52 protein-coding genes and 3 pseudogenes (1 of these 55 cut by a window edge) are annotated in these 56545 nt (G+C 65.9%); 25 read left to right on the top strand and 30 right to left on the bottom strand.

All coding sequences use genetic code 11. From position 1 onward, the window contains the following. Window positions 1-271 carry the 5' portion of a PIG-L family deacetylase gene (locus GWK18_RS12905; protein WP_348535889.1) on the bottom strand. 1184 nt of this gene lie to the left of the window's left edge, so only the first 271 of its 1455 coding nucleotides appear in the window; its start codon is at window positions 269-271; its stop codon lies off the left edge, out of view. Then, on the bottom strand, window positions 264-2165 hold the full coding sequence (gene typA / locus GWK18_RS07895) for a translational GTPase TypA (protein ID WP_123825531.1): 1902 nt from the start codon (window positions 2163-2165) through the stop codon (window positions 264-266). The genes GWK18_RS12905 and typA overlap by 8 nt, the downstream gene beginning before the upstream one ends. A gap of 283 nt (window positions 2166-2448) precedes the next feature. On the opposite strand from typA, the gene GWK18_RS07890 reads away from it, so the two are divergent. The 6 genes from GWK18_RS07890 (at window position 2449) to GWK18_RS07865 (ending at window position 10028) form a co-directional block, all read left to right on the top strand. After that, window positions 2449-4026 carry a cation:proton antiporter family protein gene (locus GWK18_RS07890; protein ID WP_233568808.1) on the top strand — a complete coding sequence of 526 codons (1578 nt, stop codon included), beginning with the start codon at window positions 2449-2451 and terminating at the stop codon, window positions 4024-4026. Further along, entirely contained in the window at window positions 4019-4777 is a 759-nt protein-coding gene (locus tag GWK18_RS07885; RefSeq protein WP_166834422.1) for a sulfite exporter TauE/SafE family protein, read from the top strand. The genes GWK18_RS07890 and GWK18_RS07885 overlap by 8 nt, the downstream gene beginning before the upstream one ends. A gap of 113 nt (window positions 4778-4890) precedes the next feature. Continuing rightward, window positions 4891-5700, top strand: coding sequence for an ABC transporter ATP-binding protein (locus tag GWK18_RS07880; protein ID WP_166834420.1), 810 nt, complete (start codon window positions 4891-4893; stop codon window positions 5698-5700). After that, complete coding sequence (locus tag GWK18_RS07875; protein WP_166834418.1) at window positions 5700-7931, top strand: ABC transporter permease; 2232 nt, start codon at window positions 5700-5702, stop codon at window positions 7929-7931. Before GWK18_RS07880 ends, GWK18_RS07875 begins: the two co-directional genes overlap by 1 nt. A 64-nt stretch (window positions 7932-7995) precedes the next feature. Then, window positions 7996-9342 (top strand): sensor histidine kinase, encoded by a 1347-nt coding sequence (locus tag GWK18_RS07870; RefSeq protein WP_166834416.1) that lies wholly within the window; start codon window positions 7996-7998, stop codon window positions 9340-9342. Beyond that, the gene (locus GWK18_RS07865; protein WP_166834414.1) at window positions 9339-10028 is read left to right on the top strand and encodes a response regulator transcription factor; all 690 of its coding nucleotides are present in this window, start codon (window positions 9339-9341) and stop codon (window positions 10026-10028) included. Before GWK18_RS07870 ends, GWK18_RS07865 begins: the two co-directional genes overlap by 4 nt. 81 nt (window positions 10029-10109) lie before the next feature. Here the strand turns inward: GWK18_RS07865 and GWK18_RS07860 are convergent, their stop codons facing one another. The 5 genes from GWK18_RS07860 to GWK18_RS07840 all read right to left on the bottom strand — a co-directional run bounded on the left by GWK18_RS07860 (window position 10110) and on the right by GWK18_RS07840 (window position 16423). Then, on the bottom strand, window positions 10110-11771 hold the full coding sequence (locus GWK18_RS07860; protein ID WP_166834412.1) for an ABC transporter ATP-binding protein: 1662 nt from the start codon (window positions 11769-11771) through the stop codon (window positions 10110-10112). Next, window positions 11768-12724, bottom strand: coding sequence for an ABC transporter permease (locus GWK18_RS07855; protein ID WP_166834410.1), 957 nt, complete (start codon window positions 12722-12724; stop codon window positions 11768-11770). The genes GWK18_RS07860 and GWK18_RS07855 overlap by 4 nt, the downstream gene beginning before the upstream one ends. Beyond that, a complete protein-coding gene (locus GWK18_RS07850; protein ID WP_166834409.1) occupies window positions 12717-13643 on the bottom strand; it encodes an ABC transporter permease in 927 nt (308 codons plus the stop codon). Before GWK18_RS07850 ends, GWK18_RS07855 begins: the two co-directional genes overlap by 8 nt. A gap of 177 nt (window positions 13644-13820) precedes the next feature. Beyond that, window positions 13821-15329, bottom strand: a complete 1509-nt coding sequence (locus GWK18_RS07845) for an ABC transporter substrate-binding protein (protein ID WP_348535888.1) — start codon at window positions 15327-15329, stop codon at window positions 13821-13823. A gap of 383 nt (window positions 15330-15712) precedes the next feature. Continuing rightward, complete coding sequence (locus GWK18_RS07840) at window positions 15713-16423, bottom strand: maleylpyruvate isomerase family mycothiol-dependent enzyme (protein WP_166834405.1); 711 nt, start codon at window positions 16421-16423, stop codon at window positions 15713-15715. Between the two features lie 280 nt (window positions 16424-16703). Between GWK18_RS07840 and GWK18_RS07835 the strand changes: the two genes are divergently transcribed. Both GWK18_RS07835 and zupT read left to right on the top strand, forming a co-directional pair. Continuing rightward, window positions 16704-17219, top strand: a complete 516-nt coding sequence (locus GWK18_RS07835; protein WP_280720444.1) for a nuclease — start codon at window positions 16704-16706, stop codon at window positions 17217-17219. An 8-nt stretch (window positions 17220-17227) separates the two neighbouring features. Then, on the top strand, window positions 17228-18145 hold the full coding sequence (gene zupT / locus GWK18_RS07830; protein ID WP_348535887.1) for a zinc transporter ZupT: 918 nt from the start codon (window positions 17228-17230) through the stop codon (window positions 18143-18145). A gap of 8 nt (window positions 18146-18153) precedes the next feature. On the opposite strand, the gene GWK18_RS07825 is transcribed toward zupT, so the two are convergent. After that, window positions 18154-18561 (bottom strand): phage holin family protein, encoded by a 408-nt coding sequence (locus GWK18_RS07825; RefSeq protein ID WP_166834403.1) that lies wholly within the window; start codon window positions 18559-18561, stop codon window positions 18154-18156. 222 nt (window positions 18562-18783) lie between these two features. Between GWK18_RS07825 and GWK18_RS07820 the strand changes: the two genes are divergently transcribed. After that, on the top strand, window positions 18784-21006 hold the full coding sequence (locus GWK18_RS07820; protein WP_166834401.1) for an NADP-dependent isocitrate dehydrogenase: 2223 nt from the start codon (window positions 18784-18786) through the stop codon (window positions 21004-21006). Between the two features lie 131 nt (window positions 21007-21137). Here GWK18_RS07820 and GWK18_RS07815 read toward each other — a convergent pair whose 3' ends face one another. Both GWK18_RS07815 and GWK18_RS07810 read right to left on the bottom strand, forming a co-directional pair. Then, window positions 21138-21641, bottom strand: a complete 504-nt coding sequence (locus GWK18_RS07815; protein WP_123825544.1) for a lipopolysaccharide assembly protein LapA domain-containing protein — start codon at window positions 21639-21641, stop codon at window positions 21138-21140. 172 nt (window positions 21642-21813) lie between these two features. Beyond that, window positions 21814-23025, bottom strand: a complete 1212-nt coding sequence (locus tag GWK18_RS07810) for a patatin-like phospholipase family protein (protein ID WP_123825545.1) — start codon at window positions 23023-23025, stop codon at window positions 21814-21816. 260 nt (window positions 23026-23285) lie between these two features. Between GWK18_RS07810 and GWK18_RS07805 the strand changes: the two genes are divergently transcribed. After that, complete coding sequence (locus tag GWK18_RS07805) at window positions 23286-24554, top strand: exonuclease SbcCD subunit D (RefSeq protein WP_348535886.1); 1269 nt, start codon at window positions 23286-23288, stop codon at window positions 24552-24554. Next, a complete protein-coding gene (locus GWK18_RS07800; protein ID WP_123825546.1) occupies window positions 24551-27202 on the top strand; it encodes an AAA family ATPase in 2652 nt (883 codons plus the stop codon). The genes GWK18_RS07805 and GWK18_RS07800 overlap by 4 nt, the downstream gene beginning before the upstream one ends. Here GWK18_RS07800 and GWK18_RS07795 read toward each other — a convergent pair. The 9 genes and pseudogenes from GWK18_RS07795 to GWK18_RS13320 all read right to left on the bottom strand — a co-directional run bounded on the left by GWK18_RS07795 (window position 27170) and on the right by GWK18_RS13320 (window position 35819). Next, window positions 27170-28549: an AI-2E family transporter gene (locus tag GWK18_RS07795; RefSeq protein WP_123825547.1), complete on the bottom strand. Its 1380-nt coding sequence runs from the start codon at window positions 28547-28549 to the stop codon at window positions 27170-27172. The two genes, GWK18_RS07800 and GWK18_RS07795, sit on opposite strands and share 33 nt — an antisense overlap. A 171-nt stretch (window positions 28550-28720) precedes the next feature. Beyond that, window positions 28721-29572: a cytochrome b5-like heme/steroid binding domain-containing protein gene (locus GWK18_RS07790; RefSeq protein WP_166834399.1), complete on the bottom strand. Its 852-nt coding sequence runs from the start codon at window positions 29570-29572 to the stop codon at window positions 28721-28723. Window positions 29573-30298: 726 nt separating this feature from the next. Then, complete coding sequence (locus GWK18_RS07780; RefSeq protein WP_166834395.1) at window positions 30299-31150, bottom strand: Fpg/Nei family DNA glycosylase; 852 nt, start codon at window positions 31148-31150, stop codon at window positions 30299-30301. A gap of 30 nt (window positions 31151-31180) precedes the next feature. Continuing rightward, a complete protein-coding gene (locus GWK18_RS07775) occupies window positions 31181-32365 on the bottom strand; it encodes a crosslink repair DNA glycosylase YcaQ family protein (protein ID WP_166834393.1) in 1185 nt (394 codons plus the stop codon). Between the two features lie 177 nt (window positions 32366-32542). After that, window positions 32543-33043 (bottom strand): hypothetical protein, encoded by a 501-nt coding sequence (locus GWK18_RS07770; protein WP_166834391.1) that lies wholly within the window; start codon window positions 33041-33043, stop codon window positions 32543-32545. A gap of 241 nt (window positions 33044-33284) precedes the next feature. Continuing rightward, the gene (locus tag GWK18_RS07765; protein ID WP_123825553.1) at window positions 33285-33809 is read right to left on the bottom strand and encodes a CAP domain-containing protein; all 525 of its coding nucleotides are present in this window, start codon (window positions 33807-33809) and stop codon (window positions 33285-33287) included. Window positions 33810-34075: 266 nt separating this feature from the next. After that, window positions 34076-34594, bottom strand: a complete 519-nt coding sequence (locus GWK18_RS07760; protein ID WP_123825554.1) for a ferritin — start codon at window positions 34592-34594, stop codon at window positions 34076-34078. Between the two features lie 38 nt (window positions 34595-34632). Beyond that, window positions 34633-35403 (bottom strand): annotated as a pseudogene (locus GWK18_RS13325) (low temperature requirement protein A). After that, window positions 35379-35819, bottom strand: a complete 441-nt coding sequence (locus GWK18_RS13320) for a low temperature requirement protein A (protein ID WP_348535885.1) — start codon at window positions 35817-35819, stop codon at window positions 35379-35381. Before GWK18_RS13320 ends, GWK18_RS13325 begins: the two are co-directional and overlap by 25 nt. A gap of 181 nt (window positions 35820-36000) precedes the next feature. Between GWK18_RS13320 and GWK18_RS07750 the strand changes: the two genes are divergently transcribed. The 3 genes and pseudogenes from GWK18_RS07750 (at window position 36001) to GWK18_RS07740 (ending at window position 38431) form a co-directional block, all read left to right on the top strand. After that, window positions 36001-36795: an SDR family oxidoreductase gene (locus GWK18_RS07750; RefSeq protein ID WP_166834389.1), complete on the top strand. Its 795-nt coding sequence runs from the start codon at window positions 36001-36003 to the stop codon at window positions 36793-36795. Between the two features lie 50 nt (window positions 36796-36845). Beyond that, window positions 36846-37315 (top strand): annotated as a pseudogene (locus GWK18_RS07745) (phage tail protein). 222 nt (window positions 37316-37537) lie between these two features. Beyond that, entirely contained in the window at window positions 37538-38431 is an 894-nt protein-coding gene (locus GWK18_RS07740) for a CHAD domain-containing protein (protein ID WP_166834387.1), read from the top strand. Between the two features lie 13 nt (window positions 38432-38444). Here GWK18_RS07740 and GWK18_RS07735 read toward each other — a convergent pair whose 3' ends face one another. The 3 genes from GWK18_RS07735 to GWK18_RS07725 all read right to left on the bottom strand — a co-directional run bounded on the left by GWK18_RS07735 (window position 38445) and on the right by GWK18_RS07725 (window position 40681). Further along, window positions 38445-39488, bottom strand: a complete 1044-nt coding sequence (locus GWK18_RS07735; protein ID WP_166834385.1) for a hypothetical protein — start codon at window positions 39486-39488, stop codon at window positions 38445-38447. Between the two features lie 117 nt (window positions 39489-39605). After that, window positions 39606-40046, bottom strand: coding sequence for an SRPBCC family protein (locus tag GWK18_RS07730; RefSeq protein ID WP_166834383.1), 441 nt, complete (start codon window positions 40044-40046; stop codon window positions 39606-39608). A gap of 71 nt (window positions 40047-40117) precedes the next feature. Continuing rightward, window positions 40118-40681, bottom strand: a complete 564-nt coding sequence (locus GWK18_RS07725; RefSeq protein ID WP_166834381.1) for a dihydrofolate reductase family protein — start codon at window positions 40679-40681, stop codon at window positions 40118-40120. A 68-nt stretch (window positions 40682-40749) separates the two neighbouring features. Between GWK18_RS07725 and GWK18_RS07720 the strand changes: the two genes are divergently transcribed. Together GWK18_RS07720 and GWK18_RS07715 are read left to right on the top strand one after the other, a co-directional pair. Beyond that, the gene (locus tag GWK18_RS07720) at window positions 40750-41121 is read left to right on the top strand and encodes a GntR family transcriptional regulator (protein ID WP_166834379.1); all 372 of its coding nucleotides are present in this window, start codon (window positions 40750-40752) and stop codon (window positions 41119-41121) included. Between the two features lie 72 nt (window positions 41122-41193). Further along, window positions 41194-41523, top strand: a complete 330-nt coding sequence (locus tag GWK18_RS07715; protein ID WP_166834377.1) for a PspC domain-containing protein — start codon at window positions 41194-41196, stop codon at window positions 41521-41523. Window positions 41524-41609: 86 nt separating this feature from the next. Here GWK18_RS07715 and GWK18_RS07710 read toward each other — a convergent pair whose 3' ends face one another. Continuing rightward, window positions 41610-42074: a helix-turn-helix domain-containing protein gene (locus GWK18_RS07710; RefSeq protein ID WP_245193043.1), complete on the bottom strand. Its 465-nt coding sequence runs from the start codon at window positions 42072-42074 to the stop codon at window positions 41610-41612. 86 nt (window positions 42075-42160) lie between these two features. On the opposite strand from GWK18_RS07710, the gene GWK18_RS07705 reads away from it, so the two are divergent. After that, window positions 42161-42781, top strand: a complete 621-nt coding sequence (locus tag GWK18_RS07705) for an NAD(P)H-binding protein (protein WP_245193041.1) — start codon at window positions 42161-42163, stop codon at window positions 42779-42781. A 107-nt stretch (window positions 42782-42888) separates the two neighbouring features. On the opposite strand, the gene GWK18_RS07700 is transcribed toward GWK18_RS07705, so the two are convergent. Then, a complete protein-coding gene (locus tag GWK18_RS07700) occupies window positions 42889-43401 on the bottom strand; it encodes a hypothetical protein (protein WP_166834374.1) in 513 nt (170 codons plus the stop codon). Between the two features lie 243 nt (window positions 43402-43644). Here GWK18_RS07700 and GWK18_RS07695 point away from each other — a divergent pair, with 243 nt between their 5' ends. Beyond that, window positions 43645-44355 carry a chromosome condensation regulator gene (locus GWK18_RS07695; protein ID WP_348535884.1) on the top strand — a complete coding sequence of 237 codons (711 nt, stop codon included), beginning with the start codon at window positions 43645-43647 and terminating at the stop codon, window positions 44353-44355. Window positions 44356-44433: 78 nt separating this feature from the next. Here GWK18_RS07695 and GWK18_RS07690 read toward each other — a convergent pair whose 3' ends face one another. Next, window positions 44434-45180 (bottom strand): DUF429 domain-containing protein, encoded by a 747-nt coding sequence (locus GWK18_RS07690; protein WP_166834370.1) that lies wholly within the window; start codon window positions 45178-45180, stop codon window positions 44434-44436. Between the two features lie 32 nt (window positions 45181-45212). Here GWK18_RS07690 and GWK18_RS07685 point away from each other — a divergent pair, with 32 nt between their 5' ends. The 4 genes from GWK18_RS07685 (at window position 45213) to GWK18_RS07670 (ending at window position 48638) form a co-directional block, all read left to right on the top strand. After that, window positions 45213-45866 carry a cation diffusion facilitator family transporter gene (locus GWK18_RS07685; RefSeq protein ID WP_166834368.1) on the top strand — a complete coding sequence of 218 codons (654 nt, stop codon included), beginning with the start codon at window positions 45213-45215 and terminating at the stop codon, window positions 45864-45866. A gap of 68 nt (window positions 45867-45934) precedes the next feature. After that, window positions 45935-46573 carry a methyltransferase domain-containing protein gene (locus GWK18_RS07680; protein ID WP_166834366.1) on the top strand — a complete coding sequence of 213 codons (639 nt, stop codon included), beginning with the start codon at window positions 45935-45937 and terminating at the stop codon, window positions 46571-46573. A gap of 63 nt (window positions 46574-46636) precedes the next feature. Further along, on the top strand, window positions 46637-46981 hold the full coding sequence (locus tag GWK18_RS12900) for a hypothetical protein (protein WP_209280911.1): 345 nt from the start codon (window positions 46637-46639) through the stop codon (window positions 46979-46981). A 208-nt stretch (window positions 46982-47189) separates the two neighbouring features. Continuing rightward, the gene (locus GWK18_RS07670; protein ID WP_166834364.1) at window positions 47190-48638 is read left to right on the top strand and encodes a hypothetical protein; all 1449 of its coding nucleotides are present in this window, start codon (window positions 47190-47192) and stop codon (window positions 48636-48638) included. 183 nt (window positions 48639-48821) lie between these two features. Here the strand turns inward: GWK18_RS07670 and GWK18_RS07665 are convergent, their stop codons facing one another. Together GWK18_RS07665 and GWK18_RS07660 are read right to left on the bottom strand one after the other, a co-directional pair. Beyond that, the gene (locus GWK18_RS07665) at window positions 48822-49811 is read right to left on the bottom strand and encodes an IS481 family transposase (RefSeq protein WP_166834362.1); all 990 of its coding nucleotides are present in this window, start codon (window positions 49809-49811) and stop codon (window positions 48822-48824) included. A 240-nt stretch (window positions 49812-50051) separates the two neighbouring features. Continuing rightward, window positions 50052-50729, bottom strand: a complete 678-nt coding sequence (locus GWK18_RS07660) for a TetR/AcrR family transcriptional regulator (RefSeq protein WP_233568725.1) — start codon at window positions 50727-50729, stop codon at window positions 50052-50054. An 87-nt stretch (window positions 50730-50816) separates the two neighbouring features. Between GWK18_RS07660 and GWK18_RS07655 the strand changes: the two genes are divergently transcribed. Beyond that, window positions 50817-52574 carry an oleate hydratase gene (locus GWK18_RS07655; RefSeq protein ID WP_166834360.1) on the top strand — a complete coding sequence of 586 codons (1758 nt, stop codon included), beginning with the start codon at window positions 50817-50819 and terminating at the stop codon, window positions 52572-52574. 1018 nt (window positions 52575-53592) lie between these two features. Here GWK18_RS07655 and GWK18_RS07650 read toward each other — a convergent pair. The 3 genes and pseudogenes from GWK18_RS07650 to GWK18_RS07640 form a co-directional block, all read right to left on the bottom strand. After that, window positions 53593-54672, bottom strand: a complete 1080-nt coding sequence (locus tag GWK18_RS07650; RefSeq protein ID WP_166834357.1) for an FAD-dependent oxidoreductase — start codon at window positions 54670-54672, stop codon at window positions 53593-53595. Between the two features lie 190 nt (window positions 54673-54862). Next, entirely contained in the window at window positions 54863-55165 is a 303-nt protein-coding gene (locus GWK18_RS07645; protein WP_166834355.1) for an antibiotic biosynthesis monooxygenase, read from the bottom strand. After that, window positions 55162-55548 (bottom strand): annotated as a pseudogene (locus GWK18_RS07640) (type 1 glutamine amidotransferase domain-containing protein); the annotation flags it as partial. The gene GWK18_RS07645 and the pseudogene GWK18_RS07640, both read right to left, overlap by 4 nt. Window positions 55549-55826: 278 nt before the next feature. On the opposite strand from GWK18_RS07640, the gene GWK18_RS07635 reads away from it, so the two are divergent. Then, window positions 55827-56072, top strand: a complete 246-nt coding sequence (locus tag GWK18_RS07635; RefSeq protein WP_024291015.1) for a type II toxin-antitoxin system prevent-host-death family antitoxin — start codon at window positions 55827-55829, stop codon at window positions 56070-56072. Window positions 56073-56075: 3 nt separating this feature from the next. Beyond that, a complete protein-coding gene (locus GWK18_RS07630) occupies window positions 56076-56333 on the top strand; it encodes a type II toxin-antitoxin system RelE/ParE family toxin (protein ID WP_024291016.1) in 258 nt (85 codons plus the stop codon). The last annotated feature ends 212 nt before the right edge of the window (window positions 56334-56545 follow it).

The following is a 56545-nucleotide window of genomic DNA, read 5'->3' as shown; positions in this document are numbered from 1 at the left end:
CCAGGTGCCGCAGCAGCTCCGGGATGACCTCCCCCCGTTCGCCACGGGTCATGGTCAGCAGGTGAACCTCGGCCCCACCGCGCGCCAGCTGTGCGATCGAGGCACCCGTGACCACCGTTTCGTCGTCGGGGTGGGCGTGGACGTAGAGCACCCGCGCACCGTGGATTCCCTGTCCCTCGGGCAGCAGGGAACGCCGCGCATGCGGCAACACCGCCGTACCCTGCTGTGGGTACGACGGCGTTGCGTCGGCCGAGGGGGAAAGCTCAGGCACGTGCCCGCTGGCGAGCAGCCTTGACGCGCTCGTTGCCGTCCAGGATCACCTTGCGGATGCGGATCGCCTCCGGGGTGACCTCCACGCACTCGTCCTCACGGGCGAATTCCAAGGATTCCTCGAGGGTGAGGATCTTGGGCGGGGTCAGGTTCTCGAAGTTGTCCGCCGTGGAGGAGCGCATGTTGGTGAGCTTCTTCTCCTTGGTGATGTTGACGTCCATGTCATCGGCACGGGCGTTCTCACCCACGATCATGCCTTCGTAGACCTCCTGCGTGGGCTTCACGAAGATCGTGCCGCGTTCCTGCAGGTTGATCATGGCGAACGGCGTGGCCACGCCGGCGCGGTCGGCGACCAGCGAACCGTTGGTGCGGTACTCGATCTCCCCGGCCCACGGCTCGTAGCCGTCCGAGTAGGAGGAGGCGATGCCGGCGCCGCGGGTCTCCGTGAGGAAACGGGTGCGGAAACCGATCAGACCGCGGGAGGGCACCTGGAACTCCATGCGAACCCAGCCGGTGCCGTGGTTGGTCATGGACTCCATGCGGCCCTTGCGAGCGGCCATGAGCTGGGTGATCGCGCCCAGGAACTCCTCCGGGGTGTCGATGGTCATACGCTCCACGGGCTCGTGCAGCTTGCCGTCGACCTCCTTGGTCACGACCTGCGGCTTGCCAGCGGTGATCTCGAAACCTTCACGGCGCATCTGCTCCACCAGAATCGCCAGGGCCAGCTCACCGCGCCCCTGCACCTCCCAAGCATCCGGACGCTGAGTCGGCAGGACCCGCAGGGACACGTTGCCCACCAGCTCCTTGTCCAGACGGTCCTTGACCTGCCGCGCGGTGACCTTGGCGCCCTTGACGCGACCGGCCAGCGGGGAGGTGTTGATGCCGATGGTCATGGAGATCGCGGGATCGTCCACGTGGATCAGGGGCAACGGGGCCGGGTTCTCCGGGTCCGTGAGCGTCTCACCGATGGTGATGTCCTCGATGCCGGCGACGGCGACGATCTCGCCCGGCCCGGCCGATTCGGCGGGTTCGCGCTCCAGGCCCTTGGTGGCCAGCAGCTCGGAGATGCGGACGTTCTTCATCTCACCGTTGGAACGTGCCCACGCAACGGTCTGCCCCTTCTTGAGGGTGCCGTTAAAGATGCGCAGCAGGGCCAGGCGGCCCAGGAACGGGGAGGCGTCCAGGTTGGTCACGTGTGCCTGGAGCACGCCTTCGTCGTCGTAGGAGGGAGCGGGGATGTGCTCGATGATCGTCTTGAACAGCGGCTCCAGGTCCTCGTTGTCCGGCAGGTTGCCGTCCCCGGGGTTCTCCGTGGAGGCGCGGCCCGCCTTGCCGGAGGCGTAGACCACGGGGACGTCCAGAACGGCGTCCAGGTCCATCTCTGGGTAGTCCTCGGCGATGTCGGAGGCAAGGCCGAGCAGCAGGTCCATCGACTCGCCCACGACCTCCTCGGAACGGGCGTCCGGGCGGTCGATCTTGTTGACCACCAGGATCACGGGGAGCTTGGCCTCGAGGGCCTTGCGCAGCACGAAACGGGTCTGCGGCAGCGGTCCCTCGGAGGCATCCACCAGCAGCACGACGCCGTCGACCATCGACAGACCGCGTTCGACCTCACCACCGAAGTCGGCGTGGCCGGGGGTGTCGATCACGTTGATGGTGATGTTCTCACCGTTGGCCGAGGGGCCGTTGTAGAACACCGTGGTGTTCTTGGCCAGGATGGTGATGCCCTTTTCCTTCTCCAGGTCACCCGAGTCCATCACGCGTTCCTCGACCTCACCGTGCGCGGAGAACGCGTTGGTCTGCTGCAACATCGCGTCCACGATGGTGGTCTTGCCGTGGTCCACGTGGGCCACGATGGCGACGTTGCGGAGGTCGGTTCGCTGGGCAGTGCTCATGCGTGTGAAGTCTCTCTTCGATGGGGTGGGTGCCTGTCGTGCGGCACCGGGATTCGCAGCGCCCGGCGGGGTTCGACTGCGAGGAGCGTGGACCACCACTGATCGGGCGATCACATCCGCCGTCGGAATCACAGCGGTCCGCCGGAGAGTCTACCCTTTGGGGCACAACGGGGCGGTGTGATCACCGCTACCCTGATTCCAGATGTTCTCGGGGCGGGTGAACCGCCCTTTGTGCACGTCGGAGACGTGGAGCGTCAAGGGGGTCAGCAAGCACGTGGGAGCCGTGGCGGTCTATCTGACGGTGATCTTCCTTGCCGGGCTCGTGGCTGTCCTGGTCAGACTCCCCCCGCTCATCGGATTCCTGGCCGCCGGCTTCATCCTCAACGGCCTGGACGTCGAGCCGCTGCCCGGGCTGCACACCGCCGCCGATCTGGGCGTGACACTGCTCCTGTTCGGCATCGGCCTCAAGCTCGACGTCCGGTCCTTGCTCTCCCGTGAGGTCTGGCAGACCGCCGGGGTGCACGGGATCCTGAGCATTTCGATCGGCATGCTGGGCATGTGGGTGCTCGGGTTGTTCGGCGCGCCACTGCTGGTTGGTCAGGACGTGGGGACCCTGGCGTTGATCGGCTTCGCGCTGTCGTTCTCCTCGACCGTCCTGGTGGTCAAGATCCTGGACGAACACGCCGAGGCGCAGTCCTACTACGGGCGGATCGCGATCGGCATCCTGATCCTTCAGGACGTCGCCGCCGTCGTGTTCATCACGGCTTCCTCCGGTCACTGGCCCTCTCCGTGGGCCGTCCTGTTGGTGTTCCTACCCGCCTTGATCTGGGTTCTGCGCAAGGTCTGGGACGTGCTGCCCCACGGCGAGATGCAAGCGGTGTTCGGGGTCGCCATGGCCCTGGTGCCCGGGTACGCGCTCTTCGGGGCTCTGGGCCTCAAGGGCGACCTGGGTGCGTTGATCGTGGGCGTCCTGATGGCCGGACACCCCGCCGCGGGCGAACTCTCCCGGCTGCTCATGGGTCTCAAGGAACTCCTGCTGGTGGCGTTCTTCGTCTCGATCGGCATCGCGGGTGTGGTCACGGGTGAAGCACTGTTGGTGGGCACGCTGTTGATGCTCCTGCTCCCGGCCCAGTCCGTCGGTTACATCTGGTTGCTGCACATGAACCGCCTGCGGCGCCGCACATCGGTGTTCGCGGGGCTCGCCCTGAGCAACTACTCGGAGTTTGCGCTGATCGTCACGGCCGTCGGCGTGGAGGCCGGCATGCTGCCCGAAACCTGGCTCATCGCGATCACCGTGGCGGTGGCCCTGAGCATGGTGGTCGCGCCCCTGGTGGGCCGCCGTCGGGACACCGTCCTGGCCATCGCACGTCGGGTGCTGCCCCGGTGGCCGGAGGACAAGGTCCACGTCCACGAACGCCCCATCGACCTCGACGGCGCCACCGCCGTGGTGCTGGGCATGGGCCGCATCGGTCGCAGTGCCTACGAGGAACTACGCGACCAGTTCGGCTACGGAGTGGTGGGCGTCGAAAGCAGTGCCGAACGCGTGGAATCCCTTTCCGCCAACGGCTATCTGGTCGAAGAAGCGGATGCCACGGACCCGGATTTCTGGGACCGCCTCAAGATGAGCGAGCACGTGAACATCGCGGTGCTGGCCATGCCGTTCCACGGCACCAACCTGGAAGCACTCCGCCGCCTGCACCAAAGCGGGTTCGACGGCGTGGTGGCCGCCGTGGCCCAGTACGACGACCAGGTGCGCGAGATCCGCGAACAGGGGGCCGACGTCGTGATCCAGCTGTACGACGGCGTGGGGCTGGCCTTGGCCGAATCCGCCGTGGACATGGCCCGGCCGCGGCATGACTGATCTCAGTCTCACGCCCGCTCTGTGGGCGAGCCTGGCGATCGTCGTCGGGTCCACCCTCCAACGGCTCTCCGGCACCGGCGTTGGCCTGGTGGTGACGCCGGTCCTCTCGCTGATCCTGGGGCCGGTCGCGGGTGTGCTCATGACCAACGCGACCACCACGGTCTCGGGCTTCACCATCATGCTCTCCGTTCGGGACCGGGTGCAGTGGCGCAAGGCCGCGGTCGTCGTCGCCACGGCGTTGCCTGGAGCGGTCCTGGGAGCCCTGCTGGTCCTGGTGTTGCCCACCGCCTGGCTGCAGATCGGCATCGGGCTGCTGGTGCTGATCGCCCTGGCCCTCACGATCACCACCCCGCGCCTGCCGCACCTGGATTCCAAGGTCGCGCTACCGGTCACGGGTCTGATCGGAGGGGTGCTCAACACGACGGCGGGTGTGGCCGCTCCGGCGATGGTGATCGCCGCGCGCCTGACCCGGTGGGATCAACGGACGTTCGCGGCCACGTTGCAGCCCATCTTCATGTCCATGGGCCTGTTCTCCGTGCTCACCAAGTCGGTGCTCGGGGCCACGGGGCAACCCCATCTCCCACCATGGTGGCTGGTGCCCGTGGTCATCGGGCTGGTCCTGGGCGGGGTCGGCCTCGGAACGCTGCTCGAAAGCAGGGTCAATCCCCTCCAGGCGCGGACCCTGGCCCTGGTGATCGCCGGCCTCGGCGGCCTCGCTGCCCTGGTCAAAGGACTGTCCGCCGTGATGTGATCCACGGGACGGCAACAAATCCGGACGTCATACCCCGGGATGATCCCGTCATCATCACAGATGGACCCGCGGGGCGATGTGCCGGCCTCACCCCGCCGTGGACCATGGATGCCATGTCAAGCACCCCGCTGAGTTCCAGCACCACATCTGCCACCTCCACTTCCCATAACCCGACGCAGGATTCGGCACAGACCCCGTGGGCCTCTGGGGCCGAGAGCGAGGCCGCTCCCGCCGTCCTGGCCGAGCACGTGTCCCGGACCTACGGCGACGGTGAACTCAAGGTCACAGCGCTCAATGACGTCTCTCTGCGCATCGAACGCGGCACCTTCACCGCCGTCGTCGGACCCTCCGGTTCCGGCAAGTCCACCCTGGTCCACTGCCTGGCGGGCCTGGACTCCCCCGACGACCGGCCGGAGACCAGCATCCGCGTGGGCGGGCGGGACATCACGCGCATGAACGACAAGAAACTCACCGAGTTCCGCCGCGAGCACGTGGGCTTCGTCTTCCAGGCCTTCAACCTGGTCCCGGTCCTCACCGCCCGGCAGAACATCGAGCTGCCGCTCACCCTGGCGGGCAAGAAGCTGCAGGCCCGGCGCCTGGAGCGCGTGGCCGAGGCTCTGGGCATCTCCGAACGACTGGACCACCGGCCCGATGAGCTCTCGGGCGGTCAGCAGCAGCGGGTGGCGATCGCCCGTGCGCTCATCACGGAACCGGACGTCATCATCGCCGACGAGCCGACCGGTGCCCTGGACACGGAGACCACGGCCCAGGTGCTCGGGCTGCTCGCGCGGACGGTCCACGAAGAGGGCAACACCGTGGTGGTCGTGACCCACGACGCCCGGGTGGCCGACTACACGGACCGCACGATCATGGTTCAGGACGGCCGGATCGTCTCCGACGAACGCCGAGGGGGTGCGCTCTGATGCGTCGCATCGTGTTGTCCCGCCTGCGCCTGCAATGGGCGCGCTACGTGCTGATTGCCCTGTGCGTGGCCGTCTCCGCGGCCTTCGCCTCGGCCGCGTTCATTCTCAATTCGACGTTGAACGCCTCCATGGTCGGGACCCTCACCGCCATGACCAAGAACTCAGACCTGGTGGTCTCCGTGGCCATGCCCGAGGGTGGCGGCAGCATGGAAGCTTCGGAGGGTCTCACCGTCGAGGACGTCAACGCCTTGACCGAAATCGACGGCGTGCAGACCGCGTGGTCGCAGACCATGGTCGCCGCGCAGATCGAGGGCAAGAACCCGGCCGATGCCCCGATGTACGCCGCCCCAGCCCCCACCGATGGCGCGATCTTCCCGTGGGAGTTCACGGAGGGTCGGATGGCGCAGGATTCCGGTGAGGTCGTGGTGACCGCGGACCTGGCCGAACGGGGCGGGCTCTCGATCGACCGGACGGTTCCTGTGACCGCCGCGATGCAGGGACCCGGTGCACCGTTGACCGGTACGGACCGGGCCACGCCGACCGCGACGGAGCTGCGCGTGGTGGGCATCGTGGACGCACCGGAGATGGAGGCGTCGATCAACACCTGGGTCACCGAGGATCAACTCGCGGACATGGTCCCGGGCGGCGTCGACAGTCTGCCCACCTCCTTCGACACCCAGCTGCTGCTGTCCCCCGGTGCGGACCTTGAGCATGTCCGGGACCAGGTGACCACCCAGTTGGAGGACACGGGCGTGGACGTCGACGTCCAGACCCCGCAGGAACTCTCCGACCAGCAGTTGGAGGCCATGTCCGGGGACAGCAACATCATGCTGGCCTTCCTGATGGCCTTCGCGCTGCTGGCTGCGATCGTCGCCTTCCTGGTGATCACCACGACCTTCGGCGTGCTCACCGCCCAGCGTGCTCGGGAGCTGGCGCTCCTCCGGTGCATGGGTGCCACGGGTGCACAGTTGCGGCGCGGCGTGGTCATGGAAGCCGTCGCGATCGGGGTGATCAGCTCGGTTCTGGGTGTGGCCGCCGTGACCGGCCTGGCGTTCGCTCTCTCACCACTGCTGCCCAACTGGGTGGTCGTCGCGGTCAGCCCGCGCGACCTCGCGATCGGCATCGCCCTGGGCGTCGTCATCACCTTGCTCGCCTCCCTGGGCCCCGCACGGCGTGCCATGCAGGCCTCCCCGTTGGACGGCATGCGCGGTTCCAGGAGCGACAACCGCCTGCCCGTGGTCCGCACCGCCCTCGGGGTGGTTCTGCTGCTGGCGGGGGCCTCGGTCCTGGTCTGGGCGGCCATGGTCCACAACCAGCCGCTCGCAGGGATCGGGGCCGGCGCGGCAGCGGGCCTGGGTCTCATCCTGACCTCGCGCTTGTGGATGCCGACCGTGGTCACGGTCCTGGGGCGGCTGCTCCCGGGCGGCACGCCGTCGGCACTGGCCTCCGCCAACGCCTCCCGTCACCCGGCACGCACGACGACGACGGCCACGGCGCTGCTCATCGGCATCACGCTGGTGGCCACCGTGTTGACCGGTCACGCCGTCGCCCAGAAGTCGGTGCTCGAACACCTCGAGCAGACGCGCCCGGTGGATGTCACCATCTCCAGGAACCTGGACGCCGCCGCCGTCGAGAAGATCTCCGCCCTGGACGACGTCGAAGGCGTCACCCAGGGCGCCGGTGAGACCACCGTGGATCTCGCCCGAGGCATCGGTTCGCGTCCCACGCAGACCGCGCTGGGAGACATCGCGGAGATCACGGACACGAATGCCTTCGAGATCGGCGCGGCCGCGTTCGAGAAGGCCTCCTACGTGGACATCCTCAACATCATGTTGGCGGTGGCCCTGGGGCTGCTGGGCGCGGCCGTCCTGGTCTCGGTCCTGGGCATCGCGTCGACCATGTCCCTGTCCGTCCTGGAGCGGACCCGCGAGAACTCCCTGCTGCGGGCTCTCGGGCTCTCCCGCCGGCAGCTCGGCGCCACCATCCGGCGCGAGGCCATCGTGATCGCCGCCGCTGCCTGTGCCGTGGGTATCGTGGCAGGTTGGTTGTTGGGTACGGCGGTGATCTCGGCCATGGTCACCGAAACCATCCCGGTGCTGCTCACGGCACCCTGGTGGGGACTCGTGGCCGTCGTCCTCGGTGCCTGGCTGACGGCCCTGATCGCGGCTGCCTTGCCCGCCCGGCGGGCCACGAAGGTCTCACCCGTGGCCGGGTTGGCCGCGATCGAATGAGACACGTCCGTGGGTCTGCGCGGCGGCCACCGGCCGTCGCGCAGACCCGGGTTCCGGAGGCGAGATGAGACCGCACCTGGCGATCGCTCGGTGGACCGAGCAGCACGAGGTGGCCACGAACGCCGTCGTGGTCTCCGTCCTCATGTTCTTCACGGTGTTGGGCAGCGTGTCCGGCGGCTGGGGCCAATTCATCGGGGCCGCGTTGGTCGGGGTTCCCGTCTACCTGCGGATCGGTCGACCGGTCACGGCCGCACTCCTGGTGGCCCTGGCCACCGTGATCTCCACGGTGGCCCTGGGTGTGTGGCCCGTTGCCACGGGGTTCTGGGCCGTCCCCATGGTCATCCACCGGGTGGCCGCGCGGTCCCAGCGGTCCCACCGGTTGGGGGTCCTGGGGCTCGCGCTGGTCGTGGCCCTAGTGGTCTCCCTGGTCAGCCCGCTGTGGTCCGAACCCATGATCGCGCCCGGGTCCATCGCCTTCGGCGGCACCGACTGGTGGATGGCCGTGCTGGTGATGACTCCCTTCGTGTGGTTGGTGGTCATCACCTCCTACCTGTTGGGCGACGTCAAGCGCGTGCGCTGGGAGCGCGAGCAGGCGGAGGCCCAACGAGCGCAGGCCCTGGCGGACCGCGCTGAGGCCCTGGCCGCGTGGGCGCACCGGCTGGAGATCGAACGCGACCAGGAGGTCCGCCTGGCCGCCCAGGACGAACGCACCCGGATCGCCCGTGAGATGCACGACGTGGTCGCCCACTCGCTGTCCGTGGTCATCACCCAGGCCGACGGCGCCCGCTACGCCTCGGCCGCGGACCCGACCGCCGCCGTCGAAACCCTGGAACGGATCTCCACGACGGCGCGCGGTTCCCTCACGGAGATGCGGCGCCTGTTGGGGGTCCTCCGCACGGACGACGCCCAGCAGGTCACCCCCGTGCCGGGCACCGCGGACGTCCCCGATCTGGTCCAGGGCGTGCGGCAGTCCGGGCTCCCGGTTGACCTGACACTCCCCGAGGATCCGGAGGCCCTGTCCCGCCTGCCGGCCGGTGCGTCCCTGGCGCTGTACCGGTTGGTGCAGGAGGGTCTGACCAACGTGCTCAAGCACTGCCCCAAGGCCACCGGCGCGAGCGTGGTGCTGCGTTCGGGCCACGGTTGGGCCGAGGCACAGGTGGTCAACGACGGGCTGCTTGCCGCTCAGGCCTCACAGGCCGCTCAGGACTCCAGGTCGGCCAATCGTCACGGGCCGTCGGACGATGCGACGCACCGGCCGATCCCGTCCTCCGGACAGGGACTCCGCGGCCTGGCGGAACGGCTGGGGGTCTACGGCGGGCAGTTGGAGGCCACGCCGTCCCGCGACAATGCTGACCAGTGGGTGATCCGGGGATGGGTCACCACGGACGACCAACGACAGGACCTCCCATGAGCCCCGATCCCGAATCCCACACGGTGCCCATCCGCGTGCTGATCGTGGATGACCAACCCCTCGTCCGCAGCGGCTTCTCCATGCTGATCAACTCCCAGGCCGACCTCGGCGTCGTCGGTGACGTCGGTGACGGCGCCCAAGCGGTGGCCCTGGTCGACTCTCTGGCCGGGCGCGCGGAGGGCCCCGACGTCGTCCTCATGGACATCCGTATGCCGGTCATGGACGGGCTGGAGGCCACGCGTCGGATCCTGTCCGCGCACCCAGGGGTCACCGTGGTCCTGTTGACCACCTTCGACCTGGACGAATACGCCCTGGACGGGATCCGGGCGGGGGCCAGCGGCTTCCTGCTCAAGGACGCCATGCCGGAGGACCTGTTGGCCGCGATCCGCACGTGCCACCGCGGGGACGCCGTGATCGCCCCGTCCACCACGCATCGGCTCATGCAGCGCTTCATCGACCCACCCAAGCCGCAGGCTCCGGCGGATCCGCGCCTGGACGAGCTGACCCCGCGGGAACGCGAGGTGTTCGAGCTGGTGGGCCACGGGCTGTCCAACGCGGAGATCATGCAGCGCTTGGTGCTTTCGGAGGCCACGGTCAAAACCCACGTGTCCCGCATTCTGGCCAAGCTCCAGGCCCGCGACCGGGTGCAGTTGGTGGTCATCGCCCACGAATCCGGCATCCTCTGACCGACGAGACCTCCGTTACGGCCCAAAATCCCGGGTGGAATGGGCCGTAACGGAGGTCTCGGCGAGTCTCAGGCGGAGCGGTCAGGCCGTTTCCAGGAGGTCCTTGCCCGGGATCGCGTCCAGCAGGTGCTTGGTGTAGTCCTGCTGCGGGTTCTCGAAGACATCCTCCACGGAACCCACCTCCACCAGGCGCCCGGATTCCATGACGCAGACGTCGTGGGCGATCTCGCGCACCACGGCCAGGTCGTGCGTGATGAACAGGTAGGTCAGGCCCAGATCCTCCTGCAACTGACCCAGCAGCTTGAGCACCTGGTCCTGGACCAGCACGTCCAGGGCGGAGACCGCCTCGTCACAGACCACGATCTCCGGGTCCAGGGCGAGCGCGCGGGCGATGGCCACGCGCTGCCGCTGCCCACCCGAGAGTTCGCTCGGATACCGGTCCCCCAGTTGGCGCGGCAAGGCCACACGGTCCAGGAGGTCATGGACCTTCTGGCGCCGGGACGCGACGTCACCAACCTTGTGGACCCGCAGCGGTTCCTCGATCGTGCGGAACACGCTGCGCATGGGGTCCAGGGACCCGTACGGGTTCTGGAAGATCGGCTGGACACGACGACGGAAGTCGAACCACTCCTTGCCGGACTGGGTGGAGATGTCCCGGCCGTTGACCTCGATGGTCCCGGAGGTGATGTCCTCCAGGCCCAGCAGCATTTTGGCGACGGTGGACTTGCCGGAGCCGGACTCGCCCACGATCGCCGTCGTGTGGCCCTTGCGGATCCCGAAACTCACCTGGTCCACGGCGCGGAACTGCGTGGAACGGCCCCAGGAGCCGCGGATCTTGTACTCCTTGACCAGGTCCTTGATGCTGACGATCTCGTCCGCGGCCGCGCCCTCGTCCTCCGCCCCGATGTCCTCTGGGGTCAGCGACGGCACCGCGCGCACCAGTTCCTGCGTGTACGGGTGCTGCGGATTCTGCAACAGCGCCTGCGCCGGCCCGGACTCGACCACGCGTCCCTTCTGCATCACGACGACGCGGTCGGCGCGTTCCGCGGCCAGCCCCAGGTCGTGGGTGATCAGCAGGACCGACGTGCCCTTCTCGTCCGTGAGCCGGTCCAGGTGGTTGAGGATCTGCTTCTGGACGGTGACGTCCAGGGCCGAGGTGGGTTCGTCAGCGATGAGCAGTTTGGGGTCGCAGGCCAGACCGATCGCGATCAGCGCGCGCTGCCGCATGCCGCCCGAGAACTCGTGCGGGTACTGGTTCATGCGCTGTTCGGCGTCCGAGAGTCCAGCGTCCTTGAGCGCCTGCGCCACATCCGCGTCGGTCGAGGGCAGGCCGTTGGCCTTGAGGGTCTCGCGGACCTGGAAACCGATCTTCCAGACGGGGTTGAGGTTGGACATGGGGTCCTGGGGAACCATGCCGATCTCCCGCCCGCGCAGGGCTTCCAGGCGCTTGCGCGACGGGTGGGTGATGTCCTCGCCGTCGAAGAAGATCTGACCTTCGGACACCCTGCCGTTGGACGGGAGCAGCCCCATCGCGGCCAGTGCCGAGGTGGACTTTCCGGAACCGGACTCCCCCACGATCGCCACGGTCTCGCCGGGCATCACGGTGATGGTGGTGTCCTTGACGGCTTCCACGTCGCCCGTGGTGGTCTTGAACGTGATGCCGACGTTGCGCAGTTCCAGCAGGGGTGTGCGCTCGGCCGCTCCGGCGGTCTCCGGGGTTTCAACTCGCGTGGAGGTGCTCATTGGGTACGTCCCTTCGGGTCCAGGGCATCGCGCAGTGCGTCACCGAGCATCATGAAGCTCAGCACCGTGACGGAGAGCATGAGTGAGGGCCACAGCAGCGCCTCCGGGTTGGTGCGCAGCTGGGGTTGGGCCGCGGAGATGTCGTGTCCCCAGGACAGCATCGACGGCGGAAGCCCGATGCCCAGGAAGGACAGCGTGGCTTCGGCGACGATGAAGATGCCCAGGGAGATCGTGGCGATCACGATGATCGGCCCGGCGGCGTTCGGCAGGACGTGCTTGAAGAGGATGGACAACTTGCCCATGCCGAGCGATCGAGCCGCCGTGATGAACTCCGCGTGCCGGACTTCGAGCACGGCACTTCGGGTGATGCGGGCCATCTGGGGCCATCCGAAGACGGTCAGCACGATGGCCAACGTGACGATCCCGGCGTTCTGCCGCATGACCGGAACGGACATGAGGACGATCGCACCCAGGATCAGCGGGATCGCGAAGAAGATGTCCATGACGCGGGAGATGATCGCGTCCACCCAGCCGCCGAAGAAGCCGGCCAGGCCGCCCACGATCACGCCCAGGACAAGGACACCCATGGTGGCGCCGAACCCGACCAGCACCGAGGCTCGGGCCCCGTGGACCACGCGGGCGTAGATGTCGCAGCCCTGGTTGGTGAAGCCCAACGGGTGGCCGTCCGTGGGTGACCCGTTGGCGTTGGAGAGCATGCAGTTGCTGTTCGGGGACGCGGAGGTGAAAACCCCCGGGAACGCGACGACGAACAGCACAAAGAGCATGAGCAAGGCTGAAATGATGAAGATCGGGTTCTTGCGCAGAGACTTCCAGGCGTCGCGCCACAAGTTGCTGGGCTTGGCGTCAACCTGGTTCTCGATCCCGGCGCGGCCCTGATCTTCCAGGACCGGGGCCACGAAGTGTTCGGTGACGGTTTTCTGTGGCTCAGGCATAACGGATCCTCGGGTCGAGCACGGCGTAGAGCAGGTCCACCAGCAGGTTGGCCAGCACGAACACGATCACGATCAACGTGACCAGGGAGACGACCATGGCGCCGTCACCCAGGTTGATCGCGCGGTAGAGCTGATTGCCGATGCCGTTGATGTTGAAGATGCGTTCGGTCACGATCGCCCCGCCCATCAGCGCGCCCAGGTCGGCACCCAGGAAGGTCACCACCGGGATCATCGAGTTGCGCAGCACGTGAACGTTGATCACCCGTCGTCGGGAAAGTCCCTTGGCCGTGGCCGTCCGCACATGGTCGGCGTCGCGGGTCTCCGCGACCGAGTTGCGGGTCAGGCGCAGAACATAAGCCAGCGAGATGCCGCCGAGCACCATGCCCGGCAGCAACAAGTCGGTCAGCGGAGCACCGCTGCCCACTGTGGGAGTGGTCCACCCAAGCTTGATGCCGAACACGAACTGGGAGACGAAGCCCAGGACGAACACCGGGATGGAGATCAGGATCAGGGAGAAGAACAGCAGCCCGGAGTCGTACCAGGTGCCCTTGCGCAGTCCCGCGATGAGCCCGAGCAGGACGCCGAAGATCGCTTCGAAGATCACCGCGATGATCGCGAGCTTGACGGTGTTGGGGAACGTGTCCGCGATGACCGAGAGAATCGGACGTCCGGAGAAGTTCTTGCCCAGGTCCAGGGTGAAAACGCCCTTGAGGTAGAGCAGGAACTGGACGATGAACGGCTGGTCCAGGTTGTACTGGGCCTCGAGCGCCGCCTTGGTGGCGTCCGTGCAGCCACGATCACCGCACAGCGCGGCGGTGGGATCGCCGGAGGTGGCGAACATCAGGAAGTAGACGATGAAGATGGCCCCGAAGAACACGGGGATCATCTGCAAAATGCGTCGGATGAGATACCAGGCCATGTCAGGCGGCACCCCCTGACGCGTTCGGGCGCGATGGCGCCGGTGTGGTGGTTGGCATGGTGGAAGGACTCCTGCGAACGGGATGGTCGGGCTGGCTCGTGGATGTGAGCTCCCGGACCTGGGCAAAGCGGGACCGGGCCGCCCGCCGTGATCGACGGCGCGCGGCCCGGTCGGGGGTCAGGCCTGGGTGACGACGGCGTAGTCGATCTCGCCGTTCCAGGTCAGCTTGACGTCGTTGACATTCTCGCTCCATCCGAAGGTGCGGGCCGGGTAGTACAGCGGCACAGCCGGAATGTCCTCGAGCAGCATCTCGTCAGCCTCGATGAAGGCCTTGTTCGCGTCCTCCACAGTTTCGGCTTCGAGGCCTTCCTTGAGCTTCTTGTCGAACTCGGGGTTCTCGTACTTGGGATCGTTGGAGGATCCCCCGGTGGCGAACTGCGCGGAGAGGAAGTTGTACATGGACGGGTAGTCCGCCATCCAGCCGGACCGGAAGGCCGAGGTCAACTCACCGGCATTGGCCTCGGTCCGCAGCTCTTTGAAGGTCGCGTAGGACTTGCCCTGCGCCTCGATCCCCAAGGCGTTCTTGATCATGTTGCACACGGCGTCCACCCATTCCTGGTGGCCACCGTCCGCGTTGTAGGCCAGCTCGAAGGGCTTGCCGTTGTATTTCTCGATCTCGTCGGCCTGATCCCAGAGTTCCTTGGCCTTCTTGGCGTCGAAATCCACGAACTCCTGGTTCTTGAAGGACTCCGGGAATCCTTCGACGGCGGGCGAGGTGAAGTCCTTGGCGGGAGTGCCCTGCTTGATGACCTGGTCGATGAGTTCCTCGCGGTTGATCGACAGGGAGATGGCCTGACGGCGCAGCTTCCCGGCTTCCCCCGACCAGCCCTCCAGGTAGTACGGGATACCGAAGGTGTAGTTGCCCGCGTACTCCACCTGGTCCGTGCGCCCGGAGAGGTCGTCCTCACGCACGTCCATGCTGGACGGCGGGATCTGGTCCAGGATGTCCAGGTTCCCGGAGATGAGATCCGAGTATGCGCCTTCCGCGGACTGGTACAGCTTGAAGGTCAGGGCATCCAGCTGCGCCGGCTGTGAACCGTCGTAGTCCTCGTTCTTGACCAGGCGGATCTCTTCGTTGTGCGACCAGGCACCCTCGCCGTCCATCTTGAAGGGTCCCCATCCCACGGGGTTCTCGCCGAAGGCCTCCATATCCTCGAAGGCCGACGCGGGAAGCGGCACGTAGGTGTGATAGCCCAGGCGGTTCGGGAAGGTGATGTCGGCCTGGGAGAGTTCGACCTCGAAGGTCGTGTCGTCGACGACCTTGAGACCCTCCATCTCGTCCTCCTCCGAGCCCTCGGCGGAGACCTTGTCGTAGCCCTTGATGACCTCGAAGAAGTACGAACCCTGCTGCGCGTTCTTGGCCGCAGCGGCGTAGTTCCAAGCGTCCACGAAGCTCTGGGAGGTGATGTCCTCCCCGTTGGTGAACTTCTTGCCTCCCTTGATCTTGATGGTCCAGTTGATGTTGTCCTCGGACTCGATCGACTCGGCCAACTCGTTGACGGGCTGGGCATCCTCGTCGTAGGAGATCAGTCCTTTGAAGATCAACTCGACAGGTCGCCCACCGCCCTGTTCAGTGGTGTTGGACGGGATCAGCGGGTTCTCCGGCTCGACGCTGAACGCAGTCACCGTACCTCCCCCTTCACCACCACCTCCGCCGCCCCCGCAGGCGGACAGTGCAACGGCTGCGGCCGAGGAGAGCGCAACGGTTCCGAGTAGACGGCGGCGAGACAACAGAGGGTTCATGGTGACCTCCAGGATCGGGAGAACCGAGCAGCCTTGGATGTGATCTGGGCCATACTCGGCGGTAACGCTGCACAGATTAACAGCAAACAAACAGCATGAGACTCCGCGTCCCAGTAAATCTCGTGTCCGATCTGTTACGCGCAGGTAACAAATCTCTTGACCTCACCCCCATGACTCGATCGGTATACATGGGAACGGGCCCCAACTCCGATGAGTTGGGGCCCGTTCCCTCGTGTACGGGGGGTGCATGCTTGATACGGAATCGGTCACCACCGGGGCAACTCGGGCGCCACCACACCTTCCGGCAAGTAGATCGCCGAGTCGTCACCGCGGGCCAGCCAGGCAAGGACACCTTCCCGGTCTCCCTCGACCCGCAGGGCGCCGTCGCCGATGACCCACTCGTCCCGCTCGTCGGTCACGATCGTCATCCCCGGGGCTTCCTTGACCCGCATGGTCCGCACCGCGGATTCCACTGCGTTCAGCAGCGAGTCGGGATCCGCCTCCTCGACCTCCCACTGCGTGTCCAGGTCGGCGTGATGGACCACGATCTCCGCGATCAGCACGGCCGGCAACGACGTCGCGGCGAAGGTCTTGGGGCCGATCGCAATCTCCTGGGCCGCCAGGTCCCCGCGCAGGCGCTGCCCGTTCTCCAGGAAGAATTGGGCGGCAGCTCGCGCCTCGACCTTGAGCTCCGTCCTGGGCAGGGCCGCGGTCTCGGCGATGAGGGCGGCACGCTCCTCCGGGCTGTCGTACGGCTTCTGCTCGTCGCCGGTCTCGGCCCAGTCGATCAGACGCACCAGACGGCGGGACAGCACCGCGACGTGTGCGACCACGTCGGCGCGGGTCCAGTCCTGGCACAGGGAGGCACGATCGAATTCGTCGTCGTGGAAGGACTCGACGGTGGAAAGGTACTGCTCCACCTCCCTGCTCAGGCGGGCGAGATCGGACTGCAGACGTGCGGGGCTGTGCTCACTCATGCACCAAACCCTAGCCCGCGATTGTGACCCACCACACCGGGTATTCCCCTGGTTCCGGACCCTGAGCGAATGAGTTCCCGGACGATATGGGTGCGATATGAGTGCGCCCCGGTCGGTCTCCCGTAGGCTCATGGTCATGAATGCGCAAGATCCCGCCTTTGCAGAACGAGTGGGCCCCGCTGACGCCTCCCTGTCCGCCGACCAAGACCGTCAAGCGGCTTCCGGTGAGCGGGTGACCTACCTGGTGGTCGACGGTGAGAACATCGACGCCACCTTGGGCATGTCCCTGCTGGAACGCAAGCCGCGACCTGAGGAGCGGCCGCGGTGGGAACGCGTGATGCAAGGCGCTCGTAAGCTGTGGGATCCCGGATCGGGGCGCAGGACCAAGGGGCTGTTCTTCCTCAACGGGTCCAACGGGCACCTTCCCTTCAGCTTCGTGGCCGCACTGCGGGGGTTCGACTACCAGGTGGTGCCCCTGTCCGGTCCTGCCCGGGTCAAGGTCGTGGACGTGGGTATCCAGCGCACCCTGGACGCCATCCTGGAACAGGGCCACGGCGACGTCGTCCTGGCCACCCATGACATCGATTTCCTGGACCAGCTGCGGGCGCTGCTCGCCGACGACCGGCGCGTGGCTGTTCTGTGCTTCCGGGAACTGCTCTCCGCGGGTCTGCACGAACTCGAGGAAGAGGGGCTGCAGATCGTTGACCTCGAGGACGACTTCCAGGCCTTCAACGCGCCCTTGCCGCGCCTGCGCATCATCGAGCTGGACTCCTTCGACCCCACGCGCTACCTGTAATCCCGGTGGTGGGCACGATCTTCGCCGTTGCACCTGCCGCGCTGCCGGTGGCCCTGCGCGCTGGGGATCTGCCGGGCACGGTGACAGTCGCGTTCACCCTGACCCTTCTGGCGGGCCTGGCGACTGGCCTGGGCGGGCTGGTGGCCTTCGTCGCCCACCACACCAACACCCGGTTCCTGGCCGTGAGTTTGGGGTTCTCTGCCGGGGTCATGCTCTACGTCTCGTTCGTGGAGATCGTGCCCAAGGCGCAGGACCACCTGCTCAAGGACCTGGGCGCCGGGCCGACGTCCTGGGGCCTTGTGGGCGGATTCTTCGGTGGCATCGCGGTCATCGCTGCGATCGACCGCTTGGTCCCCGCGCACTCGAACCCGCACGAGTTCACGCACTCCACCGAAGACATCCACACACCCGAGGGCGGTTTGCGCCCCGGAGCCGCGGGGGCCCGGCCACGACCGAAGACCTCGGTTCGTGAGCAGGCCCTGCTCCGGATGGGGCTGCTCACCGCGGTGGCCATCGGCATCCACAACTTCCCGGAAGGCTTTGCCACGTTCATGACGGGTCTGGCCGACCCGACCCTGGCCCTGCCGATAGCCGTGGCCATTGCACTGCACAACATCCCCGAGGGAATTGCCGTGGCGGTCCCGGTCTTCCAGGCCACGGGTTCACGGTCCAAGGCACTCGTGCTGGCGGTCGTCTCCGGCCTGGCGGAGCCCATCGGCGCGGTGCTGGGTTACACCGTCCTTCGACCGTGGCTCACGGAGACCCTGTTCGGCGTCGTCTTCGCGGCGGTGGCCGGCATCATGGTCTTCATCTCACTGGACAAACTGCTCCCCACCTCGGAGAAGTACGGCGGTCACCACCTCTCCGTCTACGGGGTGGTCGCGGGAATGGCCGTCATGGCGGTCAGCCTGGTGCTGCTGGTCTGACCGATCGGTCACCAGCCGCGTTCGACCGGGGGCTCCGGGCGTCGAGGCCGTTCACGGGGTTCGAAGATCCCCAGCACCAGGCTCACCGCGGAAATCACCAGGGAGCCCAGAACCGCTGCAGGCCAGAACCCGTCCACGTGCCAGGCTCCGCCGAAGACGCCCATGATCCACGAGGCCGCCAGCAGCATGAGCGCGTTGATGACGATCAGGAACAGACCGAAACTCAGGATCACCAGGCACCCGGTGAGAAATGTGAACACAGGTTTCACGACGACGTTGAGCGCACCCAGGACAGCTGCGACGACGACGATCGCCACCACCTGGGCACTCACGGAGGTGTCCGTGATGGAGATGCCGGGCACCACGTAGGTGGCAACGGCCACGGCCAGGGCGTTGACGAGCCAGCGCCAGATCATGGGAACCTCCGGAACGGGGAACGGGCGGGACGGGCGTTCCGCACTGTGCCTCGGACAATTCTGTACCAGGTCACTCACAACCAGGCCAGAACAGGCTGGGGAGCGCCTGACGGGAGGGCGTTCGCAGACCCGGATCGGGTAGGTTTGACCCCGGATCGCATCCCGATCTGGGGATGCAACCGAAGGACGCATGACGTCGCACACGAGGGAGTATCGACTCATATGCCGAAGATCATCTGGACAAAGACCGACGAAGCCCCGTTGATGGCCACCTATTCGTTCAAGCCGATCGTGGAGGCATTCGCCACCGCGGCCGGCGTCGAGGTGGAGACCCGGGACATTTCGTTGGCGGGGCGCATCGTCGCCCAGTTCCCCGAGCGCCTGACGGAGGATCAGCGCATCAGCGACGCCCTGACCGAGCTCGGTGAGCTAGCCAAGACTCCCGAAGCCAACATCGTCAAGCTGCCGAACATCTCCGCCTCGGTCCCGCAGCTCAAGGCCGCCGTCAAGGAACTGCAGTCCCAGGGCTACGACCTCCCCGACTACCCCGAGGACCCTCAGACCGACGAGGAGCGCGACGCCCGCGCCCGGTACGACAAGGTCAAGGGCTCGGCCGTCAACCCGGTGCTGCGTGAGGGCAACTCGGACCGCCGCGCTCCCAAGGCCGTCAAGAACTACGCCAAGAAGAACCCGCACCGTATGGGTGCGTGGACGGCGGATTCCAAGACAAACGTGGCCACCATGGGCGTCGACGACTTCCGCTCCAACGAGCAGTCCGTGGTCCTTCCCGCCGACGACACGCTCCAGATCCGTCTCCGCGAGACCTCCGGTGAGACCACGGTGCTCAAGGAATCGATCCCCGTCCTGGCCGGCGAGGTCGTGGACGCGACCTTCATGTCCGCCAAGGCACTGGACGCCTTCTTGGAGCAGCAGATTGCACGTGCCAAGGACGAGGGCGTGCTGTTCTCCGTGCACCTCAAGGCCACCATGATGAAGGTCTCCGACCCCATCATCTTCGGCCACGTGGTCAAGGCGTTCTTCCCCGAGGTCTTCGACCAGTACGGCGTGCAGCTGGCCGCGGCCGGGCTCTCCCCCAATGACGGTCTGGGTGCCATCCTCTCCGGTCTGGGTGAGCTCTCCGAGGACGACGCCACGGCCGTGCGCGCCGGGATCGAGAAGGGCCTGGCCGAAGGCCCGGCACTGGCCTACGTCAACTCCGCCAAGGGCATCACCAACCTGCACGTGCCCTCGGACGTGATCGTGGACGCCTCCATGCCCGCCATGATCCGGACCTCCGGTCACATGTGGACCAAGGACGACACCGAGGCCGACACCCTGGCGGTGCTCCCGGATTCCTCCTACGCGGGTGTGTACCAGGCCGTGATCGACGACTGCCGCGCCAACGGCGCCTATGACCCGACCACCATGGGCACCGTTCCCAACGTCGGTCTCATGGCGCAGAAGGCAGAGGAGTACGGCTCCCACGACAAGACCTTCGAGATTCCGGCCAACGGCGTGGTCGAGGTACTCAACGCCGCCGGTGAGGTCCTGCTGTCCCACAACGTGGAGGCCGGTGACATCTGGCGTGCCTGCCAGACCAAGGACGCCCCCATCAAGGACTGGGTGCAGCTGGCCGTGCGGCGTTCCCGTGAATCCGGCATGCCCGCCGTGTTCTGGTTGGACGAGTCCCGCGCCCACGACCGCAACCTCATCGAGAAGATCAACACCTACCTGGCCGACGAGAACACGGATGGGTTGGACATCCGCATCCTCTCCCCCGTGGAAGCCACCAAGCTCTCCATCGAGCGCATCCGCCGTGGCGAGGACACCATCTCCGTGACCGGCAACGTGCTGCGTGACTACCTCACGGACCTGTTCCCGATCCTGGAACTGGGGACTTCGGCCAAGATGCTGTCCATCGTGCCGCTCATGAACGGCGGCGGCCTGTTCGAGACGGGCGCCGGCGGCTCCGCACCCAAGCACGTCCAGCAGCTGGTCGAGGAGAACCACCTGCGGTGGGACTCCCTGGGTGAGTTCCTGGCCCTGGCCGCCTCTTTCGAGCACCTGGCCTCGCGTTACGACAACGCCCGCGCGCAGGTGCTGGCCGACGCCCTGGACGCGGCCACCGGTCGCTTCCTGGACGAGAACAAGTCCCCGTCCCGCAAGGCCGGGGAGATCGACAACCGCGGTTCGCACTTCTACCTGGCGCTCTACTGGGCCCAGGAGCTTGCGGAGCAGACGCAGGACGCCGAGCTCGCCGCGGCGTTCAAGGACGTCGCCGCCGAGCTGACGGAGAACGAGCAGACCATTGCGCAGGAGTTGCTTGCTGTTCAGGGCTCCCCCGCGGACATCGGCGGCTACTACCAGCCCGTCGACGACAAGGCGTTCGCCGTCATGCGCCCGTCGAACACCTTCAACCAGGTGATCGACGGCATGAAGGGCTGATCACCCCGCAGACGTGAAGGCGCCCCGCACGAATCATTTCCTGCGGGGCGCCTTCACGTCTGCGGCCGGACCCGGGTCTGTCACGGGATCCGAGTCGACCGACTCTCGGGTCGTCCTCGGCCCGCGTGGGTTCAGCGCAGAGTGCGACGGATGGTCTCGCGTTCCTTCTCCAACTTGTGCACCCGGCGGGAGAGCACTGCCAGACGGATGGACCCCACAAGCGCGGTGATCAATGCACCGGCGATGGCCGCCAACAGCATGGCAACGCCCAGCGGGAGCGCGAACTCCCAGGACATGTAGGCGATCTGGATGTCCTTCATGTTCTGCAGGACGAAGACCAACAGCAGAATCAGGATGATCAGGCCGATGATCAGCGCGAACCAGGTGGCGCCGCTGACACCGCTCTTGGAGCGGCCGTCCAGCTTGGGGTCCAGCGCGGGGCGGCGGTCCTGGTGGCGGTCGCCGTCCTGAGCCGGTGCCTGGCGGGCGGGCTCGGCGTCGGCGGTCCGATCCGTCTGATAGTTCTGGTCGTTCTGGTGGGGCTGCGCGCTCTGCGGCGACTGCGCGTTCCGCGGTGCCTGCGGATCGGTCCAGGGGGTGTCGCCGGACGTGGTGTTTTCGGGGTTCTGGGACATGTCGAACTCCTTGATCGGTGGTGGTCGATGCGGTCTGTCAACACCTGCGGTGACAGGTGAGTTCGGAAGCCAGCCCTGACTTCCCGATATATCGCTCGTGACATCACTAGTGTGAGCCATCGCCCGAGGTGGCTCGTGCGTTGTCCAATCTACGCGTGTCCCCGCCCCGGGCTCACAGCCCGGCTCTGTCCAAAGCCTCCTTGGCCAGGGCGCGTCCCGTGGCAATGACGCGCGCCGCTTGATCGAAATCGAAGGTCGCGCAGGTGTCTGCCGGGACGGAGACCAGGACATCGGGTGGTTGGATCGCGATGCGGGGCTTTTCGATGGCGGCCTGCATGATCTCCAGGGACGTCAGCATCATGTCCACCGTGGAGAGGTCCTTGGGCAGGGACGCGAATTGTTCGTTCCACTCCGCCGACTTCCGCGGCCCGCGAGCCTTGGCCTCCCGCCCGCGTTCCTCCGGTGTGCGTGACTTGCGGACCCCGGTGGATTGCTTCCACGGTTGGGCCACACGCTCCCGCCACCAGCCCGCCACGGCACCCGGCACGGCCGCCGCCTCGGAGGTGGCTGCGGTGGCTTCCGGCAGCAACAGGTCATCCACGATCTCGGCCCGGGTCTCTGATTCGGCGACCACCTCAGCGGCTGCCTCCTGGGCGGCTTGGGCAGCACGTCCTGGATCCGCCGCCGGTTCCTCGCGCCGAGACGGTGGTTCGGACACGGGGTGCGCCACCCCCTTGGTGACGCTCTGCTCGCGATCGCGGGGATCGACGTCGTCGGGCAGGTTCCCGGTGTCGGACCCCGCCTGATCCGCGCCCGCGGCCTGAGGTTCGACGCCGAAACGGTCGCGGCCGAACAGGGACACCGCCACCGTTGCATCCGAGATGAAGTGTGAGGAGGCATCCAAAGGAAGCGGATTCAGGATGCCGCCGTCGGCCAGCAACCGGTCCCGGAACGCCACCGGAGTGATGGCCGTGGGGATGGCGATCGAGGCGCGAATCGCGGTCAGCAGGGGTCCGTCGTGGAACCACACCTCCCGGTGATTCGTCAGATCCGTGGCCACAGCGGTGTACGGAATCGGAAGGTCTTCGATCCTGACGTCCCCGATCATGCCGTGCAGGCGGTCCATGAGGCGGTCGGTCTTGAACAGGCCCGGGCCGCTGACGGTGATGTCGGCCAGCCGGAAGACGTCGGTCCGCCGCAACGTAAGTGCGAAATCCCGGAACTCGTCCAAGGCACCCGCCGCGTACAGTCCGCCGATCAGCGACCCCATGGAGCATCCGGCCACGGAGACGATGCGGTGACCTCGGTCGAGCAGCTCGTCAATCACACCGATGTGCGCGTAACCGCGGGCACCACCCGACCCCAGTACCAAGGCGATGTCCACGGGCCCTCCTCCGACCGGAGTCGGTGCTCCGGCGCTGCGTTGCCAGTTCTCGGTTCGGTGACTTCTGTGTTCGTCCGTTCAGTCTCTCACCGGGAGCAGACGACTCAAGAGGGCAGGTGGAGGGCGCCTGCACGACGGACGCGGACCTCCCGGGCGCGTCCATGCGTTCGGAACTTGTGTTGTCCCCCGTGTTCCGTAAGGTCGAGATGCCATCGATCGACGTCGACAGGCACCCGCACCGGCAAGAGGGAAGGAACGCCGTGGTTCGCTTCATCCACACGAGTGACTGGCAGCTCGGCATGACCCGGCACTACCTGGATTCCGATGCCCAGCCGCGCTTCACGGGCGACCGGGTGGAAACGGTCCGGCGCATCATGTCCCTGGCTGTCGAACGCGGCTGTGCTTTCGTGGTGGTGGCCGGCGACGTGTTCGAGCACCCCAACCTGGGTGCCAAGGACATCGGGCGCGCCCTGGAGGCCATGGGCTCACAAGACGTTCCGCTCTTCCTTCTTCCGGGCAACCACGATCCCCTGGGCACGGGCTCCATCTGGAACTCCCCGACCTTGCGCGATCGGCTTCCGGGCAACGTGACCGTCCTGGACCGTGCCGGTACCTGGCCGGTGAGCCCCGGCCTCGAAATCCTGGCCGCTCCCTGGACCAGCAAACGCCCGGACACGGACCCGGTCACCGGTGTCCTGGACGGGGCGGAAGCCGACGGCACGGTCCGTGTCCTGGTCGGCCACGGCATGCTCGAAGAACTCGAACCGGATGCCGCCTCCCCCGTGACCGTCCACCGCGCCCCGCTCGACGCTGCACTGGCAGACGGTCGCATCCACTACGCAGCCCTCGGCGACCGACACATCCGATGGCCGTTGAGCGAAGACTCCTCCATCCGGTACTCCGGAGCCCATGAGTCCACGAGTTTCCGCGAGCCCGGACAAGGGCACGTCCTGGACGTCGAAATTCCCGACGACGGCGGGAAACCCCTTGTCACTGCCGTACCCGTCGGTCAGTGGCAGCACGTCGTCCTGCGACACCGGGTGGACGGGTCCCAAGACATCCAGGCCCTGGCCGAACGACTCGATCAGCTCCGCCCCAAGGAACGAACCGTGGTCAAGACTGCATTGGCGGGGTCGCTGACCGTGACGGAGCGAGCCGCGCTGGACGACGTGTTGGAAACGCGCGCGCCGTTGTTCGCGGCGCTCCTGGAGTGGGACCGACACACGGATCTGGTCGTCCAACCGGACAGCCAGGAACTGGGTGACCTTGATGTCAGCGGATACGTCCGCGAAGCCGTGGACCAGTTGCTCGCGCTGTCCGGGTCGACCCCGTCGGGGCCGCCTGACTCCTCGGGTACGGCAGAGGGTGCGTCACCGGTGGCCGATGCCGATCTCCCCGACGAGACTGCCCTCCGAGAAGCGGCCCACGACGTCGAGGACGATCTGCCCCGCCTGCACGAACCATCGACGGAGGAGGCCGCGCAAGACGCATTACGCCTCCTGGTGCGGTTCGCCGGAGGTGCCCGATGAAGCTGCACCGCCTGAATCTTGAGAACTTCAAGGGTGTCACGCACCGACAGATCGAGTTCCCCGAGACGGGGGTATCCGTCATCCAGGGCCCCAACGAGGCCGGGAAGACCTCCACCATCCAGGCACTCGATCTGCTGCTGACCACGCTGCCGGACTCCAAGAAGGCCGTCGTGAAGTCTGCTCGGCCGGAGGGCCAGGACGTCCCCGTGACGGTCGAAGCGGAGTTCACCGTCGCGGAGCACCGTGTGCGTTACCGCAAGCAGTGGCTCAAGAATCCGGGGGCCGACCTCGAATTCGTCGCCGGACCACGCAGGGGTGAACGGGCCACGGGGCGCGAGGCCCACGCTGCCGTGGACGACCTCCTGGCCCTGACCGACCGCACCCTGTGGAACACGCTGCGCCTGTTGCAGTCGGATGCGCTCTCCAACGACTTCGCGGGCTCGTCGGCCCTACGCAAGGCGCTGGAGGCGGCGGGTGGCGAGGTGGCTGACGACGCCGGTTCCATGAGCCTCGTGCAGGCCGCACGGGCCGAGCGCGATCTGTACTTCACCACCACCGGGCAGGAGAAATCAGACACCAAGCGACTACGCGAGGCGCACGGCGCCGCCACCACCGCGTACCGGAAGGCCCAAGCGGACCTTGACGCTGTCACCGGACTGGTCGACGACTTCGACCGCAAGGACCGCCTCGCGCGCTCCGCGCAGGTGAGCCACGACCGCGCCCTGGAGGACTTCCGCGCCGCCGAACGGGCCGCCGAGGAGGTCGAGCACCTCGACCGGCGCCGCCACGAGGCACATGCGGCCTCGAGTTCCGCGGGCGCCGCGCACCAGCGCGCCACCGAGCTGTTGCAGGAGCGTGAAAACCTTCGGGACCGGGCCGAGCGGACCGCGGAGAAGCTCCAGGAACTGGAGACCTCCCTGGAAGCGGCCCAGGAGGCAGCCGACCAGGCCACGACGTCGACCCGCGCTGCCGAAGCCACGGTGCACCAGGCACGGGAAGACCTGGACCGAGCTCGGAACGATCTGGACCTGGCGCAGAAGGCCCAACGCCGCACGCGGGATCAAGCCCGGTGGGCCGACCTCACGGCACTCGTGAAGCAACTGGACGACCTCACCGCAAGGGAAGCCGCCCTGGACGACCACGTGCCCGCGAGAGTCACGCCAGAACTGTTGGAACAGCTCGAGCGGGCCCACCGAGCCGCGGACCTGGCGCGCACCCAGCTCGAGTCCGCCTCCGCGAGGATGACAGTCACCGCTCTGGGCGATCCCCCGGAGATGGCCCTCGACGGGCAACCACTGCACCTGTCCCTGGGCGAATCGACGGAGCAGGCCGTGACGGAGGACGTCACGTTGGAGCTTCCGGGGCGGCTGCGGGTCCAGATCTCACCCGAACAAGGACTCGCTCAACGACGTGCGGCCGTGCAGCGGGCCCAGGAGGACGTGGATCGTCTCCTGGGCCAAGCAGCGGTGGACAGCCTGGAAGCGGCCCGCACCGCACTCGAAGCCCAGACCCGTCACGAGCGCGCCGTCACCGAGGCGGTTCAACAGCGCCGGCTGTTGCTCAACGGCCGCGAGGAGACCCGGTTGCGTTCCGAACTGGCAACCCTCACCTCGCGGTTGGAAAGCACCAGTGCCAGCACCTCTGACGCGGCCGACGGCACAGAGGACACGACGGAGCGGGAGGACGACACTGCAGGGCTGGACGAACGCCTGGACCGGGCTGAAGCGCTGGCCGGCGATGCACGGCAAGCGCTGACGGCGGCCGAGAATCGCGCGGATCTGTGTCGGACAGCCGAGACCAAGGCGGCGGCGCAGCTGAACTCCATCCGGACCGACCACAGCTCCCAGACCCTCCTCCTCCGCGACCAGGAGAGCCAACTCCAACAAGCTCGGGCGGCCGTCTCGGACGAGGCGCTCGAGAACGACCAGGATCAGAAGGCCGCGGCCCTGGAACAGGCAACTGCTTTGGTGGACGCCCTGGAACACCAGTGGATCAGTTCGGAGGCGCAAGCCGTTCTGGACCGGATGTCGGCGTACGAAGCACGCGTGTCCAACACCCGGCGGTCCCTCGAGCGGGCTCGCACGGAACGCACGCTGGTCCAGGGCAACCTGGAAGCCACGGACCGCGACTCCCGGCAACGCACGTACGACCAGGCAGCGACCGCCTTGCGACAGGTCACGCAGGAGCTGAACACGCAAGTGCGCAGGGCGGCGGCAGCAAAGCTACTTGCCGAGACATTGGAGGCGGCGCAGCTACAAGCCCACCGGCGCTACAACGCCCCCTTCCGGGCCCGGCTGGAACAGCTGGGTCACACGGTTTTCGGCTCCACCTTCCGGGTCGAGCTGTCGGACGACCTGGTCATCACCCGGCGCTTCCTGGACGGCACGTGGTTGAGCGTCGACTCCCTGTCGACCGGTGCGCGGGAGCAGCTGGACGTGCTGGTGCGCTTGGCGATAGCCATGCTCGTGGACCCGATGGACGGCGTGCCCGTGATTTTCGACGACGCGCTGGGGCACACCGACCCGGAACGTCTGATCAGTCTCTCCACGGCGCTGCGGGCCGCCGGCGATCACGCCCAGGTGATCGTGCTGACCGCCATGCCTGACCGGTTTGCCTCAATCCCTGGGGCCACCGTGATCGATGTCTGAGGTCCCCGCGTTCTCCTGCGGGAAGTCGGACGCCTCCGACGTCGTCGTGGGTCCCGCCGTTGACGTCACCGCCTGGCTGCTACCCGTGTCAGAGGCGACCGGGCGCTTGCCCAAGCGCTTGAATCCGCCGGACCCGGTGATCCACCGGTTGAGCCAGCTACGTGCGGCCCGGGCCTCGTGAGCGCGCTCCGTGGGCAGACCGTCCTCGGGAGTTGCCGCGATCAACGCGTTGACGAATCGGACCTGCGGGTTCGGGTCGACCAGGATGGCTTTGACCAACAAGGTGGCCGGTAGCGCGAGCAGAGCCCCCAGCGGCCCCAGAACCGCGGCCCACAGCAGAACCGACAGGAAAGAAATCGTGGGAGTCACGCCAATGGCGTCCCCGGTGAACTTCGGCTGGACGAAGGACTGCATGACCATGTTGATCACGCTGAAGCCCACGACCACCAACAACGCGTCCATCCACCCGCCCGCGAGCAATCCCATGAGCGTCGGTGGGATCACGCCGATGACGAAGCCCACGTTGGGAATGTAGTTCGATACGAAGGCCAGGACCGCCCACACACCGGCCAGTGGGATGCCCAGAATCGCCAGGTAGCCCAGGTCCATGACGGCAACGATCAACCCGAACACGGTCGTGACCACCCAGTACCGGCGGACGCCCGCGGCGAAGTTCAGCAGGGCCCGCGCGGTGGTCGGGTTCTGGCCCAGGATCACGCGGACGCGGCGTGAGATCGTCATCGAATCCACGGAGAGGAAGAACAGGACGGTCACGATGATGGCCAACATCGCAGCCAGGCCCGACAGGTTCGAGGCGATCCCCACCAACCACTCGGTCGAGAAGCTGACGACGTTGCCCACGTTGTCCTGCAGGTTCTGGACCATGCCCTCGGTGGTCACGCCGAACTGTTCCAGCCAGGTGAGGCCGTCGTTCCACATGGTTTCGAAGTCGGAGGAATACTGCGGGAGAGCCTGGATCAGAGCAAAGATCGCCCACCCAATGGAATAGAAGAACGCGAACAGGGCAATAAGCACCGCGAGCAAGGATGCGACCGCGGCGGCCCAACGCGGCCACCCGAAACGCCGAACCAGCCAGTTGTGCAGCGGGTGCACGATGATGACCATGTTCAAGGCGAAGAACACCGGCGCGATCAAGGCCGAATAGTGCGAGATCCCCTGCAGTGCCAGCAGCGCCGCGGCCACGCCCACCAGCGCCATGACCAGACGGGCTCCCCCGCCGGACGTGCCTCCCGTCTGCCTCGGGTTCGTCCGGCCGGATTCCGAGGATCCGCTGAGGTCGGAACCCCTGGAGTGACCACCGGCCGAGGCCGACTCGGGTGTCGGCATGGTGGGCCCGCCTTCCGTTTGTGATTTTGTCCTGCCGTGCCGTGGTACCGGAACCACCCGGAACCCCGACGACGGCGAGACGTTCGCCTCTTCGATCCTACGGTCTACTCGAGCCCGAGGCCGACGGTCACGGGCTGCCCTGCCGGGTGATGGAGAACTTGGTCCCGGAGGTCAGTCCTCGAGGGCACCGATCTTGAAGTCGGCCAACGCGGACTGTGCTTCCTCATTGGACCCGTGCTGCTGTTGGAAGGCTTCCGTGGCATCCGTGCCGCACAGCCCGTTGATGGCTTCCTGCCCACCGGGGTGCTTGGCGATCCAGTCGGTGAGGTCGTAGACGTTGCCGTCCATCGCGGCCCAGCAGGACTCACTGTTGTCGTGCTGTTCGACGTCGGACATTGCGTAGGTCTGAGAATCCGAGCTCGACCCCTCCGTGGCAGCGACCGCGCCACCGGCTGCGGTGGAGGATTCCCCGGTTGATTCGGTGGGCGAACCCGACCACACGGCCTGCGCCCCGGAGTGACCCGTGAAGATCGCGAACACCAGGACGAAGACGGCTGCGATGGCCGTGAGCAACCCCAGCACGGTCCCCAATAGCCCGCCCTTGCGGGGCGTGCGGTTCCGGACGCCACCGTCAGCGGTTCCCGACGGCGATGTAGCCGCCGACCGACGAGCACCGTCGACACGTCGCGAGACGATCCACCAGATCACAGCCAGGACGGACAGAATGACCGAACCCACCATGAACCGGTCAGCCCATTCCGCGTGCTCTGCGGGAAGCCCCACGGTTTCGGCCAGGGCTTCGCCCGATTCCTTGGACACGAACGTGGCCACTGTGCCCACGAGTACGCCGATGACGGAGAGGCCGAGGACCCGACGCCGGAGCGCCGGCACGATCGCGGCGGCTACGAGAAGGAGGGCCGCCACCGGCAGCAAGGCCACGGCGAAGTGCACCACCAGCGGGTGCAGGGGGAGGTCTCCGACAGACGAGAAGACTTCACCTTCGGCAAGTACCTGGGTTTGCATGTCTCTATAATAATAACGCTCATGGACGCATCTACAAAGAATCATGATTTTCCCGGAAATACCCAGATAATTCACAATGAGGGATATTAAGGATTGCCTTACCTGATAAACAGGATTGACTCTTTGTTCAAGGATGGTGATTCCCCGGCGAGGGTCGAGGGTCGAGGGGAACACGCTGGCACCCGATCCACGCTCGGGACATCGAAAACATGCCGCGGTCAGTCCGGCCCTGCGAGCCTCCACCCTTAGGTGACCTGGCGGTTCAAACCCCGTAAGCCCGCCTCCATGACCCGCTTGTGAGCCCACGAAGCCGCAGGCCGCAAAAGACGCACCGGTCGCCGCCGAGTCACCACGCACCACATGAAACTCAGGTCCACACGTTCGCCGTCAGTAACGGCCCACCACCTGCCCGTTCCCCTGAGATCGCCGCTCACGGTGATGGTGGCAGCTCGGGGTTTGACCGCCTCGGTGATCGTGACCGTAAATCGCAAGGTATATCCCATGGGACTGGCCACGACCACTTGCGCGCGGCGCCCTTCGGCTTCGAGCGTCCCCCGGTCAAGGACCCAGGTTGATAGCACCCCGGGCCACCAGTCCGGCCAGGAATCAATGTCTGCCAGGATGTCCCACACCCGGTCAATGTCCGCGTCCGGCCGCCAGGTCGAATCGAAGTGGAAAGGACGGGACTCTCCATCCACCGACCGCGTGTGTACGTGCGTCATGGGCTCACTTCAACAGGCGGTCCATCCGGCGGTCACTGAGCCGTTTACCGCCGGTTTGACAGCCGGGACAGTACTGCAGCGAGCGGTCCGCGTAGGAGACCTCGGCGACCGGCGTCCCGCAGACAGGACACGGATCCCCGGTACGGGCATGGACCCGGAACAGGGATTTCTTGGTGCTCTTGATCCGGTCCAGCGGCACGCCGTCGAGCCGGGTTCGGACCTCGTGGATGACAGTCCCGAGCGCATCGAACAAGCGTTGAACGTCCGGGGAGGAGAGTCGGTTCGCGGTCGCGAACGGTGACAACCGGGCACCGTGCAGAACCTCGTCCGACCAGGCGTTTCCGATTCCCGCCAGCATGGTCTGGTCCGTAAGCACCGTCTTGAGACGAGAGGACGAGCGCGCAAGCATCGCAACAAACTCCTCCGCCGTGATGGCATCGGCTTCCGGCCCCAATCGCGCCACGCGTTCCACGTGCAGGGGATCGTCGGTGATCCACAGGGCCAGGCTCTTCTTGCGGCCCTGCTCCGTGAAGTCGACGTGGGTGCCGTCGTCGAAGGTGAGTCGGAAAGCCAGCGGCCCGGACGACGACGGCCGTTTGGCGAGTGCCGCATCGCCCGTCTTGACCCAGCCGGCGAGCGCAAGATGAACGACGGCGTAGCGGCCGTCCACTTCCAGCAGCAGGAACTTCCCTCGCCGAGTGACCGAAGTGACGGTACGTCCCACAAGAGATTCGTGAGGTGGTTCGGCGGTCTTCAGGACACTGAACGCAACGATGTCGAACCGGCTCACCCTGCGACCCACGGTACGGCCGCGAAGCAGCCCGACGACGGCGTCGAGTTCCGGAAGCTCAGGCATGGTCCCAGTATTGCCTGTGCCTCGGACAACTCAAGCGATCACGCCGTCGAGCTCCAGCCAGTCCGCCATGAGCCGCAGTTGCCGATCCAGGGCGGCGCGCGCATTCGCGGGAGCGTCCCGCTCCCACGTGCACCTCTTGACGATCAAGGCACCGGCCACTCGATCAGCCTTGAGATCGACTCGGGCCACCAGGGTGTCGCCGAAGACGAACGGCAGGACGTAGTAGCCGTGGAGCCGTTGCTGCGCTGGGGTGTAGATCTCCAGGCGGTACCGCATACCGAAAAGTGCCTGGGTCCTTTCCCGCTGCCAGACCAGGGAGTCGAACGGGCTGACCAGCGACTCGACCTCCGCCTTTCTCGGCCGCCGCGCAGCGGGGTCCAGGTACACCAGGCCGGGCCATTCCGGGACCTCGACCATCTCGAGTTCGCCCGAGGCAACCAATGTGTCCAGAGCCCGGCCGGACTCCACTGCCCCGAGCCGGAAGTAGTCGCGAAGGCACCGCGCAGTTCCGATGCCGTGCGCACGGGTCGCAATGCGCATGAGTTCCAGGTGTGCGGTCTCTGGATCAACGTTCGCTCGCGAAGGCAACACCTTGTCCGGCGTGACATAGCGACGTTCGAACTGCGTCGTGCGACCGGCACTGGTGATCTGACCCGCCCAGAACAGGTACTCGAGCGCGGTCTTGACGGCACTCCAGTTCCATCCCCAGGCGCCCTCCCTGCGCGCAACGTCCATGCTCAGAGCGCCGTCGCACTCGCGGGCGGTCAGTGGGCCACGCCGTCGAACTTCATCGAGCACTGCGTCCACCAGCTCGGGATGCTCCTGATGGACCCGGCGCATGCCACCCCAGGCCTCGTGCTTGGCACGCTCCATCCGGAAACCGAGCAACGGCCACGTCGACGGTGGAATGAGGCTGGCTTCATGGGCCCAGTACTCGGTCAGGCGCCGGGGCGCCCGATCACGAAGGCGGTCCAACGTCGCGCGGTCATAGACACCCAGGCGCGAGAAGAACGGCAGGTAGTGGCTGCGCGTCAAGACGTTGACAGAATCGATCTGGACCACGCCCACTCGGTGGATCACCCGGTTCAGGTGCCGCACGGTGACCTGACCGGGCTCAGGCCGAGGATCCAGGAATCCTTGAGCAGCCAGGGCAATCCGCCGCGCGGCCGGCAGCGTGATGCGAGCTGGGGTTCGAGTGATTGGTCCGGACGGCATCTGCACACGATAACCGCGACGACGGACACCGTTCGGCTGCCTACATCCGTCTCTGCCGGAACGCGACGTGCGCGTACCGCAGCACCTCCAAAACGTCGCCGGGTCGTCTCCCGAACTCGGAGGGAAGTACGTACTGACCAGGAACGAGTATCGCGGCATCCAATCGGCGCAGAACACCTACCGTTCCCGACGACGAATTCCTACGTGCTGATCTGCTTCTTGGGCCAGGGTGCAAATGAGCACGGGAGTCCCGTGGAACGGCCAGCGACCACCCACACGACGGAAACCGAAGTCTGACACCTGGAACCAGTAGACGGGCAGGTCGATCGTGGGACCGCCCCTGGTCCTTCGCTCGACCCAGAAACCTTGTCGACTCACCACCAGTCGTCTGCGCAGCAACCACTGGAGCAGGATCGCCGGCAGGCCCAGCACGCCGAAGAATCCGAGAGTGACCGCTCCGAACACGAATGACGCGATGGCCGATCCTTCGGTCGTCGCACTGTCCGACCCCGAGGCGATCCACATCATCAGCAGCCCGAAGCCTGAGAACACGAGGGCGCCAATGAGCAGCAGCACCAGACGGACGGAGTTGAGACGGAACTCAGTGCGGCCCACCAACTCGAGTTCACGCACGTGGCGTTCCACGACCGACCGGTTGAAACGCAAGTAGCCGTTCACGCACTCACCCCCTGTCGGCAACGCTGGAACACCCGCCCAACTGTGTGCCATTGTAAATTATCAGGCGGATGGCTCATGCCTGGCTGCAGCCAATGCGCTCCTGATTGTGTGCCTGTTGTTGTTCGGCTTCCTGGCAGCCCTCCAGGTGATCGAGACTTTCAAGGGCCTGAGTGCCTGACCGCCGCCGCGGTCAGGCACCCAGGCCACGCGGTTCAACGCGGGCGCACCGCGCGATCGACGATCAGTACGTGCCGAAGTTCTGGGTCCCGTAGACGTACCCGTTACCCGACTCCGCCGACCCGAAGCCCACGTGCGTGAAATCCGGGTTCATGATGTTGGCCCGGTGGGCAGGGCTGTTCATCCAGAAGTCGAAGAAGTACTGAGCCGTGGCGTGCGCGGAACCCTTCGATTCGACGTCGTAAGAGATGTTCTCCGCCATGTTCGTGGAACCGGTGGCCTGCGTCTGCTCGATGAACGACGGATTGTGCGTTGCCGAGTTGCTGGCCGCCATCTGGCTGGACCAATCGCCGGAGATGGCGTCCAGTTCGGCATGGGAACTCAACGGGCTCAGACCTGCCTGGGCGCGAGCGTCGTTCATCATCGACAGCAGTTCCTGACCGACTGCCTGCGACGAGCTGTCGCTGGAAGCGGACACCGACTGCTCCGAGCCGAGCTCCGGTGCGGCGGAGGCCGGCACTGCGGCGGCTCCGGACAGCGCGATGACCGCGGCTGCGGTGATCAGAGTTTTCTGGGTGCGGTTCTTCATGGGGCTCCTCCGTCATGAGTTGTCCTGTTCGAGCCGCAGACGAAGGTACGGGTGGTGAAGGTGCGGAACAACCGCCAGAGCACCCCCGAGCGTTATCAAACCGTGATTTTTCCGTGACCTTACCGTTACCTTTGAAGATCCCGAGGGCAGCCGATCACACTCATGACGCGGATCGGGCGACCCACCTACGGCGGTGGGTCGCCCGATCCTGGTAAACCTCTCACAATCCCCTCAAACCGCATTTCTGGTGCGGTGCGAAGGACGAATCATCCGTCGTTCTCCGTGCCGCGCGCGGGGCGAGCGCCGAGTTCGTCGTCGAGCCGCAACAGGCCCGACCCGTCGCCGTCGATACGTTCGATACGGCCCAGAATCTCGCCCACGGTGGCCTCCTCCTCGATCTGCTCGTCGAGGAACCAGTTGAGCAGAGGCCTGGAGTCCAGGTCCCCCGCGGAGTCGCAGGCGCGGTACAGGTTCCGAATGGATTCGGAGACCTTCTGTTCGTGGGTCAGTGCCGCTTGGAAGATCTCGGCGGCCGACAGACCCTCCGCAACGGCGGGGGCGTCGATGCCTCCGATTCGGGCGTGGCCGTCGCGGTCGACCACATGGTCGATGAACTTGTTGGCGTGGACGATCTCCTCGTCGGCCTGGTGCCGCAGCCACGCTGCCATGCCGACCAGGTCCTGCACGTCGGCTTCGATGGCCAGTTGGCGGTAAACCAGGGACGCCTCGAACTCCATGGTGATCTGGTCGTTGAACTTGCTCTCGAGATCAGAAGTCAGCTTCATGCTTCGAGCCTATCGAAGGACCCCTGGAACACCAGGGGTCAGCTCTCGACAAACAGCCGCTCCTGGTATCTGTGCCCCACGGTTTCGTAGAGGACGACGGCGACCGACGGAGCAGCCATGGCCACCAACAGGCACCACCCCATGGGCACCTCCGCTGAGGCCATGCCTAAAGCACCCACGAGGAGGGTGGCCATGACGGCCACCATGACGATGTGCAGGGTGTCAAACGTACGGATCAGGCGACCGTAGAGCCACATGAGTGTCAGGATGAACGCGAGCACGGGCACCGCGACGCTTGCCACCGCAAGGGTCCCCGACAGGTGAGCTTCGTGGTTCAGGACATAACCGGCCACATGGAGCCCTGCACCCACGGCAGCAATGGCCATGAACAGGACAATGTGGCCATAACCCCATCCGAAGCAGCGCGTCGGGTGGGCATGAGGCAGCCCTCCCCAGTCAACGCTGAACTACAACCACCAAATGGCAAGCGTCAGCCCTATCCCTGCAATCACCACCAGTACGGCATCCATGGACCACCCACCTGCTTCCTCCACCATCGGTGACAAGGCCGCCACGGTACCGACCACGCCCTCACCCAGAGTGATGATGGTCAGCAGACCGTAGCGTTCCGCGACGTGATGGGGGTGCCAGGGAGTGTGGCTGCCCTGGCCTTCGCGTTGAGTGGTGACTCGTTCACCCAGGAATGGCCCGCCCTGTTCGACAACCAGCAGGGTCAGGCCCACCAGGACGAACACGCGCAACGAAGTGTGGGCCAACGCCAAGATCACCCAACCGACCTGCGCCGCCAACAAGGTCGCAAGGTAGATTCGCGCCCCGGCTCGGAACTCCGGCGCTTGCAAATAGGCCCGCCCCAGTGCAGTGCCATGCCGATACGCATCACCACATACCCCATGACCATGACGGTGTTGTCCACGTGCCCGTGATGGAGGGAATCGAAGAAGGGCGGGATGCCCAGAGCCAGGACCACGACCCCACACATGATCACCATGGTGACAAGCCGATAGGCCCAGTCGTCGGTGTCGAAAGCTGACGCGAACCACGTGTAGTTGACCCACGGCCAGATCACGGAGAACAACACGAAAACATAGCCTGCTGATGCCAGGAGGATCTCGCCTTCGGCCGCCATGTGCGGGAATTCATTGCCCGCGATGCCGAAGGCCACCACGAAGGTCAGGTCGAACAGGAGTTCAAGGTTGCTGGCCACACGACCGGATTCATGCGGATCTCGACCACGCATCCGAGACAGGCGATGGGACAGGTCAGGGGTGCTGGTCATGGGTCTTCGGATCAGCACGACCGCAGAGCCATGACGACGGCCATGTGCGGTCTGGAGCGGACAAAAAGTGATCAGATCCTATCCCGCGCCCCCGCTAGTGTGGTGCAACATGAAGATCGATCTGACCGGCATGAACGCACTCGTCACGGGTTCCACACAGGGCATTGGGTTGGCGATTGTCCGGGGCCTGGCTACCGCCGGGGCACGGGTGGCCGTCAACGGGCGCGACGGAGAACGCGTGACAGCCGCCGTCGATGAGCTCCGACGTGGTCTGCCAGACGTAGATCTTGTGCCTGCCCCGGGGGACGTCACCACCCAGGAAGGCGCACGCGCCGCCATGGCCGCACTCGACTCCGTGGACATCCTGGTCAACAACCTGGGCGTCTTCGGCACGCAGGATCCGCTGGAGATCGACGACGACGAATGGCGCCGCTACTTCGAGGTCAACGTCCTGAGCGCGGTCCGCCTGATCCGGGAGGCACTCCCCGGCATGAAGGAACGCGGATGGGGCCGGGTGGTCAACATCGCCAGCGATTCCGCCGTCGTGACCCCGGCGGAAATGATCCACTACGGCGTGAGCAAAACGTCCCTGTTGGCTGTGTCGCGCAGTTTCGCCAAGGACGCGGCGGGCACCGGAGTGACCGTGAATTCGGTGATCGCGGGGCCGACGCACACGGGAGGTGTCGAGGACTTCGTCTACCAGCTCGTCAGCAAGGACCTACCGTGGGAGCAGGCGCAGCGTGAGTTCATGCGGCTCCATCGCCCACAGTCATTGATACAGCGACTCATCGAGCCGGAGGAGATCGCGAACATGGTGACCTACCTGAGTTCACCGTTGGCCTCGGCCACCACAGGCGGTGCGCTGCGAGTTGACGGTGGTTACGTCGACGCCATCCTTCCGTGACGTCTTGACCGCGTAGCCTGCCGATCCGCATCGACTTTCCGAGGGCAAACATGACATACACGGTAGATTTCAAGAACGTGTCCACCACCGGCCTGGAAACCTCTCCGTGGCTGAGGCTCTGGCAGGGTTACGCGCCAATGAGGCCAGGTACTTCTGGACCAAGTACGCCCACACGTTCGCCACCGTCCCGGCCACCGAAGCCGCGGACACGCTCGCCTGGGTGGAACTGATCTTGCGCGAGGAGCGCGGGATCGTCGTCGCATCCCCGGCCCTGGAGGTGGCCGTCAGCGACGTCGAGGGAATTCACTGGGTGCACGTTTTCTACGAATCGGGGCTCAGCATCAATGTCCTGTGGACAGTGGAGCCCGGAGGTAAGCGCGCGGTGGGGTTCAAACTCTCCGACGGGATGGAGGTTCCTCAGGAACTGGGCGCCTTCAAGTTCGCCCGTCAGAAGTCGAAGCTGGCCGGAACGATTCGCGGTTCATACTTCGTGATCAAGGGCGAGTACGGGGACCGCTGAGCCCGAACCACGGAGCGTGACCAGCTCAGTCGCGGTCCTCGAACGCCTCGATCTCGCGCAGCTTGACGCCGTAAGTACGTCCGGGGTCGTGCCGGAGGGGCAAGTACCAAGGACTCCGTCAAGACTTCATTGCCCTGTGGGGAGGACCCGGTCCACGGGTAGATTGGTCGAAGATCTACTGCACGTCCGCCTGAACCAGGTATGGGAGAGCTGGGTCAAGACATGGGCAACAAGCACCCGTCCACCGCAGCCGATGTGATCGGTGAATACGTCGCAGACCAGGTGCGTGTGATCCAGGAACGGGAACCGCAGGTGCGGGTGGATCACCCGGACTCGGTGCACAAGATGCGGGTGGCCACCCGGCGACTGCGCAGTACGCTTCGAACGTTCCAGGATGTACTGGACACGCAACGCACCGATCCCCTGCGGGAGGAGATCAAATGGCTGGGTGAAATGCTCGGCGGTCCCCGCGATGCCGAGGTTCTCAAGGACCGTCTGGGTGAATCCTTGGAAGAGTTACCACCCGAGGCCATCCTCGGGCCCGTCCGCGAGCGACTCACAAACGAACTCGACGCACGACATGCTCAGGCCCACGCCGAGCTGTTGGAGGCTCTGGATTCCCGCCGTTACAGGGACCTGAGCGATGCCCTCCACGACCTGGTGGACCATCCGCCGTTTCTACCGGAAGCCAACCATGCTCGCCGGAAGACCCTGGCACCCTTGATGAAGGCTGCGACCCAACGTGTGACGCGCCGTTGGGACGCCGCACAGTGTGCACCTGAGATGCAACGAGCGGCCCTTGCCCACGAAGCCAGGAAGAAGGCGAAGGCCGCGCGTTACGCCTGGGAGGCTGTGGCTGACGTCTTTCCCGGCGGGAGCGATTCAGCTGAGGCATGGGAGGCCGTGACGGAGGTCCTTGGCACCGCCCAGGACTCCGTGGTGGCGAGGGAACGTCTGACGGAGCTGGCCCATGTCGCCGAGAAGTCGGGTGAGCAAACCTTCACGTACGGTGTGCTTTATGCCCGCGAGCTGACCCACCAGGGTGACGCGCACGAGAGCGCTGACGCCGCGATTGTGGCGGCCGTCAAGGCTTCACAGACCGCAACGGGGCGCTAGAACGGCGCCCGCCTCAAGACGTTGCGGTAAGCACCATGTTCGAGGACTTCCGGTGCACCACGACCGGCGCCGGCCCCGAGTTCTCCACGGTCTGCACCAAGCGGATCTGGTCCCCGCAAGGGTTCTTGAGCTCCCCCACGGAATCGGGCGCTGTGCCCAGGAGTTTGTGGTGCACCGTGTTGTCGATGTGGACCTTCTCGTCCTGGATCTCCACGCGCTCACACATCTTGCCGTCACTGAGAACGTCGGCGTAGGAATGCACCGTGACAGTGCTGCCGCGCTCGTCGAGGATGTCCGGCGTGCACAGGTTCTGGTCGGTCTGGTCCTTGGAGCCGTTCTCGATCGTGCACGTGGTCACGTGGGACGTGGCGGACACCTGGAGGTCTGAGTCCGATGCCGGGATGTCCAGGGTCTGGTCGATGACGATGTCCTTGTCGTCCCGCCCGACGATGATCGGCTCTTGCGCCTCCGGCTGCACTGCCGCCTGGACCGCCGAGGGGTCCTGATCGACGCTCAGCGTTGAGTCCAGGTCCATGCTGGCGTCTGCTCCTCCGCCCGCGTCCCAGTTGGGGACTCTGACCGTGGCATTGCATCGTTGGGTGCCGGAGGTCTGAACCTGGTACACCAGCCTGACGGTGAGTTCGCGGGACTGTTCATTCTCCAGATTCTCCGTGCCCGTCTGTGATGTGCTGCCATCTTCGTCGTCGACGGACGCGCAGGAGACACCTGTCACCGTGTAGGCGGCACGCTGGTCACCCAGTGACGAGTCGAGAGTTGCGTCCGTGTCAAAGGTGACCACGGCCGTGCTTCCGGAGTCAGCTCCGAATTCCACGGAAGCCACGCGCTCCTCTCCCGGGAGTTCCATCGACTGCGAATTCTCATCGGTGTGGACCGCGGGTCCGGAGGGGCCGTGGGTCTTGTCGTCGGTCGGTTGATCCGTGAAGACTCCGGTTGCGTAGAGCACTGCCAGGACGACGGCGACGATCAGGACCGCCGATGCCGCCCATAACGCACCACGTCGTGATCGGCGAGGGGGCTGGTCGGTCGGTGCGCTCATCGGTGACAACTCAACCATCGTTCACGCGGAACCCCAACTTCACGCGCTGGGTTGACCGAGAGGAGTGCGTACTTAGCCGTGCCCAGAGAATTCCTGAAACCCGTCAACCGTGCATGATCACTGCCCGGCGAGCGCTGACAGTCTGTCGACCGAGGCCTGCAGCTTCTCCGACGTCATGGAGGCTGCCTTGGCCAGGCGCGATTCATCGGTGAGTGCGGACCAGTCGTAGGTGTGGGTGACCAGGGTGGTGCCGTCGTCGTTAGGTTCCAGGTCCCACCGCCAGACGTGCCCGGGGACCGGCTCCCCCGCCGGTGCGGGCTGCCAGGCGATGCAGCGCCCTTCCTCGAAAGCGACGATGTGGTTCTCGCGCACCTTGCCGTTGGCGTTGGTCATCACGAACACGTCGCCCACGGCGCGGACCCGCTGGCCCTGATCCGCGTGGTCCAGGTTGTCGTTGCCGTCCCACCGCGGTTGTTGTGAGGGGTCGGCGATGAGTTCGAAGATGTCCTCAGCCGGTGCTGCCACGGTTGCCGATGCGGCCACGATGCGGTTGCTCATGGAACCATCCAAGCATCGTGACGGACTCGATTGAAGACCTCGGAATCACAACCCCGATTGCCAAGCCCGGGTTATCGGGAGATGTAGCGGACGCGGATGCTGCCGTCGTCGAAAACGGTGTGGTCAGTTCGCCGGAGGTCCAGGTGGACGCCCTCGGGCAGTGCCCGCAGTCCACCGCCGACAGCTTTGGGCACGATGAAGAATTCGAAAACTTCGACCAGTCCCGCGCGGATGGCCGGTGCCGCCGTGGTGGGGCCGAAAATTTCGACGACGCCGGGAGCCTCCGCCACCATGTCCGTGATTTGTTCTAGGCCCAGCGTAGGCAGGAGGGTGTCGCGCTGTGACACGAGTTGGTCCGGATCCAGGGTCGAGGAGACGACGACGGTGCGGAGGTTCTGCCACTGCCTGGCGAACTCGCGCTCATCGCTCGACCACGGATCACCGTCGGGTTCGGATCCCCAGTAGCGCATGAGTTCGTAGGTCTTACGGCCCAGAATCTCGGTCGAGACCTCGCGCATGCGCGCCAGGTGAGCGGCGAAGACCTGTTCACTCGGCGCACTCCATTGGAAGTCACCCGTGGCGTCGGCGGCGTAGCCGTCCAGGGATACGGTGGTTGCGTAGGTCAGGATTCCCATGGCGGGCCACCTTCGTGTGGGTCTGAGCGGGAATCCAACGCTAACCATCTCCGGGCGAAAAGAGCACCATGTTCCACATCGATCAGTCCGCCGAAGTTCCCCCTTTCGAGCAGATCAAGAGGCAGATCAAGGAACAACGTGACTCGGGAGAGCTGGCAGCGGGTCATCATCTCCCGCCCGTTCGTCGGCTGGCAGGCGAACTCGGCCTGGCGCCGAACACCGTGGCCCGGGCGTACAAGGAACTCGAGGCCGCGGGCATCATCGAAACCCGCGGTCGCAACGGATCCTTCGTGACCGGCACCGCGGATTCGGCGGACAAGGCCGCAGCCCACGCAGCAGGTGAGTACATTGCTCGTGTCCGCGCCCTGGGTATCGACGACGAACGCGCGGTGGCGTTGGTGCGCGACGCCGCGACGGCGGCCCTCGCACCCGGCGCATGACCACAGCCTGATGGCCTCGGGGAAGCTCACCACCCCTTTTCGACAGCCCTCACGCTGCCTACGATCGAAGACATGAACCAACTCTTGGATTCCATCCGCGGTCCAGGTTTCCAACGTGGCCCCCAGCGCCTGGTTGCAGGCATTGCCGGAGGTCTGGCGGAGCAGTTCGGGCTCAACGTGTGGCTGGTCCGCTTGATCGTCCTGGCGTCGTTCCTGCTTCCGTTCCTGGGCATCGGGCTGTACCTGGGGCTTTGGGCGCTGACACCTTGGCAGGACGGCCGGATCCCCTTGGAGGAGGATGCGAACGCGGCGCCGAGAGGCTGTGCGACCTCCACCTATACGTGGTCCGATGCCACGGAGTCAGTCATCCATGCGGGTGAACTACCGCCCGCTCAGGTCTGAGCTCCTCGGCCGCCAGCGGAGAGATGATCATCACGAAAACCACGGAGCTGCGGCCCAACCCGCCGAACCCTCGCGGAACTCCCGCATCAGCCACCGATGCGGGAGTTTCGCGAGGGTTCGGCGGATGGGGAGGCGATTAAACCTTCGGCTTGCTCCCGGTCATAACGTCGACGGTTGCGCTGAACCTCACCCACATTCGCTTCTGCCCATCGACGGAGTGCGGCCAGCGGCTCGACGGTACTGGCGCCCAGGTCCGTGAGCAGATAGTCCACGCGCGGCGGGACGCTGGGGGTGACCCGCCGGGTAACCAACCCGTCGCGCTCCATGGAACGCAGAGTTTCCGTCAGCACCTTGGGGGAAACACCCTGGACCGTTCGGCGCAACTCGGTGAACCTCACGGGCTGCCCCGGAGCCAGTACCGTCAAGATCATGGGCGTCCACCGGTCCGTCAGGTGGCGGAGAACAGTCCTGGACGGGCAGTCCTGGTTCAGGACATCCGCCGGCAGCTGGGCGGCGTTGGGGTTGACGGTCTGGTCCATCACATCGGTCATCGAGGCCCCTTGGTTACTTTGAGGTAATCGATTACTAGTTCATACCATTGTGTTCGCCAGGTCAAACACACGGACTTTTGGAGGACATGATGCACATCTCGATCATCGGTGCGGCCGGTATGGTCGGCTCGCAGATCGCAGTCGAGGCCGAGAACCGCGGCCACGACGTTCACCGCTACACCCGCTCGGGCCGCCCCGCAGGTGACGCGGCCACCGAGGCACTTGACTTCAACGACACCGCCACTGTGACCGAGGTGGTCAACGGCAGCGAGGTCACGGTCGTCTCCGTGGCAGGTCGCGGCGACTACGACGGCGTCGTCGCTGCTCACCGGAACCTGATCGCAGCGCAGCCGTCCGGGCGAATCCTGGTGGTCGGCGGGGCCGGTGCACTCCGAGTGGGCGACTCGCTGCTTCTCGAGTCTCCCGACTTCCCGGCCGAATACCTGACCGAGGCCAAGGCCTTCGCCCGGGTGCTGGAGGAGTACTCAGATTCGGCCGACCTGAACTGGACCATGATTGCCCCCTCCCCCGAAATTGCACCGGGCGCGCGCACCGGACAGTACCTGGACGGCGGAGACTCCCCCGCCGGAGGGTTCGTCTCCACGCAGGACTTCGCCGTCGCTGCCGTTGACGAGGCAGAGAGCGCAAGCCATGCGCGTCGTCGATTCAGCGTCGCCTCTGCCGACGAGGCCGCCGCGCGCGGCTGAGCCCACCGCGGCATCCATGTGGCGGGCACGGAACGTGACGTGCCCGCCGCACTCCACTTACGCACACGACAGGAGCACGATGCACCTGCAGACGCCTCCGCGATGCTTCACGGCATGACCCACGGTTTGCGGTCATACGGTCCGTAGCGATAGGCGACCATCTCCCACGCATTACGCGTCAGCGGGTAGTACAACGCCAGCTCCGTGATGAGATCCTCGGCCGCCAAGGGAGAGATCATCATGATGGAAATCACGAGGCTGCGGTCATGCAGGTGAATGGTGAGGAGTGAATCTGCCGAGCGATAGGGCACGTCGACGTAGTGGACGCGATCAAGCGGCACGTGACACCGCCCCCACACCGCATAGTCGAGCCCGTCCGGGGTGACGTCAATGGATTCCGGATGCATTGACCGAGCAGTGGACATCGTGGGCAACATTGGAAGCGCATGCCCAATTTGCATCACGGGAAATCGGACAGCCCGCCCACGTGGATGCGGCAGCATTTCAGGCTGATCCCCGGATCGGCGAATTCCGGCAAACGAACGGTGGAGACGCCAGGCAACCAGACCCAGGATGCCAAGGACCAGGAGTAGCGGAATTGCGATAATGGCCCACTCCATTGCTACCCCCTCTGGTCACTTCAATTCGGCAACTCAATTCTAAGTTCGATCGTGTGCGATTGCAAATCTGGACAGATGGTTCAATGATGTGAACACCTGAACTGAGCCCAAGGGAGTCCCGTGAGCGTAGTTGCCGCCGGTCGCAGGCACTCTGTGACGTGCCGCCCAGATGGAACAGTGGCTGCCTGGGGCAACAGCAGAGCTGGCGAATGCGCGGTCGATTCGTGGACGGATGTCGTCGCCGTGGCAGCGGGCAACGTGCACACCGCCCCCAACACCGGCCGTTCACACACCATCGGGCTTCGTCGCAACGGCACCGTCCTGGCCACCGGATGGAATGGTGACGGCCAGGGGAACGTCTCGGCCTGGCAGAACATCACCGCCGTCGCCGCCGGATGGCGATTCAGTCTCGGACTCCGTGCAGACGGCACGGTGGTAGCCGCGGGCCGCGACGCCACTGGACAACGATCTGTGAGGAACTGGTGTGACATCACCTCCCTCTCAGCGGGCGATTGGCACTCGGTCGGCATCCGCGGGGATGGCACGGCAGTCGCCGTGGGCAACAGTCGGCGCGGCCAGTGTGATGTCTCGGATTGGAGCGGCCTCAGCTCGGTTTCGGCCGGGTGCCTGCACACCGTCGCTCTCCGGGCCGACGGCTCGGTGGTGGCCACGGGCGAACGCGGGACCGGCGCGTGCAACGTTTTCAACTGGGAGGGAGCCACGGCGATCTCCGCAGGTAGCCACCACACAATTGCGCTTTTCGACGACGGGACCGTGCGTGCCGCGGGGAACAACGACTTCGGCCAGTGTGATGTCCAAGATTGGATGGGAGTCGTGGACATTGCCGCAGGATCCTTGCACACCATCGGGTTGCTGGCCGACGGAACCATCGTGGCAACCGGCAGCAATCGCGATGGCCAGTGCGATGTCGGTGGGTACGAGGTGCGCAGCTGACAGGGGCCGCGCTCCGACCTTCACCGGAAACATCTCGACCCGACCCACAAAGGCCTCCCCTGTATCGCGCCCTCTGCTTTACGACGGTGCCGTCGGACACCGACCGTTCGGCACCCAGATCCAGCCCTCCTGCCGCACTTGATTGCGGGCAGATTCTGGCGGTGGCTCGCAGAAACCGCAGAACGCTTCGCGAGCGACCAAGGCCGCCAGGACGGCGTCGATCGCGTTGTCGTCCGCCACACACAACTCCTGGTGGCCGTTCCAGTCCAACCACGGAATCATTCCGGTCAACTCGGTCATCAAGGATTCACGGACCTCGGAGTTCTTCCGCCCCTTGTACCCGCGGTGAGGCAACGACCAGCAACGCAACGCAGCTGCCGGATAGACCTCGACGATCGCGCCGGAACCATCACGTGATACATCGACGCCGCTGTCTCGCAGTCGCGCTTCGAGTCCGGCCCAGCGCAGAGCTGGATACGCTATCCGGTCGGCTGAAACACTCAATGGCTTCAAGCCCGTCCGCCGCCACACATGGAGGTCCGTGGCCCGGAGTGCCAACCCGCGGCGCCAGTCGCTCCCGGTCGACTCTGGCACTGACAGGGAGTTTGAGGCGTGCGCGCTGATCAGTTCCGCAAACGGAGCAGGCCACCCGAGCGGTACATCCACGCCCGTCCGATCAGCCCTTTCCACCGCGGACACAAGAACGTCGTCGTCGGCTCCGATGCGAACGTCGTCCAGGGAGCACGTACCCCCGCCATCACGCAGGACGGCGACGCCGGTGCGTCGAGCCTCAGCCGCCATGTCAATGCCAACAAAAATCACCATGTCAGGCTAGCCGGGAGCCTGAGAATGGACACATGACCCCAACCCCAGGCACCCCGAACGCCGGCAACGCGGTGAGCGCCTTCGACCCCAGCCGCGTCCGACGTACGGTCCTGGCCGTCGCGATCCTGAATTTCGGGTACTTCTTCGTCGAGTTCCTGGTCGCCCTGGGGGCGGGGTCCGTCTCCCTGCTGGCAGACAGCGTCGATTTCCTCGAAGACACCTCGATCAATCTGCTGATCTTCATTGCTCTTGGCTGGCCCCTTGCCAAGCGCGCCGTCATGGGCAAGCTCATGAGCTTGGTGATCATCACCCCGGCGGCATTTGCGGCATGGGAAGCTCTTCAGCGATTCACTGCACCGGAGGCACCCGACGTAACCCCCGTAGTTCTCGCATCGCTCGGAGCGATGGTCATCAATGCAACCAGCGCCTGGTTGATCGCCCGCGTCCGCACACACGGCGGCTCCCTGAGCCGGGCAGCTTTCCTGTCGGCACGCAACGACGTCCTGGTGAACATTGCGGTCATCGCCATGGCGCTGACCACCGTGTGGACCGGATCCGGGTGGCCGGACCTGGTCCTCGGCTGCTTCATCATCCTGCTTGCCCTCCACGCCGCTCACGAGGTGTGGGAAGTCAGCGAGGAGGAACGCCTGGCCGCCAAGGCTCTCGCGGGTGAGGAGATCGACTGAAGCAGTCCGCGCCCCCGCACGCCGTCGTACCAGCCCTTAAGAACTACTTGCTCTGCCACACTGTGGGGATGCGCTTGAATAAGCACACAGCATCTCAGGCCGGCGTACACACAACCGAACACTGGAACGAGCGATACTCCGGCGATCAGGTATGGAGCGGGCAACCGAACGCCGCCTTGATGCGAGAAGTGGCCGATCTGCCGGTGGGCCGCGCCTTGGATGTCGGGTGCGGAGAGGGCGCCGACGCGGTCTGGCTCGCCAGTCAGGGTTGGGAGGTGACCGCCCTGGACATCTCCTCGCAGGCGATCGAGCGGACTCTCGCCGCTGCTTCGGAGGCCGGGGTGACCGTCACGGGAGTTGCTGAGGGGTTGCTTGAATCCCACCTCCCTGCCACGTCCTTCGACCTGGTCAGCGCACAGTATCCGGTACTGCCCAGCACGTCGCAGCATCTTGCAGAAGGACGACTACTCGACTTGGTCGCCCCGGGTGGAGCGTTGCTGTTCGTGCATCACGAACTCGACCGGGAGCACGCTCACGCACACGGCTTCAATCCGGACGAGTTCATCACGCCGAGTCACGTCAGGGATCATGCGGTGGCCACGGGCGAATGGAAGGTGATCACGGATGATCGCCGCGAACGCCACGTGGCCGAGGGCGTCGGCGCTCACCATTCCCACGATCTGATCGACCGGTTGGTGCGAGTCTGAGATGAAGTGACACCGAATCCATCCGTTCCAGACGATCAATGACGACGTCAAAGGACTCCGATCATGACTCCGTACGACGTCGCGCGAAGCTACCACCAAGCGTTGACCACCAGGGACACCCAGACCGCAGCCACCAGCACAACGCCGGCGGCCGAGCTGTTCACCGGGCGCGACGGGCTGATCGTGAACAGCATCCTGCCGTTATTCGAATCACCCCCACAAGATGCGCACGTGACTCATCAGTTCCGGGATGAGCACTTCAGCCACTCCCCGACTCGTTCTATCCGGGAACATCGACTTTCGCGCGCAACGACGATCCTGCATGGCCCTCGGGGCACAAGCCGCGGTCGCGCCGGCTGGGGAACACGCCGCCAACTCCACCCGAACGCGACCTCAGTCACACGTTGAAGCGGAACTCCGTCGCGTTCCGAAGTTGGGCAACCATTCATGACACCTATCCGTGCAGCAGACCCCTCAGGTCAAGTGCATGATCATCTGCCCTCATGAGATTCCCGTACCGGACCCGCCGGGATAGTTCTTGCGAGCCTCAAACAAACCGGGAGCGATTCATAGCGCCGCGTCACGCCCTCGGGCTTACTCGCTAAACTGTGGACCCATGGAGAAGCTCCTCGACATCCTGTTCGCCCCGGTGCGCTGGGTGTGGGGCGCCATTTCCTGGTTGCAGGAAGGCCCGGGATCTACCCCTTCGTGGGACCCATCTAGCCCCGGCGCCTTCATCGTACTGGCAGTATGCACTCTATTTTTCTTGGTGTTCATCTACGCAATGTTCGCTTTCACTGCCCATTGGGCACTAACGTCTATTGCATGGCACTGGAGTGAGCTCCTCCGAGAACGCGCCGAACGCGGAACCATTGACGACATGCTCGATCTTGCCGTGCAGGCACAACGGTCAAAAAGCCGGCTCTACTCCTTGGCATCACGAACGGGAGTGCGCTATAATTATGCAGGCAATTACGGCCCGCGCAGACCAGAGCTGGCCGGTGCCGATAAATTGCCACGACGCCGGACATTGGGGCGCCTCACCACTGCAGTGATTGCCGTAGAACGCCTCGCCCTCTTCCTCTTTCGCCTGCTCAGGGCAACCCTCTCCAGCACCTTCGGTATCTACGTTCTGCTGGGCACGACATGGACGCTTCGTCCGCACTGGTTTACCGCATCTGTCGACACTTTCCGTGGTTGGGCCCGGACGTGGGACCCGGCCACAGTTCCCGCCGCCATCGGCCTCGTCGCCACCGTCCTGGGTCTGATCGCCGCCTATGCGTTTTCTACGAAGCGGCGGGCACGACATAAGAGCATGTTCGACGCCGCCGTTGCCGCGGAGAACACCCTCGCGGTCCTGGGACCGCGGGCAGGGACGGCGGCCATTCAGGTAGCGAAGCTTGCTCATACCGTAGCTCGGCACGAGCGCATCCTCTACGAAAACGCCGTAGCTGATCTCAGCGATGGACGGCTCCGCCTGCAGGACGGCAAGGTCACAATGGTCAACCATGGCCGCGCAGACGGTTCGTACCAGTCATGGCAACACCCAGAGTGGCGGGCTTGGCGAACCAAAGCGAACAAGGACGAGTGGATGAAGCTCTGCGAGCAGCGCGAGACCACACTGGCCACGCTCACTAGCCTGCGGGAAGCTTTATCTCAGGTGGAGTCGCTGTCCCCGTTCGTTCGGCAGGCCGGTACGCACAGCTGGGCCTTGCTACTAGACAGCTCCCCGCAGTCTCCTCGCACGAGCCCGTGGTTAGCTGTCACCCTCTACAACGAGGAACGCTATAAGCAGCAGCGTGAGGACCTTCGCTATTGGATCGACTGTGCGTTGGAGGATGGGAAGAGCCCCACCGCTGGGGATGGCAATACCGCCGACGACATTCGCCAGTTCAACCTCGAACAGATACAGACCAGAGTAGAGAAGCTGCAATGGAATAGCCGCCGCAGCCTCTGGTATCTCTCTGGGCTCTACGCAAAACTCGTACTCTGCGATGAGGAGGTTCATGGCTCTCGGCGCCTGCGCGGTATCAAAGCCTTCGTGGCGCGGTTCATTAAGACCTAATGTACTCCCCCTTGACGAGACTGATGCGCGAATAGATTGCAGCCTCTCTCACGCCACTTCAACGAATCTGTGGTTCACGATCAACTCGACCGGGGCCAATCTCCCCAGGTGCGCCTGCCGGTGGCAGTGAAAAGTGCGCACAATCGACCTGCTGATACGCGCCCGAGATTCGTCACCAGTGGTCTAGTTGTATGAGGTCATGACGTTGTCGGCACGTTCGTGGACTCGGGTGGCCGGGGGCTGATCGGCGCAGGCGGTGTGCGGCCGATGATAGTTGTAATGGTGGACCCAGACGTTGATCGCCTCGCGCCGCTCGTGCTCGGAGTAGCAGGCGTGGGCGTAGAGGCATTCTTCCGAGAGGATCCGTTGGTAGCGCTCGACTTTCCCGTTGTGACGGGGCGTGTAGGGCCGGGTCCGTTGAGGCCGTGAGGCATGCGCGTTCACGGTGCGAACGAAGGTCTTCGCGCGGTAGTTGGCGCCGTTGTCGGTGACCACCCGGACCAGGCGAGTGATGCCGTGAGCAGCGAAGAACGCCCTGGCCCGGGAGAAGAAAGCGATGGTGGTTGCCGCGGTCTCGTTCTCCAGGGCCTCGGTATAGGCCAGGGGTGAGTAGCCATCGATCGCGGAGTGCAGGTAGGTGTAGCCCACCTGCGGTGTGCGTGCCCGCTTGCTGCCGCGGCCATGGAGCCGCCAGCCACCACCGTCGGGGATCTGCCCGAGCTTCTTCACGTCCACGTGGAGCATGTGGCCCGGGAAGCGGGCAATGATCTTCCCGCTCTCGCGGTTGTTCTCACCAGACGGGTCGAGGTCACGCCAGCGGGAGATCCCGAGACGCTCCAGCCAGCGCCCAATGGTGCGGACGCAGTAGTGGTGGCCGCGGGAGGCGAGCTCCAGGGCGATCCGGCGTGCGGACCACTTGTGCTCTCGTCGCCAGGCGTCGATGAGTTCGAGGACCTCGATCGGTGGCCGCGAGGGTCGCCTGGCTGGTGCGCTGATGCGGTCTTCCAGGGCTTCGGCACCGTCGTGGCGGTAGCGGTGGACCCAGTTCGTCAGAGTCGAGCGGGCAATCCCGGCCTCTGCGGCGACGTGGGCGATGGGCCGGCCATCATCTTCGACACGTCGGACCAGGCGCAGTCTTCCGGCAGGCGTCAATGGCGAATTACGGTGGGTCATGGAACGGGTTCCTCCCGGGCGACGGATGACTCGACACCACCCATCGTGCCGGTCACGGGGCCCGTTCCTTCATGCCCACCCGGTGACTACAACGTCATGACCCACAACAGCTAGGCGAGGACCTGACCGTGGGGCCCTCCACGACCGCGGCGGGCACGCGCCTGTCGGCCGCGCGGTGGGCAATCGCGGCGGCGCCGGCCGGTGCCAGGGGCGGCCTGAACGGCCCGGACGGCTTCCGGGTCACCGGGAGGCGCCCGCCCCCGCCACCACGAGGTCGATGAGCCGGCGGAGCACCACATCGACGTCCTCGCCGTCGATGCGCCCCTGCCGGGAGCGGTTGAGCTCGGCGAGCACCCCGGTGACGATGAGCCGGGCGCCGGTTGCCGCCGCCGCGCCGGGGGCGCCGACCCGGTCGTCGCGCAGGCGCGCGGCGATCTGCTCCTCGAGCCCCTCGACGCGACCGAGGACCCGCTGGCGGTGCGGCATATCCGCACCGAAGAGGATCTCGCGGGCGACCCACGTCGTGGGCTCCGGCCAGCGGCGCATCGCGGCGACGAACGGCGAGACGAGCGCCGCGATCTGGTCCGCGGTCTCCCCTGCCGGCGGCGCCGCAGCGGCTCCGTCGGGCGCGGCGGACGTGGCGCGCGCAGGGGTGGTCATCGCTTGCTCGTGGGCTCCCCAGAGCGCATCGACGACCATCATGAGCAGCTCCGTCTTCGTCGCCGCGTACTGGAAGACGGTCCCCTCAGCCACGTCGGCCGCGCGCGCGACCTCGCTCATCGAGGTCCGCTGGAATCCGCGCTCCTCGAACAGCGCGCGCGCCGCGGCGAGGATGCGGGCGCGCTTCTCCTCCTTCGCCCGCTCGCGTCTGCCCAGCGTCGCCGACAGCCCCAGCCCCATGCCATCTCGAGTTTCCATACAACCATTGTAGTCGACTCAATCTTGAGTACGCTCAATATGCAGGCCGGGTGATCGGCATCCGGCACGCGTCGGGAAGGATGGACCATGCAGCACACAGCAGGTAACTACGAGGCGTTCGCCCGCCCCCGCCCCGCACGGCACGCCCAGGAGACGAAGGCCTACATCGTCGGCAGCGGGCTGGCCGGGCTCGCGGCGGCCGTCTTCCTGATCCGCGACGCCGGGGTCCCCGGTGCCAACGTCACGATCCTCGAGAAGGGCGACATCGCCGGCGGTGCCCTCGACGGCCTCGACGTCCCGGAGAAGGGCTTCGTCATCCGCGGCGGCCGGGAGCTGGAGAACCACATGGAGTGCCTGTGGGACATGATGCGCTCCATCCCCTCCCTGGAGCTTGAGGACGCCTCCGTGCTCGACGAGTTCTACTGGCTCAACAAGGACGACCCCAACTACTCGCTGCGTCGCGCCACCGTGCGCCAGGGCGAGGACGCCGGCCACGAGGGCCGCTTCGACCTGCCGAAGCGGGCGCAGAAGGACCTGTTGAAGATCTTCCTCGCCGAGCGCTCCGAGATGGAGGGCAAGCGCATCGACGAGGTGATGGGCCGCGAGTTCCTCGACTCGCCGTTCTGGATGTACTGGCGGACGATGTTCGCCTTCGAGGAGTGGCACTCCGCGCTCGAGTTCAAGCTCTACCTCCACCGCTTCATCCACCACATCGGCGGGCTGCCCGACTTCACGGCGCTGAAGTTCACGAAGTACAACCAGTACGAGTCCTTCGTCCTGCCGCTCATGCACTACCTCACCGAGCACGGCGTCGTCTTCCGCTCCGGCACCGAGGTACTCGATGTGGACTTCGCCCACCGCGGCGGCGAGATCCGCGCCACCGCGATCCGCTGCCGCCGCGGCGGCGCTGAGGAGACCATCGAGCTCGGCGAGCACGACCTCGCGCTCATGACGATCGGCTCGCTCGTGGACAACTCCGATGACGGCGACCACCACACGCCCGCTGCCCTCAACGAGGGCCCGGCCCCGGCCTGGGACCTGTGGAAGCGGATCGCGAAGAAGGACACGGCGTTCGGGCGCCCGGAGGTCTTCTGCTCCTCGATCGAGGAGACGAAGTGGGAATCGGCCACCGTCACGACGCTTGATGAGCGCATCCCCGCCTACATCGAGCGCATCGCCCAGCGCGATCCGTTCAGCGGCCGCGTGGTCACCGGCGGCATCGTCACCGCCGAGGACTCCTCCTGGCTGCTGAGCTGGACGGTCAATCGCCAGCCGCACTTCAAGAAGCAGCCGAAGGATCAGATCGTCGTCTGGGTCTACGGTCTGTTCGTCGACGTCGACGGCGACTACGTGAAGAAGCCCCTGGCGCAGTGCACCGGCGAGGAGATCACCCAGGAGTGGCTCTACCACCTGGGCGTGCCCGTCGAGGAGATCCCCGAGCTCGCGGCGACAGGCGCCCGGTGCGTGCCGGTCATGATGCCCTACGTGACGAGCTTCTTCATGCCCCGCCGCGCGGGTGACCGGCCGCAGGTCGTGCCGGAGGGGGCGGCGAACTTCGCGTTCCTCGGGCAGTTCGCGGAGACCGGCCGCGACACGATCTTCACAACCGAGTACTCGGTGCGCACCGGCATGGAGGCCGTCTACCAACTCCTCGACGTGGAGCGCGGCGTGCCGGAGACCTGGGGCTCCACGTACGATGTGCGCGACCTGCTCGAGGCCTCGGCGCGCATGCGCGACGGCAAGAAGGTGGAGGTCCCCGGCCCGGCCGCGCTGCGCGGCTACCTGCGCGGCAGGCTCGAGCACGGGGAGATCGGCCAGCTCCTCGAGGAGCACGGCCTCATCTGAGCCCCGCCCACCGCGGGTGCGCCTCGGGCACGGTCCCGAGGCGCGCCTGGGCTGGTCCCAAGTCGCCCGCCCCGCCTGCCTGCTCTTCGACGAGACGTAGCGAAGGATGCCGAGCACCAGGGCGGACTGGAATCCGGTGCCGCGCTCGGCGATCGGCACCACGACGTCGTCGTGATTGGTGATCACTGCTTCTCGGAGCATTCCGCGCAGCGCGTGCTGGGGCGCAGACAGGTCGACTCCGAGGACCGGATCCTGGAAGGGCAGCTCGGTCGCCACCGAGTTCACCGACTCGCTGAGGACCTCCCGCACCAGATCCTCGACCGGCTCCATCGCCTTCGCGAAGTCCTTCTGGAGCTGCGTGGAGCGGGAGTTGCCCGAACGGACGAGCACCCCCTCCAGGGTGTCGTGGAGCCGCGTCAACGACTGGTCTGCATCGCCCTGGTCGGCACTGCCCACCCTGATGGAGCAGATCTTCACGAGGTCGAACGACTGGAGCGCCCACTCGGAGATCTCGCGAGACCCCGCATCCGTGCCCTTCCACAGTTCCATTCCCCGTGCAGGGAACGATTCCGACCACGATCCCGAACCAGACGAAGGACATGAGGCCGAACCACGCGATCGTGAATGCATGGTCGAGGGCGAATTCGGTCAGCATCGGCGCACCTCGCGCGCAGGTGGGGATCGATCTTCTTCGGCATGCTGTCCATCCTTCCGGACTCAAACAGCAGCGGCATCAAACCTGGGCCGATTCACAACCTGACGGCTAGGTGCGAACCCCGCACTGCGACGCGGTTTCATCATCCCGCGCCGGGTCGCACCGCGAGCGGATCCCGCAGTGACGGATCCCGCTGCGGCACCTCCGCGTACCGATCCTCGCGATGAAGACACCCCATGACAAGGTGGTTGAGCCTGTGACTGCTGTCCAGCCGCGACTTTTGGGTTGACCCAGGGGGGCTGCCGTTGTCCTCGACGAGGAGACGTTTACCCATTGAGTGCGTCCGTCCTGGGGTCAGGCGAACTATCGCTGGGCTTCGCCGAGGCGAGCGGCAGGCGTGAGGTCGGCGGCGAGACCGCCACCGGTCGCAGCCCGGGCAAGAGCGCGACCCAGCACAGGTGCCTGCTTGAACAGATTGTGACCGGCCACAAAAAGGACAGAGTCTGCCTCCCACACGGCCACGCCGTCCTCGCTCCATGGGAGGTCGGTCACCCAGCAGTGAAGAAAGTCGCGCGGCTCTGGGTGGAGACCGGGCAGCGCCCGTGTCACGTATTCGCGCGCGCGTTCGTCCAGCGATCGAATCGCCGCAGGGTCGATGAACGTTCCGTCGTCGCGGACGCCGACGGTGTCGCTGAGTCCGACCGAATAACTGCTGTTGCCCGGTAGCGGCGTCGCGTACACGCCGACTTCGCCGAAGACGCCGCTGCTGTCCTGCAGGCACGCGACTCGTGCCGGGGCGGCGTCTTTCACGTCGAAGGTCAGCCGGACGTGTGCGGCAAGGCGAACCGGCAGCGACAGGCCGACGCTGCGGGCCAGGCGGGCGGTTTCGCGGCCGGCGCACACGACCACCTTGGAGTAGACAGCCCGGTCGGTGACGCTGCGCACCTCGACCGTCCCATCGCCGCGGGGATCGATGGAGATGACCTCTGCGGTGGTGACGGCATCTCCGAGGGCACCCGCGAGTGCCGTGATCGCGGCGCGGGTGCGGATCGCGCCGCCCGACTCGTCGAGCATCGCTGGCCCCGAGTACCCAGCGAGCAGCGGCATTCGCTGGGCGAGCTCGACTGCATCGATCTCGTGCGCTTCCACGCCACCGACCTCGTCGAGCACCCGCAGCCGCGCCAGGGCGCTGTCGCCGATCGCCACGACACCGTCTGATGAGACCAGCTCGACGTCGAAGTGTTCGGCCCACTCATCCCATACACCGCGGCTTTCGCGTGCGAAAGCGACGAGTCGCGGGTCGTCGTGAGCATGCCGGAAGATCCGCGACTCGCCCGCGGACTGACCCGATCCGGGCAGACCGGCCTCGTACAGGCGCACCGGCACGCCCTGCTCCCGCAGCGCGTACGCCGTCGACAGACCGACGATCCCGCCCCCGATCACTGCTACCTCGGGTGAACGCGTCGGGGCAACGTCGTCAGTTCCTGTCATCGTGGTTCCTCGATCTGTTAGGGATGTGAGATAGACCTCGAAAGTACGGGGCCGCTGCCACGACGTCAACGGGCTGTGTCAGCCCGAAGTCACCGCGCGCAACGACCCCTCATGTCGGGGTCAGTACTCCCGGTCTGTGGTGTCAGGCGGGAAGTTTCGAGGCCAACACCTCGAGCTTCTCGATCGTCGGTTCGGAGAACAACGCACCGGTCTGCTCGCCGAGAGCTGCCGCAACAGGGCCGGACAGGTGAGCGTCACGTCCGGCGTCATCGGGGAACACGTCGAAGATCCCGAAGGAGTAGGGCCCGAGGCGGACCGCGAACCACTCGGTGGTCGCCGGCTCTCCCTCAACAAGCGCACGGCCGCTGTCAAGGAACTCCTTCTCGTCGTCCTCCTTGCCGGGCAACGCATCAAACCTGACCAGCAATCCCTTGGTCACACTCATGATGTCTCCTCTTCCTTTGTCGTGGTGCCCGCGAGTTGGGACACGATCGCCTCGGAGAACGCCGGCAGGTCCTCCGGCGAGCGGCTGGTGATGAGATTCTTGTCGATCACGACCTCCTGGTCGACGACGTTCGCGCCGGCATTGCGCAGATCCGTGCGGATGCTCGGGAAGGACGTCAGGGTGCGACCGGTGGCCACGTCGGCCTCGATCAACGTCCACGGTCCGTGACAGATCGCCGCCACCGGCTTGCCGTTCTCGACGAAGTCCCGGACGAAGGCGACAGCGTCCCCGTCGATCCGGAGCTTGTCGGGGTTCACCGTGCCGCCCGGAAGCACCAAGGCGTCGTAGTCGGCCACCGAGGCCTCAGCCACCAGCCCGTCGACGACGGTTGTAGAACACCTCGATGTACTCGAAGATCGCGTTCGCGAGCTCGATCTCGCCACCCTGGGCCAAGGCCCCGATCTGCACGGGATCATGGAAGCGCGCCGCCTTGCCTCGGACCGCCCAACGGAGCTGTCCGCGACGATCGCCTGCAAGCCTCTCCAGACGGTTGGTTCCCCGGCGGGATCCTCAGGTCCTCGACATCCCGGTCCCGGCGCCGCGCAGAGCGTCCCCCGCAAGTGACCATCACGACATCTTGTACAAGATGTACCATCAGGACATGACTTCCGTGACGCTCTCCGACTTCCGCAGCCGCCAGGCCGATCTGATCGCCGCAGCACAGCGCGAGCCCGTCGAGATCACCTCGCGCGGCGCTGGTCGTCGCGCGGTCGTCGTGTCCCCGGAGTTCTACGATCGCGCACTCCAGGCGTTGGAAGACCAGGCCGACATCCGTGCGGCGGCGGCCGCGCGTGAAGAGACCGAGCGCGTCTCCCATGAGGATCTGGTCGCCGAGCTCGGACTCTGATCCGTGGCGTATCGCGTCACCTACGTCGCTTCGGCGGCGAAAGCCCTTCGGAAGCTCGATCGTCAGACCGCCCGACGTATTCTCGAGGCACTAAACGCCCTTGCTGATGACCCTCGCCCACCCGGTTGCATCAAGCTTCAGGGCGGCGAGGGCGAGTTGCGCATCCGAATCGGTGACTACCGAGTCGTCTATGACGTTGTGGATGATGAGCTGGTCGTGCTGATCCTCCGTGTCGGGCACCGCAGAGAGGTCTACCGATGAGCGGGGACGGATCTCGGAGCATCGCTGACGCGCGCCGGAGCGCCCAGACCATAGGCCTCGCCAGCGACTCCACCCGGGCCCTCATCGCCCATCTCGCGGCCTGACATCACATCGAGGGCAATGTCCCCTGGGCACCGTCGCCCCGTTACCTTTTCCGCGGCGCCTGGATCGTCCAGGATGAGCAGGTGCCGGCCAGCCGGTCCTCGGCATGA

The organism is Kocuria sp. JC486, from assembly GCF_011602805.1.
Classification (GTDB): Bacteria; Actinomycetota; Actinomycetes; order Actinomycetales; family Micrococcaceae; genus Kocuria; species Kocuria soli.
The sequence above is the reverse complement of the archived record's forward strand: the minus strand, read 5'-3'. Positions and strand labels throughout refer to the sequence as shown.

What these genes read in the sequence shown, in the direction of transcription:
- typA (WP_123825531.1), bottom strand. Translation starts at nt 2,165, where the DNA reads ATGAGCACTGCCCAGCGAACCGACCTCCGCAACGTCGCCATCGTGGCC.
- GWK18_RS07885 (WP_166834422.1), top strand. Translation starts at nt 4,019, where the DNA reads ATGACTGATCTCAGTCTCACGCCCGCTCTGTGGGCGAGCCTGGCGATC.
- GWK18_RS07880 (WP_166834420.1), top strand. Translation starts at nt 4,891, where the DNA reads ATGTCAAGCACCCCGCTGAGTTCCAGCACCACATCTGCCACCTCCACT.
- GWK18_RS07875 (WP_166834418.1), top strand. Translation starts at nt 5,700, where the DNA reads ATGCGTCGCATCGTGTTGTCCCGCCTGCGCCTGCAATGGGCGCGCTAC.
- GWK18_RS07870 (WP_166834416.1), top strand. Translation starts at nt 7,996, where the DNA reads ATGAGACCGCACCTGGCGATCGCTCGGTGGACCGAGCAGCACGAGGTG.
- GWK18_RS07865 (WP_166834414.1), top strand. Translation starts at nt 9,339, where the DNA reads ATGAGCCCCGATCCCGAATCCCACACGGTGCCCATCCGCGTGCTGATC.
- GWK18_RS07860 (WP_166834412.1), bottom strand. Translation starts at nt 11,771, where the DNA reads ATGAGCACCTCCACGCGAGTTGAAACCCCGGAGACCGCCGGAGCGGCC.
- GWK18_RS07855 (WP_166834410.1), bottom strand. Translation starts at nt 12,724, where the DNA reads ATGCCTGAGCCACAGAAAACCGTCACCGAACACTTCGTGGCCCCGGTC.
- GWK18_RS07850 (WP_166834409.1), bottom strand. Translation starts at nt 13,643, where the DNA reads ATGGCCTGGTATCTCATCCGACGCATTTTGCAGATGATCCCCGTGTTC.
- GWK18_RS07840 (WP_166834405.1), bottom strand. Translation starts at nt 16,423, where the DNA reads ATGAGTGAGCACAGCCCCGCACGTCTGCAGTCCGATCTCGCCCGCCTG.
- GWK18_RS07835 (WP_280720444.1), top strand. Translation starts at nt 16,704, where the DNA reads ATGTCCCTGCTGGAACGCAAGCCGCGACCTGAGGAGCGGCCGCGGTGG.
- GWK18_RS07825 (WP_166834403.1), bottom strand. Translation starts at nt 18,561, where the DNA reads ATGATCTGGCGCTGGCTCGTCAACGCCCTGGCCGTGGCCGTTGCCACC.
- GWK18_RS07820 (WP_166834401.1), top strand. Translation starts at nt 18,784, where the DNA reads ATGCCGAAGATCATCTGGACAAAGACCGACGAAGCCCCGTTGATGGCC.
- GWK18_RS07815 (WP_123825544.1), bottom strand. Translation starts at nt 21,641, where the DNA reads ATGTCCCAGAACCCCGAAAACACCACGTCCGGCGACACCCCCTGGACC.
- GWK18_RS07800 (WP_123825546.1), top strand. Translation starts at nt 24,551, where the DNA reads ATGAAGCTGCACCGCCTGAATCTTGAGAACTTCAAGGGTGTCACGCAC.
- GWK18_RS07795 (WP_123825547.1), bottom strand. Translation starts at nt 28,549, where the DNA reads ATGCCGACACCCGAGTCGGCCTCGGCCGGTGGTCACTCCAGGGGTTCC.
- GWK18_RS07790 (WP_166834399.1), bottom strand. Translation starts at nt 29,572, where the DNA reads ATGCAAACCCAGGTACTTGCCGAAGGTGAAGTCTTCTCGTCTGTCGGA.
- GWK18_RS07780 (WP_166834395.1), bottom strand. Translation starts at nt 31,150, where the DNA reads ATGCCTGAGCTTCCGGAACTCGACGCCGTCGTCGGGCTGCTTCGCGGC.
- GWK18_RS07775 (WP_166834393.1), bottom strand. Translation starts at nt 32,365, where the DNA reads ATGCCGTCCGGACCAATCACTCGAACCCCAGCTCGCATCACGCTGCCG.
- GWK18_RS07765 (WP_123825553.1), bottom strand. Translation starts at nt 33,809, where the DNA reads ATGAAGAACCGCACCCAGAAAACTCTGATCACCGCAGCCGCGGTCATC.
- GWK18_RS07760 (WP_123825554.1), bottom strand. Translation starts at nt 34,594, where the DNA reads ATGAAGCTGACTTCTGATCTCGAGAGCAAGTTCAACGACCAGATCACC.
- GWK18_RS07750 (WP_166834389.1), top strand. Translation starts at nt 36,001, where the DNA reads ATGAAGATCGATCTGACCGGCATGAACGCACTCGTCACGGGTTCCACA.
- GWK18_RS07740 (WP_166834387.1), top strand. Translation starts at nt 37,538, where the DNA reads ATGGGCAACAAGCACCCGTCCACCGCAGCCGATGTGATCGGTGAATAC.
- GWK18_RS07735 (WP_166834385.1), bottom strand. Translation starts at nt 39,488, where the DNA reads ATGAGCGCACCGACCGACCAGCCCCCTCGCCGATCACGACGTGGTGCG.
- GWK18_RS07730 (WP_166834383.1), bottom strand. Translation starts at nt 40,046, where the DNA reads ATGAGCAACCGCATCGTGGCCGCATCGGCAACCGTGGCAGCACCGGCT.
- GWK18_RS07725 (WP_166834381.1), bottom strand. Translation starts at nt 40,681, where the DNA reads ATGGGAATCCTGACCTACGCAACCACCGTATCCCTGGACGGCTACGCC.
- GWK18_RS07720 (WP_166834379.1), top strand. Translation starts at nt 40,750, where the DNA reads ATGTTCCACATCGATCAGTCCGCCGAAGTTCCCCCTTTCGAGCAGATC.
- GWK18_RS07715 (WP_166834377.1), top strand. Translation starts at nt 41,194, where the DNA reads ATGAACCAACTCTTGGATTCCATCCGCGGTCCAGGTTTCCAACGTGGC.
- GWK18_RS07710 (WP_245193043.1), bottom strand. Translation starts at nt 42,074, where the DNA reads ATGACCGATGTGATGGACCAGACCGTCAACCCCAACGCCGCCCAGCTG.
- GWK18_RS07705 (WP_245193041.1), top strand. Translation starts at nt 42,161, where the DNA reads ATGATGCACATCTCGATCATCGGTGCGGCCGGTATGGTCGGCTCGCAG.
- GWK18_RS07700 (WP_166834374.1), bottom strand. Translation starts at nt 43,401, where the DNA reads ATGGAGTGGGCCATTATCGCAATTCCGCTACTCCTGGTCCTTGGCATC.
- GWK18_RS07690 (WP_166834370.1), bottom strand. Translation starts at nt 45,180, where the DNA reads ATGGTGATTTTTGTTGGCATTGACATGGCGGCTGAGGCTCGACGCACC.
- GWK18_RS07685 (WP_166834368.1), top strand. Translation starts at nt 45,213, where the DNA reads ATGACCCCAACCCCAGGCACCCCGAACGCCGGCAACGCGGTGAGCGCC.
- GWK18_RS07680 (WP_166834366.1), top strand. Translation starts at nt 45,935, where the DNA reads ATGCGCTTGAATAAGCACACAGCATCTCAGGCCGGCGTACACACAACC.
- GWK18_RS12900 (WP_209280911.1), top strand. Translation starts at nt 46,637, where the DNA reads ATGACTCCGTACGACGTCGCGCGAAGCTACCACCAAGCGTTGACCACC.
- GWK18_RS07670 (WP_166834364.1), top strand. Translation starts at nt 47,190, where the DNA reads ATGGAGAAGCTCCTCGACATCCTGTTCGCCCCGGTGCGCTGGGTGTGG.
- GWK18_RS07665 (WP_166834362.1), bottom strand. Translation starts at nt 49,811, where the DNA reads ATGACCCACCGTAATTCGCCATTGACGCCTGCCGGAAGACTGCGCCTG.
- GWK18_RS07660 (WP_233568725.1), bottom strand. Translation starts at nt 50,729, where the DNA reads ATGGAAACTCGAGATGGCATGGGGCTGGGGCTGTCGGCGACGCTGGGC.
- GWK18_RS07655 (WP_166834360.1), top strand. Translation starts at nt 50,817, where the DNA reads ATGCAGCACACAGCAGGTAACTACGAGGCGTTCGCCCGCCCCCGCCCC.
- GWK18_RS07645 (WP_166834355.1), bottom strand. Translation starts at nt 55,165, where the DNA reads ATGAGTGTGACCAAGGGATTGCTGGTCAGGTTTGATGCGTTGCCCGGC.
- GWK18_RS07635 (WP_024291015.1), top strand. Translation starts at nt 55,827, where the DNA reads ATGACTTCCGTGACGCTCTCCGACTTCCGCAGCCGCCAGGCCGATCTG.